The organism is Microtetraspora sp. NBRC 13810 (assembly GCF_030268685.1).
Classification (GTDB): Bacteria; Actinomycetota; Actinomycetes; order Streptosporangiales; family Streptosporangiaceae; genus BSRQ01.
In genome coordinates this window covers 56,237-113,444 of the sequence record NZ_BSRQ01000001.1, presented here as the reverse complement: position 1 = coordinate 113,444, position 57,208 = coordinate 56,237, and the positions used below count along the sequence as shown (strand labels likewise).

The 57,208-nt window shown below is 71.3% G+C and carries 55 protein-coding genes (2 of these 55 cut by a window edge); 43 read left to right on the top strand and 12 right to left on the bottom strand.

The genetic code is table 11. The features are described 5' to 3' along the window. Positions 1 to 831: the 5' portion of a glutamine synthetase family protein gene (locus QSK26_RS00520; protein WP_285773514.1), read on the bottom strand. The gene continues 516 nt to the left of window position 1, outside the view; the window shows 831 of its 1,347 coding nt (coding positions 1–831); its start codon is at positions 829 to 831; the stop codon falls past the left edge of the window. 328 nt (positions 832 to 1,159) lie between these two features. Here QSK26_RS00520 and QSK26_RS00515 point away from each other — a divergent pair, with 328 nt between their 5' ends. The 3 genes from QSK26_RS00515 to QSK26_RS00505 all read left to right on the top strand — a co-directional run bounded on the left by QSK26_RS00515 (position 1,160) and on the right by QSK26_RS00505 (position 3,834). Continuing rightward, positions 1,160 to 1,882: a FadR/GntR family transcriptional regulator gene (locus QSK26_RS00515; protein ID WP_285772901.1), complete on the top strand. Its 723-nt coding sequence runs from the start codon at positions 1,160 to 1,162 to the stop codon at positions 1,880 to 1,882. A 72-nt stretch (positions 1,883 to 1,954) separates the two neighbouring features. After that, complete coding sequence (locus tag QSK26_RS00510) at positions 1,955 to 2,737, top strand: hypothetical protein (protein WP_285772900.1); 783 nt, start codon at positions 1,955 to 1,957, stop codon at positions 2,735 to 2,737. A gap of 83 nt (positions 2,738 to 2,820) precedes the next feature. Next, a complete protein-coding gene (locus QSK26_RS00505) occupies positions 2,821 to 3,834 on the top strand; it encodes a LacI family DNA-binding transcriptional regulator (protein WP_285772899.1) in 1,014 nt (337 codons plus the stop codon). 15 nt (positions 3,835 to 3,849) lie between these two features. On the opposite strand, the gene QSK26_RS00500 is transcribed toward QSK26_RS00505, so the two are convergent. From QSK26_RS00500 to QSK26_RS00490, 3 genes are all read right to left on the bottom strand, one after another. Further along, positions 3,850 to 4,866, bottom strand: a complete 1,017-nt coding sequence (locus QSK26_RS00500) for an acetamidase/formamidase family protein (RefSeq protein ID WP_285772898.1) — start codon at positions 4,864 to 4,866, stop codon at positions 3,850 to 3,852. Continuing rightward, a complete protein-coding gene (locus tag QSK26_RS00495) occupies positions 4,863 to 6,275 on the bottom strand; it encodes an APC family permease (protein ID WP_285772897.1) in 1,413 nt (470 codons plus the stop codon). The genes QSK26_RS00500 and QSK26_RS00495 overlap by 4 nt, the downstream gene beginning before the upstream one ends. A 96-nt stretch (positions 6,276 to 6,371) precedes the next feature. Then, a complete protein-coding gene (locus QSK26_RS00490; RefSeq protein ID WP_285772896.1) occupies positions 6,372 to 7,466 on the bottom strand; it encodes a substrate-binding domain-containing protein in 1,095 nt (364 codons plus the stop codon). 88 nt (positions 7,467 to 7,554) lie between these two features. Between QSK26_RS00490 and QSK26_RS00485 the strand changes: the two genes are divergently transcribed. Further along, positions 7,555 to 7,953 (top strand): MarR family winged helix-turn-helix transcriptional regulator, encoded by a 399-nt coding sequence (locus QSK26_RS00485; RefSeq protein WP_285772895.1) that lies wholly within the window; start codon positions 7,555 to 7,557, stop codon positions 7,951 to 7,953. Between the two features lie 35 nt (positions 7,954 to 7,988). On the opposite strand, the gene QSK26_RS00480 is transcribed toward QSK26_RS00485, so the two are convergent. Genes QSK26_RS00480 through QSK26_RS00470 form a run of 3 tightly spaced genes read right to left on the bottom strand, consistent with a single transcriptional unit; the run spans position 7,989 to position 11,112 of the window. Continuing rightward, positions 7,989 to 8,819, bottom strand: a complete 831-nt coding sequence (locus QSK26_RS00480) for a sugar phosphate isomerase/epimerase family protein (protein ID WP_285772894.1) — start codon at positions 8,817 to 8,819, stop codon at positions 7,989 to 7,991. After that, on the bottom strand, positions 8,816 to 9,970 hold the full coding sequence (locus tag QSK26_RS00475) for a dihydrodipicolinate synthase family protein (RefSeq protein ID WP_285772893.1): 1,155 nt from the start codon (positions 9,968 to 9,970) through the stop codon (positions 8,816 to 8,818). The genes QSK26_RS00480 and QSK26_RS00475 overlap by 4 nt, the downstream gene beginning before the upstream one ends. Further along, positions 9,967 to 11,112, bottom strand: a complete 1,146-nt coding sequence (locus tag QSK26_RS00470; RefSeq protein WP_285772892.1) for a Gfo/Idh/MocA family protein — start codon at positions 11,110 to 11,112, stop codon at positions 9,967 to 9,969. The genes QSK26_RS00475 and QSK26_RS00470 overlap by 4 nt, the downstream gene beginning before the upstream one ends. A gap of 93 nt (positions 11,113 to 11,205) precedes the next feature. Here QSK26_RS00470 and QSK26_RS00465 point away from each other — a divergent pair, with 93 nt between their 5' ends. Together QSK26_RS00465 and QSK26_RS00460 are read left to right on the top strand one after the other, a co-directional pair. Beyond that, positions 11,206 to 11,544: a hypothetical protein gene (locus QSK26_RS00465; RefSeq protein ID WP_285772891.1), complete on the top strand. Its 339-nt coding sequence runs from the start codon at positions 11,206 to 11,208 to the stop codon at positions 11,542 to 11,544. Between the two features lie 2 nt (positions 11,545 to 11,546). Next, positions 11,547 to 12,251, top strand: a complete 705-nt coding sequence (locus QSK26_RS00460; RefSeq protein WP_285772890.1) for a nucleotidyl transferase AbiEii/AbiGii toxin family protein — start codon at positions 11,547 to 11,549, stop codon at positions 12,249 to 12,251. 40 nt (positions 12,252 to 12,291) lie between these two features. Here QSK26_RS00460 and QSK26_RS00455 read toward each other — a convergent pair whose 3' ends face one another. After that, positions 12,292 to 14,004: an ABC transporter ATP-binding protein gene (locus QSK26_RS00455; protein ID WP_285773513.1), complete on the bottom strand. Its 1,713-nt coding sequence runs from the start codon at positions 14,002 to 14,004 to the stop codon at positions 12,292 to 12,294. Positions 14,005 to 15,434: 1,430 nt separating this feature from the next. Between QSK26_RS00455 and QSK26_RS00450 the strand changes: the two genes are divergently transcribed. Further along, positions 15,435 to 16,457 carry a MurR/RpiR family transcriptional regulator gene (locus QSK26_RS00450; protein ID WP_285772889.1) on the top strand — a complete coding sequence of 341 codons (1,023 nt, stop codon included), beginning with the start codon at positions 15,435 to 15,437 and terminating at the stop codon, positions 16,455 to 16,457. Between the two features lie 39 nt (positions 16,458 to 16,496). Here QSK26_RS00450 and QSK26_RS00445 read toward each other — a convergent pair whose 3' ends face one another. From QSK26_RS00445 to QSK26_RS00435, 3 genes are all read right to left on the bottom strand, one after another. Continuing rightward, positions 16,497 to 17,246, bottom strand: coding sequence for an ABC transporter permease (locus QSK26_RS00445; RefSeq protein ID WP_285772888.1), 750 nt, complete (start codon positions 17,244 to 17,246; stop codon positions 16,497 to 16,499). Between the two features lie 214 nt (positions 17,247 to 17,460). Next, positions 17,461 to 18,405 (bottom strand): ATP-binding cassette domain-containing protein, encoded by a 945-nt coding sequence (locus tag QSK26_RS00440; protein ID WP_285772887.1) that lies wholly within the window; start codon positions 18,403 to 18,405, stop codon positions 17,461 to 17,463. Positions 18,406 to 18,439: 34 nt separating this feature from the next. After that, positions 18,440 to 18,970: a PadR family transcriptional regulator gene (locus tag QSK26_RS00435; protein ID WP_285772886.1), complete on the bottom strand. Its 531-nt coding sequence runs from the start codon at positions 18,968 to 18,970 to the stop codon at positions 18,440 to 18,442. Positions 18,971 to 19,055: 85 nt separating this feature from the next. Here QSK26_RS00435 and QSK26_RS00430 point away from each other — a divergent pair, with 85 nt between their 5' ends. From QSK26_RS00430 to QSK26_RS00370, 13 genes are all read left to right on the top strand, one after another. Beyond that, positions 19,056 to 20,231, top strand: a complete 1,176-nt coding sequence (locus QSK26_RS00430; RefSeq protein WP_285772885.1) for an allantoate amidohydrolase — start codon at positions 19,056 to 19,058, stop codon at positions 20,229 to 20,231. Continuing rightward, positions 20,228 to 21,565: a formimidoylglutamate deiminase gene (locus tag QSK26_RS00425; protein ID WP_502888662.1), complete on the top strand. Its 1,338-nt coding sequence runs from the start codon at positions 20,228 to 20,230 to the stop codon at positions 21,563 to 21,565. Before QSK26_RS00430 ends, QSK26_RS00425 begins: the two co-directional genes overlap by 4 nt. Next, on the top strand, positions 21,562 to 22,710 hold the full coding sequence (hutI, locus tag QSK26_RS00420; RefSeq protein WP_285772883.1) for an imidazolonepropionase: 1,149 nt from the start codon (positions 21,562 to 21,564) through the stop codon (positions 22,708 to 22,710). The genes QSK26_RS00425 and hutI overlap by 4 nt, the downstream gene beginning before the upstream one ends. A gap of 178 nt (positions 22,711 to 22,888) precedes the next feature. Continuing rightward, a complete protein-coding gene (locus QSK26_RS00415; protein WP_285772882.1) occupies positions 22,889 to 23,827 on the top strand; it encodes a sigma-70 family RNA polymerase sigma factor in 939 nt (312 codons plus the stop codon). Positions 23,828 to 24,302: 475 nt separating this feature from the next. After that, positions 24,303 to 25,622 carry an ammonium transporter gene (locus QSK26_RS00410; protein WP_285772881.1) on the top strand — a complete coding sequence of 440 codons (1,320 nt, stop codon included), beginning with the start codon at positions 24,303 to 24,305 and terminating at the stop codon, positions 25,620 to 25,622. Then, positions 25,619 to 25,957 (top strand): P-II family nitrogen regulator, encoded by a 339-nt coding sequence (locus QSK26_RS00405; protein WP_285772880.1) that lies wholly within the window; start codon positions 25,619 to 25,621, stop codon positions 25,955 to 25,957. Before QSK26_RS00410 ends, QSK26_RS00405 begins: the two co-directional genes overlap by 4 nt. A 4-nt stretch (positions 25,958 to 25,961) precedes the next feature. Then, entirely contained in the window at positions 25,962 to 28,253 is a 2,292-nt protein-coding gene (locus QSK26_RS00400) for a [protein-PII] uridylyltransferase (protein WP_285772879.1), read from the top strand. A 257-nt stretch (positions 28,254 to 28,510) separates the two neighbouring features. Next, a complete protein-coding gene (locus QSK26_RS00395; RefSeq protein WP_285772878.1) occupies positions 28,511 to 31,951 on the top strand; it encodes a sensor histidine kinase in 3,441 nt (1,146 codons plus the stop codon). Positions 31,952 to 32,006: 55 nt separating this feature from the next. Next, entirely contained in the window at positions 32,007 to 32,429 is a 423-nt protein-coding gene (locus QSK26_RS00390) for a roadblock/LC7 domain-containing protein (protein ID WP_285772877.1), read from the top strand. Between the two features lie 22 nt (positions 32,430 to 32,451). Next, positions 32,452 to 32,814 carry a DUF742 domain-containing protein gene (locus QSK26_RS00385; RefSeq protein WP_285772876.1) on the top strand — a complete coding sequence of 121 codons (363 nt, stop codon included), beginning with the start codon at positions 32,452 to 32,454 and terminating at the stop codon, positions 32,812 to 32,814. Between the two features lie 10 nt (positions 32,815 to 32,824). Next, positions 32,825 to 33,382 (top strand): GTP-binding protein, encoded by a 558-nt coding sequence (locus tag QSK26_RS00380; protein ID WP_285773512.1) that lies wholly within the window; start codon positions 32,825 to 32,827, stop codon positions 33,380 to 33,382. A gap of 908 nt (positions 33,383 to 34,290) precedes the next feature. Beyond that, positions 34,291 to 34,713: a roadblock/LC7 domain-containing protein gene (locus tag QSK26_RS00375; RefSeq protein WP_285772875.1), complete on the top strand. Its 423-nt coding sequence runs from the start codon at positions 34,291 to 34,293 to the stop codon at positions 34,711 to 34,713. Between the two features lie 130 nt (positions 34,714 to 34,843). Beyond that, positions 34,844 to 35,398, top strand: a complete 555-nt coding sequence (locus QSK26_RS00370; protein ID WP_285772874.1) for a GTP-binding protein — start codon at positions 34,844 to 34,846, stop codon at positions 35,396 to 35,398. 20 nt (positions 35,399 to 35,418) lie between these two features. Here QSK26_RS00370 and QSK26_RS00365 read toward each other — a convergent pair whose 3' ends face one another. Further along, on the bottom strand, positions 35,419 to 36,204 hold the full coding sequence (locus QSK26_RS00365; RefSeq protein ID WP_285772873.1) for an ABC transporter ATP-binding protein: 786 nt from the start codon (positions 36,202 to 36,204) through the stop codon (positions 35,419 to 35,421). 248 nt (positions 36,205 to 36,452) lie between these two features. On the opposite strand from QSK26_RS00365, the gene QSK26_RS00360 reads away from it, so the two are divergent. From QSK26_RS00360 to QSK26_RS00250, 23 genes are all read left to right on the top strand, one after another. Then, entirely contained in the window at positions 36,453 to 37,445 is a 993-nt protein-coding gene (locus QSK26_RS00360) for an ABC transporter substrate-binding protein (RefSeq protein ID WP_285772872.1), read from the top strand. Positions 37,446 to 37,468: 23 nt separating this feature from the next. Continuing rightward, positions 37,469 to 38,209, top strand: a complete 741-nt coding sequence (locus QSK26_RS00355; RefSeq protein ID WP_285772871.1) for an ABC transporter permease — start codon at positions 37,469 to 37,471, stop codon at positions 38,207 to 38,209. Continuing rightward, complete coding sequence (locus tag QSK26_RS00350; protein WP_285772870.1) at positions 38,206 to 39,081, top strand: ABC transporter permease; 876 nt, start codon at positions 38,206 to 38,208, stop codon at positions 39,079 to 39,081. Before QSK26_RS00355 ends, QSK26_RS00350 begins: the two co-directional genes overlap by 4 nt. Before the next feature lie 15 nt (positions 39,082 to 39,096). Continuing rightward, a complete protein-coding gene (locus QSK26_RS00345; RefSeq protein WP_285772869.1) occupies positions 39,097 to 40,359 on the top strand; it encodes a flavin-dependent oxidoreductase in 1,263 nt (420 codons plus the stop codon). Positions 40,360 to 40,588: 229 nt separating this feature from the next. Then, positions 40,589 to 43,747: a sensor histidine kinase gene (locus tag QSK26_RS00340; RefSeq protein WP_285772868.1), complete on the top strand. Its 3,159-nt coding sequence runs from the start codon at positions 40,589 to 40,591 to the stop codon at positions 43,745 to 43,747. Positions 43,748 to 43,847: 100 nt separating this feature from the next. Next, positions 43,848 to 44,270: a roadblock/LC7 domain-containing protein gene (locus tag QSK26_RS00335; RefSeq protein ID WP_185055140.1), complete on the top strand. Its 423-nt coding sequence runs from the start codon at positions 43,848 to 43,850 to the stop codon at positions 44,268 to 44,270. 89 nt (positions 44,271 to 44,359) lie between these two features. After that, positions 44,360 to 44,758 carry a DUF742 domain-containing protein gene (locus tag QSK26_RS00330; protein ID WP_285772867.1) on the top strand — a complete coding sequence of 133 codons (399 nt, stop codon included), beginning with the start codon at positions 44,360 to 44,362 and terminating at the stop codon, positions 44,756 to 44,758. Positions 44,759 to 44,792: 34 nt separating this feature from the next. Further along, positions 44,793 to 45,332: a GTP-binding protein gene (locus QSK26_RS00325; protein WP_502888651.1), complete on the top strand. Its 540-nt coding sequence runs from the start codon at positions 44,793 to 44,795 to the stop codon at positions 45,330 to 45,332. 76 nt (positions 45,333 to 45,408) lie between these two features. Next, on the top strand, positions 45,409 to 46,968 hold the full coding sequence (gene ffh, locus QSK26_RS00320; protein WP_285772865.1) for a signal recognition particle protein: 1,560 nt from the start codon (positions 45,409 to 45,411) through the stop codon (positions 46,966 to 46,968). Positions 46,969 to 47,169: 201 nt separating this feature from the next. Next, positions 47,170 to 47,628 (top strand): 30S ribosomal protein S16, encoded by a 459-nt coding sequence (gene rpsP / locus QSK26_RS00315; RefSeq protein ID WP_285772864.1) that lies wholly within the window; start codon positions 47,170 to 47,172, stop codon positions 47,626 to 47,628. Position 47,629: 1 nt separating this feature from the next. Beyond that, positions 47,630 to 47,872, top strand: a complete 243-nt coding sequence (locus tag QSK26_RS00310; RefSeq protein ID WP_285772863.1) for an RNA-binding protein — start codon at positions 47,630 to 47,632, stop codon at positions 47,870 to 47,872. 117 nt (positions 47,873 to 47,989) lie between these two features. Beyond that, the gene (gene rimM / locus QSK26_RS00305; RefSeq protein ID WP_285772862.1) at positions 47,990 to 48,505 is read left to right on the top strand and encodes a ribosome maturation factor RimM; all 516 of its coding nucleotides are present in this window, start codon (positions 47,990 to 47,992) and stop codon (positions 48,503 to 48,505) included. 5 nt (positions 48,506 to 48,510) lie between these two features. Beyond that, a complete protein-coding gene (trmD, locus tag QSK26_RS00300; RefSeq protein WP_285772861.1) occupies positions 48,511 to 49,281 on the top strand; it encodes a tRNA (guanosine(37)-N1)-methyltransferase TrmD in 771 nt (256 codons plus the stop codon). Between the two features lie 192 nt (positions 49,282 to 49,473). Beyond that, positions 49,474 to 49,839 (top strand): 50S ribosomal protein L19, encoded by a 366-nt coding sequence (gene rplS, locus QSK26_RS00295; RefSeq protein ID WP_285772860.1) that lies wholly within the window; start codon positions 49,474 to 49,476, stop codon positions 49,837 to 49,839. Positions 49,840 to 50,060: 221 nt separating this feature from the next. Beyond that, complete coding sequence (lepB, locus tag QSK26_RS00290) at positions 50,061 to 50,864, top strand: signal peptidase I (RefSeq protein WP_502888650.1); 804 nt, start codon at positions 50,061 to 50,063, stop codon at positions 50,862 to 50,864. Positions 50,865 to 50,868: 4 nt separating this feature from the next. Further along, complete coding sequence (gene lepB, locus QSK26_RS00285; RefSeq protein ID WP_285772858.1) at positions 50,869 to 51,441, top strand: signal peptidase I; 573 nt, start codon at positions 50,869 to 50,871, stop codon at positions 51,439 to 51,441. A 34-nt stretch (positions 51,442 to 51,475) separates the two neighbouring features. Further along, positions 51,476 to 52,162: a ribonuclease HII gene (locus QSK26_RS00280; RefSeq protein WP_285772857.1), complete on the top strand. Its 687-nt coding sequence runs from the start codon at positions 51,476 to 51,478 to the stop codon at positions 52,160 to 52,162. Positions 52,163 to 52,201: 39 nt separating this feature from the next. Then, positions 52,202 to 52,525, top strand: a complete 324-nt coding sequence (locus QSK26_RS00275; RefSeq protein WP_285772856.1) for a DUF2469 domain-containing protein — start codon at positions 52,202 to 52,204, stop codon at positions 52,523 to 52,525. 108 nt (positions 52,526 to 52,633) lie between these two features. Continuing rightward, positions 52,634 to 52,990: a YraN family protein gene (locus QSK26_RS00270; RefSeq protein ID WP_285772855.1), complete on the top strand. Its 357-nt coding sequence runs from the start codon at positions 52,634 to 52,636 to the stop codon at positions 52,988 to 52,990. Continuing rightward, on the top strand, positions 52,991 to 54,610 hold the full coding sequence (locus QSK26_RS00265) for a YifB family Mg chelatase-like AAA ATPase (RefSeq protein WP_285772854.1): 1,620 nt from the start codon (positions 52,991 to 52,993) through the stop codon (positions 54,608 to 54,610). Between the two features lie 464 nt (positions 54,611 to 55,074). Further along, positions 55,075 to 56,220, top strand: coding sequence for a DNA-processing protein DprA (gene dprA, locus QSK26_RS00260; protein WP_285772853.1), 1,146 nt, complete (start codon positions 55,075 to 55,077; stop codon positions 56,218 to 56,220). A gap of 504 nt (positions 56,221 to 56,724) precedes the next feature. Then, positions 56,725 to 56,982 (top strand): hypothetical protein, encoded by a 258-nt coding sequence (locus QSK26_RS00255; protein WP_285772852.1) that lies wholly within the window; start codon positions 56,725 to 56,727, stop codon positions 56,980 to 56,982. Positions 56,983 to 57,064: 82 nt separating this feature from the next. Further along, positions 57,065 to 57,208, top strand: partial view of a tyrosine recombinase XerC gene (locus QSK26_RS00250; RefSeq protein WP_285773511.1) — the start only. It continues 774 nt past the right edge of the window; only the first 144 of its 918 coding nucleotides appear in the window; it begins with the start codon at positions 57,065 to 57,067; its stop codon lies off the right edge, out of view.

Genomic DNA, 57,208 nt, shown 5'->3' with positions numbered 1-57,208 from the left:
CTCCTCGTCCCCGGCCATCACCGGCTCGCCCCCGGGGGTGCGCAGCGAGATGTGGATGTGGCACGAGTTGCCCTCGCGCGCGTTCGGCTTGGCCATGAAGGTGATCGACCTGCCCTCCTGGGCGGCGATCTCCTTGGCGCCGTTCTTGTAGATCGAGTGGTTGTCGCAGGTGGCCAGCGCCTCGGTGTAGCGGAAGGCGATCTCGTGCTGGCCCAGGTTGCACTCGCCCTTGGCGGACTCGACGTACATGCCCGCGCCCTCCATGCCGAGCCGGATCCTGCGCAGCAGCGGTTCGACGCGGGCGGTGCCGAGGAGGGAGTAGTCCACGTTGTACTGGTTGGCCGGGGTCAGGTCGCGGTAGCCGCGGCGCCAGGCGTCCTCGTAGCTGTCGTCGTAGAGGACGAACTCCAGCTCGGTCCCGACGTAGGCGAGCAGGCCCCGCTCGCGCAGGCGGTCGAGCTGGCGGCGCAGGATCTGCCGCGGGGAGGGGGTGACATCCGTGCCGTCCTCCCAGACGAGGTCGGCGACGACCATGGCGGTGCCCTCCTGCCAGGGCACCCGGCGCAGGGTGGCGAGGTCGGGCCGCATGACGAAGTCGCCGTACCCGCGCTCCCAGGAGGACATCGCGTAGCCCTCGACGGTGTTCATGTCCACGTCCACCGCGAGGAGGTAGTCGCAGCCCTCGGCCGCGTGTTCGAGCACCTCCTCCAGGAAGTAGCGGGCCGACAGCCGCTTGCCCTGGAGGCGTCCCTGCATGTCGGTGACGGCGAGCAGGACGGTGTCGAACTCACCGCTCTCCACACCGGCTGTCAGCTGCTCCGGGGTCAGCATGCCGCGAGGAGTCACGTCCGCTCCTTCCACCAAAAGTCTGAAACCAGACCAATGCCACGCATGCAAGCACTGTGAGAAGCCGCTTGTCAACGGTTCACGCAGGTCCGGGCGTTTGTGCGGAAAGATTTACCCGGATGCCGCGGCACTCCTCCTCGCCGGGCCCTTCCGCCGCGCCGACGTCGATCACGTCTCACCCCGTGTTCTCCGTCCCGGACCGAGACGCTTCCGAGGCCGAACTCGCCTGATCGCTGACTAGGCTGGAGTTGCCGGCCGTTCACCGCCGGGCGGAGGTCAGGGCTGCTTCGGGCGACCCGGGGGAGGGGGAAGCATGACGGAGAACGGCCTCGACGTCGCCTTCCGCCCGGTCCGCTCGGGTAACGCCTTCGAGGAGACCGTGGAGCGGCTCCTACAGGCGATCAAGCTCGGAGTCGTGGGGCACGGGGAGAAGCTGCCGCCGGAGCGAGACCTCGCCACCCGGCTCGGCATCAGCCGGGTCACCCTGCGCGAGGCGATCCGCGCCCTGCAGGACGCCGGCTACCTCGACGTCCGCAGGGGCAGGTACGGCGGAGCCTTCGTCACCTACCGGCCCCCGCCGCCGACGATGGGGGATCTGCGCAGGCTCGTCTCCCACATGGCCCCGGGCGAGCTCGCCGACGCGCTCGTCTACCGGATGGCGATCGAGGTCGGCTCGGCGCAGGCGCTGGCCTGCGCGGAGCTCCGCCCCGAGCAGAGCGCCACCCTGCGCCGGCGGCTGCGCGCGGTCAACACCGCGAACCCCGCCGACTACCGCCGCATGGACACCGCCTTCCACCTGGCCATCGCCGAGCTGACCGGCTCGCCGCTGCTGGTGGCCGCGAGCGCCGACGCCCGGATGCGCGTCACCGACCTGCTCAACGCGATCCCGGTCCTCGACGTCAACATCGCGCACGCCGCCGTCCAGCACGACGCCATCGTGGCCGCGATCCTGGCCGGCGACGCGGAGGCGGCGCGCCGGGCCGTGGCCGAGCACCTGGAGGGGACGGCGGCACTGCTGCGCGGCTTCCTTGCTTAGAGAGGCCGGCGCTCACAGAGGCCGACCGACGCTCACAGAGGCCGACCAACCAGGACGGAATCGGACGGGAACATGGGGGAATGGTTCGCTCAGCGGATCCTCGACGCCGGCAGGTTGCCACTTTTCTGTTTCTTCGTCGCATTGATCGCGACCTTCGTCTTCACCCGGATCAACGTCCGGCTGATCCGGGCCGACGTGTCCTGGTGGTTCAAGAACGTCAACGTCGGCGAGGTGCACATCCACCACGTGGTGTTCGGCGTGGTGCTGATGCTCTTCGGCGGCGTGTCCGGGCTGGTCGTCTCCGGCATCTCCGAGGGCTGGTACGCGGTGACCGCCTCCATCCTGGGCGTGGGCGCGGCCCTGGTGCTCGACGAGTTCGCGCTCATCCTGCACCTGCGTGACGTCTACTGGTCGGAGGAGGGACGCGCGTCGGTGGACGCGGTGTTCGTGGCGGTCGCGGTCACCGGGCTGCTCGTGCTCGGCCTGCGTCCGCTCGGCTGGGAGGTGCCCGACGGCGTGCGCCCCGGGCCGTGGATCGCTCCAGCCGTCCTCGTGGGCAACCTGGTCCTCGCCGTGGTCACCCTGCTCAAGGGCAAGATCTGGACCGGCCTGGTGGGACTGTTCGTCCCCGGCCTGCTCGTCGTCGGCGCGGTGCGGCTGGCCCGGCCGGGCTCGCCGTGGGCCCGCTGGTTCTTCGGCCCGGACGCGCCGCGTCCCCGGCCGGGCAAGATGGCCCGCGCGCTGTACCGGGAACAGCGCTGGCGGCACCCGGTCATCCGTGCCAAGATCAGCGTCCAGGAGTTCGTCTCGGGGCGTCACGACCTGCCTTCTCCGCGGCGGGGGAAACGCCTCTGATGTGGCAGAATCGGATACGGAAAGCGTTTTCCGGCGATTACCCTCGTCCCTGACACCGTCCCTTCGACGAACGGGAGCACGGCATGCCGCGCGACGCCACCCTGGAGGATGTCGCCCGGCAGGCGGGCGTATCGCTGGCCACGGCATCCCGGGTGCTCAACGGCAGCACCCGGCAGGTCGGCCGGGCGCTGCGGGACCGGGTCGAGCAGGCCGCCGCCGAGCTGGGATACACCACCAACCGCGCCGCGCAGGCCCTCGCCCGCAGCGCGAGCGACATCCTCGGCCTGGTCGTGCACGACCTGTCCGACCCCTACTTCGCCGAGGTCGCCAACGCCGTCGTGCGCGCGGCCGGGCGGCACGGGCTGTCCGTCATGGTCGGCACCACGTTCCGCGACCCGGAGGCGGAGATCGGCTACGTCGCCACCCTCCGCGCCCAGCGGGTCCGGGCGATCGTGCTGGCCGGCAGCCGGAGCGCCGACCCGGAGGTGACCGCGCGGCTGCGCGCCGAGATCGACCGCTTCCAGGGCACCGGCGGCAGGGCCGCGCTCATCGGGCAGGACCTGCTCGGCGTGGACACCGTCGTACCGGACAACCACGCCGGGTCCCGGGAACTGGCCGAAGCGCTCGCCAGGCTCGGCCACACCCGGTTCGCCGTGCTCACCGGCCCGCCCGGCCTGCTCACCGCCGCCGACAGGACCGCCGGGTTCGCCGAGGGGCTGGCCTCGCTCGGCCTGCCCGCGCCCGTGCTGATCCCCGGCCCGTTCGACCGGGACGGCGGGCACGCCGCGGCCCGCGAACTGCTCGCCGCCCACGGCACGGAGGTGACCTGCGTCTTCGCCGTCAACGACGTGATGGCGGTGGGCGCGCTCGCCGCGCTGCGCGGGGCCGGGGTGGACGTGCCGGGCCGGATCTCGGTCGCCGGCTTCGACGACATCCCCACCCTGCGCGACCTCACCCCCGCGCTGACGACGGTCCGCCTGCCGCTGGCCGAGATGGGCACGCGGGCCGTCGAGCTCGCCCTCGGCGCCGACCCCGCGGGCGCCGAGGCGGCCAGGGCGCGGGTCGTGCTCAGGGAGAGCACCCGCGCCCTGACCTGACCCGGCTGTCCGGCGTCAGCGGGAGGACAGGTACTGCGCGCCCAAGGCCCGCAGCCGCCCGTGCGCCGACTCGTAGACCTCCGGGGCCCCGGCGCCGAGGTACGCCTTGGGCAACTTGGCGACCATGGTGTAGTTCGTGTCGCACACGTTGCCCACCGGGGCCTCGCCGCCCTGGCTGACGAGCTGGTAGGCGTCCAGCTCGTCCAGCCCGGTCAGCGACGCCGTCCAGGTCACCAGGTCGTGCTGGCTGATCCGGTAGGCGTCCTCCAGCGGCCGGGCCGAACCGGTGGACATCAGGTGCCCGTCGTCTTCGAGACGCGGCCACGGCGTGCCCACGCCCTTGATCAGCTCGACCGCGACGACGGTGTTCATGGCCGCCTCCACGGCCGTGCCGCACACCTCGCCGTGCCCCTGCCGGCAGTGCCCGTCGCCGATGGAGAACAGGCCGCCCGCCACGTTGACGCCGAGGTAGACGGTCACCCCGGCACGCAGCTCGGGAGTGTCCATGTTGCCGCCGTGCGCGTCGGGCGTGATCGTCATCCGGGCCTCGGACGCGCCCGGCGCCACGCCCACCGTGCCGTGCATCGGGTCCAGCGGCATCTCGACCGTGAAGTCCCCGCGCCGCGCCCGGTAGCGGACCACCCGGCGCTCCGCGTCCACCTCGTACAGCCACACGACCTCCTCCAGCGGCGGCTGGAGGGTGGCGGTGGTGTGGGTGCCGGTGAGCGCCCCGAAGTGCGGGAACGTCGTGGAGACCGCCCAGTCGCGGGCGGGCTCGATGGAGACGAAGTGCAGCGCGAGGGTGTCCCCGGGCTCCGCCCCCTCCACGTGGAAGGGACCGGTGACCGGGTTCAGGTAGGGGAACTCGCACACCTGGGAGGGCAGGTCCCGCACCCCGCGCACCCGCCCGCCGAAGCAGTCCTCGGTGAACAGCTCCATGATCGTCCCCGGCTTGACGCTTCCCACGGCGGGACGCCCGCCGAAGGTGAAGGACAGCTCCTCGGGAGAGGGACGGTAGGAGACGATGTTCACTCGGAGTACTCCTTGATCGCGGACAGGGTGGGACGGCGGCCCATCATGTAGGAGCCGACGAGGACGATCACGCCGATCAGCAGCCAGACGAAGCCGAGCACCTGGGCGGCGATGCTGGCGTTGATCACGACGTAGAGCAGGATCAGGAAGCCGATGACCGGGGCGATGAGGTGCCGCCACCAGTCGCGGCTGCGGTTGCGCACGACGTAGTGCACGACCACCGACACGTGCAGCGCGAGGAAGGCGGTCATCGCGCCGAAGTTCACCAGGGTGGTCAGCAGCGTGATCCCGTCGCTGCGGGTGCTCATGTACACGCCGAAGACGAGGGAGACGGCGGCGACGAGGAAGGTCGCGTTGACCGGAACCTTGTGCCTGGGGTGCACGCGGCTGAGGAAGGCGGGGAGCTGCCGGTCGCGGGCCATCGCGAACAGCAGCCGCGAGGTGGCCGCCTGGGCTACCAGGGAGTTGGCGAAGCCCCAGGCCACCGCGGTGGTTACGGCGGTGAGCACGCTGAGCCAGTGCCCGCCGGCGAACTCCGCGATGTCATAGAACGCCGTGCCCGCCGGGTCGCCGTTGTTGAGCAGGCCGGTCCGGTCCGGGGCGAGCAGCGCGGCGACCCAGGTCTGCACGATGAACAGCACGCCGGCCAGCGCGAGCGCCAGCACCATGGAACGGCCGAGCCGCCTGGTGTCCTCGCGGCTCTCCTCGGCCAGCATCGAGATGCCGTCGAAGCCGAGGAAGGACAGCACCGCCACCGAGACCGCGCCGAACACCAGCGGCCAGGTGAAGGTGGAGGAGTCGAAGAGCGGGCTGAAGAAGTTCCCGTGCCCCTTGCCCTGGGCGAGCGCGACCGCGCCGATGATCAGGAAGATCGCCAGCACGACCAGCTCGAAGACCAGCATGACCTTGTTCATGAGTGCGGTCATCGAGATGCCGAAGTAGTTGACCGCGGTGTTCAGCACGATGAAGGCGATCACCCAGCCCCAGATCGGCACCGCCGGCACGAACGACGCCATGGCGGCGCCGGCCACCAGGTAGAGCAGGGAGGGCACGAGCACGTAGTCGAGCAGGATGACCCAGCCGGCGAGGAAGCCCACCGGGGCGGCGATGCCGCGTCCCGCGTAGGTGTAGACCGATCCGGCCATCGGGAACGCCCGCGCCATCTGCGCGTACGACAGCGCGGTGAACGCCATCGCGATCATGCCGATGAGATACGCGAGCGCGACCATCCCGCCGGACGCCTCGAAGACGCTGCCGAAGATGCCGAACGGCGCGATCGGCACCATGAAGATCAGGCCGTAGATCAGCAGGTCGGTGAAGGTCAGCGCGCGTCGTAGCTCCTGCTTGTAGCCGAAGCTCTCGACGCCTGCTGGGGGTGAAGACGATGAGGACGTCTCGGAGGAGGTCATGTGCGGCTCCTAGAACACACGCTGTTGCAGAGCCGTACGATAGGGGCAAATCCTTGAAAACGAAAAGGTTTAGCGGCAAAGTTTTACGTGGCCGCATCAAACGGACGTCACGACGTCGAAGTCCAGGCCGTCCGCCCGGCCCACGTACACCCGCTGGCGGACGTGCCGGTCGGCCAGCACGACCCGTCCCCGGCCGCTGACGATGGCGGTGCCGTCGGCGACCGCCTCGACCGCGGGCACGCTGAGCGACCCCGCCCGCCGGGCCAGCGCGGCCAGCATCAGTACGCCCTCGTAACAGCCGTGGCCGTGCCCGTTCAGCAGCGGCGCGTCCGGGCCGAACATCCGGGTGTAGCGCCCGCCCAGGCTGAGGCTCGCGTCGGTGGCGACGCTGCTGAAGTAACCCATCGCCGCGTACAGCTCGCCGGTGACGTCGCCGCCGGTGGCGAGCAGGCCGTGCTCCTCCAGCGCCCCGCACAGCCGGGGGAAGGCGAGCCCGCTCGCGGTGAACGCCCGGTTGAACGCGACCAGGTCGCTGCCGATGAGGTTGACCAGCACCGCGTCCGGCCTGACGGCGGCCAGCTCCTCGATCAGCGGCGCCATGTCGGAGGTGCCGGAGGGGACGAACCGCTCGCCCACCACCGTCGCCGACCGGGCCCGCAGGTGGGCGCGGGCGGAGGCGTGCACCAGCCGGGGCCAGACGTAGTCGTTGCCCACGAGGAACCACCGCCTGGCCCTGCGGTGGTCCAGCAGCCAGTCGAGCCCCGGGCCGACCTGCCGGGACGCCGGCTCGCCGAGGTAGTAGACACCCCGGGCGCGGGCCCCGCCCTCGTACGGCGGCGTGTAGACGAACGGCGCGGCGCCGCGGAGCGCCCGCTCGACGGTCACCCGCACGTCGCTGGCGTGCGTGCCCACGACGGCCTGCACGGCGCCCGCGGCGACCAGCCCGGACACCTCGCGGCCCACCTCCGCGGGGGACCGGCCGCCGTCGACCAGGACCAGCTCGATCCGCCGGCCCAGCACCCCGCCCGCGGCGTTGACCTCCGAGGCGGCGAGCAGCGCGCAGTTGATGGCGCACGGCCCGAGCAGGCCCAGCACGCCGGACACGGGCACCACCAGGCCGACACGGAGCGTGTCGGTCTCTACCAGGTGTGCCTCGAAGGGGTCGATGACCACCGTGACGGGTTCGGCCACGTGTAAGAGTATCCTCCTTGAGCACGCGCGGACTGAAGGGAACCCAGCGGTGGTGACGACGGGTCTCGGCTCTTCTCTCGCTTATCTGTTGACCCGCGCGGAGCGCAGCGTCAACCGGGGGCTCTCGGCGGCGCTCGCCGCGGAGGACGTCAACGTCGACCAGTGGCGGATCCTCCAGGCGCTCGCCGACGGCCGGGGGCACTCCATGGGCGACCTCGCCGAGGCGGCGCTGATGCCGCACCCCACGCTGACCAAGGCGGTGGACCGGCTGGTGGACCGCGCCCTGGTCTACCGGGGGCACGACCCGGCCGACCGCCGCAAGGTGGCGGTCTTCCTGGCCACCCGGGGCAGCGACCTGCTCGGCCGCCTGGAGGCCGGGATCGCCGAGCACCACCGGGCCATCCACGCCACCTTCGGCGCGGACCGCACCGAGCAGCTCATGCGCGAGCTGGAGACCCTGGTGCGCTCCCTGGACGGCCAGCCGTAGCCGCGCCCCCCGGGGAAGCCGCCGTCCAAGAGAGGCTAACCGAGCACCTCCGAGCGATAACGCGCCTTCATGGTGGCGAGCACCTCGTCCGGATCGGTGGCCCAGACCTCGGCGTTGAAGATCTCCACCTCGACGTCCCCGGTGTAACCCGCCGCCTCGACGGCCTCGGTCAGCGGGCGGAAGTCGATCACGCCGTCGCCCATCATGCCGCGGCCGAGCAGCACCTCGGCGGGCAGCGGCTGGAGCCAGTCGCACACCTGGTAGGACGCGATGCGGTCGCCCGCCCGCGCGATCTGCTCGAAGACCTGCGGGTCCCACCACACGTGGAAGGTGTCCACCACCACCCCGACCTGCTCGGCCGGATGCGCCAGGGCCAGGTCGAGCGCCTGTCCCAGGGTGGAGATCACCGCCCGGTCCGCGCAGTACATCGGGTGCAGCGGCTCCAGCGCCAGCCGCACGCCCCGCTCACCCGCGTAGGGGGCGAGCTCGGCGAGGGCCTCGGCCACCCGCTCCCTGGCCCCGGGCAGGGAGCGGGAGAAGCCGGGGGAGGGCGGCAGGCCCGGCGGCACCCCGGGCAGGCCGCCGACCACCATGACCAGGCAGGGCGCGCCGAGTGCGGCGGCCTCGTCGATGGCCCGCCGGTTGTCGTCCAGCGGCTCGCCGCCGGTCAGGAAGCCGCCCCGGCACAGGGAGGAGACCCGCAGGCCGCTGCCGGCGACCAGCTTGACCGCCGCGTCGAGCCCGCACTCGTGCAGCGGCTCGCGCCAGATCCCGATGGCCTCGATCCCGTGCCGCACGCAGCCGTCGATCGCCTCGGGCAGGCTCCAGTTCCTGGTGGTCCACTGGTTGAGGGAGAGCCGGTTCACCGGTCCACCCCCGCCGTGGCGAGCAGCGCCCGCATCCGCGCGACCGCGAGATCCGGGTCGGGGAGCAGCCCGGCCCGGTCGGCGAGCCGGAACGCCTTGGCCAGGTGCGGGATCGACCGGGCGCTCTGGGCCGCGTTCACCATGACGAAGGCGTCCTGGTGGCCGGCGAGCCAGGCGAGGAAGACGATGCCCGTCTTGTAGTGGTAGGTCGGGGTCTGGAAGAGGTGCCGGGACAACGGCACCGTCGGGGCCAGCACCGCGTCGTAGGCGGCGAGGTCCCCGTCGTCCAGCGCGGCCAGCGCGGTGGCGGCGGCCGGGGCGATCGCGTCGAAGATGCCGAGCAGCGCGTGGCTGCCGCTCCTGATCAGCTCCGGATAGTTGAAGTCGTCGCCGGTGTAGAGCTTGACGCCGCCGGGCAGCGCGGCCCGCAGCCGGACCTCGTGCCCGGCGTCGAGCAGCGACACCTTCACCCCGTCCACCTTGCCCGGATGGTCGCGGATGAGGGCGAGGAAGGACTCGGTGGCCTCCTCGACGTCCGCGGAACCCCAGTAGCCGGCCAGCTGGGGATCGAACATCTCGCCGAGCCAGTGCAGGATCACCGGCCGCCGGGTCTGGCCGAGCAGCCTGCCGTACACCCGGTGGTAGTCCTCCGGGCCGCGGGCGAGGGAGGCCAGGGCGCGGCTGGCCATCATGATGACCCGCGCGCCCGTCTCCTCCACCACCGCGAACTGCTCCTCGTAGGCGGCGGCCACCTCGTCCAGGGTGCCGGCGCCCGGGGCCTGGTCGGTGCCCGCGCCGCAGGCGAGCAGCTCGGCCGGGTCGCCGAAGTCCTTGGCCTCCGCCGCGCTGCGCCGGATCAGCTCGGCGGTCGCCGCCCAGTCCAGCCCCATGTTGCGCTGCGCGGTGTCCATCGCGTCCGCCACCCGCAGGCCGTGCGACCACAGGTGGCGGCGGAACCGCAGGGTGGCGTCCCAGTCGACGGCGGCCGGGCGGCCCGGCGTGTTGTCGCCGAACGGGTCGGCGACCACGTGCGCGGCGGCGTAGGCGATCCGGCTCGCGGCCGCGCCGTCCGGCCTGCGCCAGGACACCGGCTCGCGGAGGGCGTACGGCTCCAGCCGGCCGCCGGCCGTGGGCAGCAGGATCGTCGTCACGGCCGCGGCACCTCGATCCGGCGGCCCTGCGCGGAGGAGAGCAGGCCGAGCTGGGCGAGCTGCACCCCGCGTGCGCCCGAGGCCAGGTCGTAGGGGAACGGCGCGTCCTCCATCACGTGCCGGACGAACATCTCCCACTGCACCTTGAACCCGTTGTCGAACTCCTCGTTGTCGGGCACCTCCTGCCACTGCTCGCGGAAGCTGTGCGTGGCGGGCAGGTCGGGGTTCCAGACCGGCTTGGGGGTGGCCGAGCGGTGCTGGACCCGGCATCGGCGCAGCCCGGCGACCGCGCTGCCCTCGGTGCCGTCCACCTGGAACTCCACGAGCTCGTCGCGGTTCACCCGGACGTCCCAGGAGGAGTTGATCTGCGCGATGATCCCGCCCTCCAGCTCGAAGATGCCGTACGCGGCGTCGTCGGCGGTGGCCTTGTACTCCCGGCCGTTCTCGTCCCAGCGCACCGGGACGTGGGTGACGGCCTTGGCGATCACCGACTCGACCCGGCCGAAGAGGTTCTCCAGGACGTAGGCCCAGTGCGGGAACATGTCCAGCACGATGCCGCCGCCGTCCTCGCTGCGGTAGTTCCACGACGGCCGCTGGGCCGGCTGCCAGTCGCCCTCGAACACCCAGTAGCCGAACTCGCCGCGCACCGACAGGATCCGGCCGAAGAAGCCGCCGTCGATGAGCCGCTTCAGCTTGCGCAGGCCGGGGAGGAAGAGCTTGTCCTGCACGACGCCGTGCTTGAGGCCCGACGCGGCCGCGCGGGCGGCCAGCGCCTCGGCGTCCTCCAGCGTCTCGGCCGTGGGCTTCTCCACGTAGACGTGCCTGCCCGCCTCCAGGGCCTTGAGCACGGCGGGCACCCGGGCGGAGGTGACCTGGGAGTCGAAGTAGACGGAGGCCGCCGGGTCGGCGAGCGCGGCGTCGAGGTCGGTGGTCCACTTCGCGATGCCGTGCCTGGCGGCGAGGTCGGCGAGCTTGGCCTCGCTCCGGCCGACCAGCACCGGGTCGAGCAGCACCCGGTCGCCGCCGGCCAGGGACACCCCGCCCTGCTCGTTGATGGCCAGGACCGACCGCAGGAGATGCTGCCGGTATCCCATCCGCCCGGTGACGCCGTTCATCACGACACCCAGGGTCTTCGTCGTCATCCCCACCCCTTTGGAAAGCGCTTTCCCGAATATGGCAAACGTAAGGCCCCCGGGGGAGCCGCGTCAACAGCCCGGCCGGGCGATACTGGTGGGGTGACCGCCGCCGTGCGACCGCTGCCGTCCCGCTGGGACGCGGTGGCCGAGAAGGTCCCCGACTCGCTGGCCGACCTGCGCGGCCCCGCGACCGGGACCGTCGAGCTGCCGCTGCGCCTGGCCTGGTCCGGCCTGCGCGTCTTCGACCTCGACGACCCCCGGCTGCGCCTGTCCATGTACCACGTGGTGCTCACCGAAGGTCGCCGGCAGGATGTCGAGACCTACGTCTGCGCCGACCACGTGCTCGCCGACTGGCCCAGGCTGCGCCGGCTGGTGGCGCGGCGGCTGCGCGAGGCGTGGGAGGTCCGCTTCACCGTGCTCGCCGGGGAGGCGGGCTGACCGTGTCGTCCCGGCTGGAGCTGCCGCCCTTCCACCTCCGCCTCCTTGCGGCCGGCCGTACCGTCTGCGAGCGGCACGGCCTGTGGCTCGCCGGCGGCTACGCCATGCGGGCGCACGGCATCACCGACCGGCCCAGCCAGGACCTCGACTTCGCCACCGCCGCCGAGACACCGCTGCCCGAGGTCGCCTCGGACGTCGCGGCGGAGTTCCGCCGCCTCGGCTTCACGGTCGCGCTGCTGGAGACCACCCCGCGGCAGGGGCGCCTCGTCGTCACCGACGAGGTCACCGGCCAGGCGTGCGAGATCGACCTGCTCAGGGAGGCGCTCCAGGACCAGCCCATGCTGATGGAGCTGTGCCCGGTGATCGGCCTCGACGACGCCGTGGGGATGAAGGTCCGCGCCCTGCACGGCAGGGGCATGCCGCGCGACTTCATCGACGTCGCCGCCGTCTCCGACCTGTACGGCCACCGCGACCTGGAGCGCCTGGGAGCCCTGCACGAGGAGGACTTCCGGCTCCAGGATCTCGTGGACCGGCTGGAGACCGTCGACCTCCTCGCCGACGAGGCGTTCGCCGCCTACGGGCTGGACGACGAGGGCGTCCGGCGGATCCGCGGGTTCGCCCACGCCTGGGCCGAGGACATCAAACTGCGGCGCAGCGACGACGGCGACCTCGACGGCGAGGACTTCGACCTCCCCGAAGTGGACTGACCCCCCACCTGACCGCCCCCCTGACCCCCTACCTGACCGCTTACCGGGGCGCGAGTGCCTTCCCGCCCGCGACGAGCTGGGTGGTGGCCAGCTCACGGTAGAGGTCGTCGTTCAGCACCAGGTCGGCGTGGGTGCCGACGGCGCGCACCCGGCCCGCCTCCAGGACGACGATCCGCTCGGCGCTGGTCACCGTGGACAGCCGGTGGGCGATCACCAGCACGGTCGTGGTCCCGGCCACCTCGTTGATCACGTCGCGCAGGCGCAGCTCGTTCACCGCGTCGAGCTGGGAGGTCGCCTCGTCGAGCAGCAGCAGCCGGGGACGGCGCAGCAGCGCCCTGGCGATCGCGACCCGCTGCCGCTCGCCGCCGGAGAGCATCTGGCCCCGGTGGCCCACCGGCGTCTCCAGGCCCTCCGGCAGCCGCTCCACCAGATCGGCGAGCCGGGTACGGGCCAGCACGTCGGCGATCTCGTCGTCGGTGGCGCCGGGCGCGCCGAAGGTGAGGTTCTCCCGCAGGCTGCCCGCGAGCACCGGGGCGTCCTGCTCGACGTAGCCGAACGCGCCGCGCAACTCCGGCAGGGTCAGCTCCGACAGCTCCCTGCCGTCCAGCCTGATCGACCCCGAGGCGGGCTCGTAGAACCGTTCGAGCAGGGCGAAGACCGTGGACTTGCCCGCGCCGGAAGGGCCGACCAGCGCCGTCATGCCGCCCGCGGGCACCTCGAAGGACACGCCGTCCAGCGCCGGGACACGCCCGCCGCCGTAGTCGAACCGGATGTCGTCCAGCACGATCCCGGCCGGCGTCGCGTCGCCCCGCACCGGCTCCCCGGCCACCTGCTCGGCGTCGAGATCCTCGATCTCGCGCAGCCGGGTCACCGCGGCCAGGCCGGTCTGGAGCTGGGTGGCGCCCTCGACCAGCGTCGCGATCGGGCCGGTCAGGTAGAAGAGGTAGAGCAGGAACGCGATCAGCGACGAGATCTCCAGCGTCCCGTCCGCCACCCGCACGCCGCCTACCCCGAGTACGGCGAGGAAGGAGAGCTGCACGCCCACCCAGGTGGCCGTCCCCGCGATCGAACCCCAGGCCGCCACGGTCACCCCGCGCCGCCACGCGCGGTGGGCGGCGCCGCGCACCGCGTCGGTCTCCCGCTGCTCCGCGCCCGACGCCTTCACCGTGCGGAACGCCTGCAGCGAACGGTCCAGCGCCGCGCCCATCTCGCCCAGCGCCTCCTGCGCCTGGGTGGTGGCCCGGCCGATGCGCGGCATGACGAAGAGCAGCAGCGCCCCCACCACGGCGAGCACCCCCACCGTCACCGCGAGCAGCACCGCGTCCATGACCCCCATCAGCACGACACAGCCGATCAGGATGAACACCGCCGAGACGGCGTTGGCCAGGCCGCTGGTGCACACCGCGCGCAGCAGCGTCGTGTCCGCGGTCACCCGGGAGATGAGGTCGCCCGGTTTGAGCCGGTCGACATCCGGCACCCGCAGCCGCAGCATCCGCCCGACCAGGCTCAGCCGCGCGCTCAGCACGATGGTCTCCGCCGTGCGCTCCAGCACGTAGCTCCCCGCCGCCGAGATCGTCGCCCCCAGCAGCACCAGCACCGCCAGCGTCACGATCGGCCCGGTCAGCGAGGCGCCCGATCCGAAGGCGTCGATGACCGACCTCGCCACCAGCGGCTCGGCCAGCCCCGCCAGGCCCCCGGCGAATCCGAGCACCCCGCCGCCCACGAGTTTCCACTTCTGCGGCCTGATGTGCACGAGCAACAACCGCCAGGAACCTTTTCGCGGCTTCGGGGGAGAGGTCTCGTCATCCACGAACCGGCAAACGGCCAAGAAACCCGGACGTGTTCCTTCGCTCGCAAAAATCATTACTAAGTAGGGGGTGCGATCGGCATAAAGGATGACGGGCGCAGGCCGGTAAGGGTGGTTGGCACTGCGGTAAACCGGGAACCCCGCGTACTGCGAAGCCTCTCCTTCGCAAACAAAAGGGGGGTCGGTTCCCGGGGCGTGCGCCCGGGATCACGACTATGAGGGGCGTCTCCGGTGAGCCCCATCGGAGATGCCCCCAACCCGCCCCCTTCCTCTCCACCGTCCGCGCCCCGGTACGGCCCGCCTCACGGTGGGACGGCCCGCCGGACCGCCTTCACGCTGGGACGGCCCGCCGACCGCCTTCGCCGTGGGACGGCTCGCTGGGTGCTTCACGGTGGGACGGGTTGCCATGCGCTCTCGCGATAGGACGGCTTGCTGGGCGCCGGGCCGCACCACATCTCCCTCTTCACCACCGCGCCTCCTTCTTCGCCACCGCACCTCCCTCTCAGCCGCCGCACCTTGATCGGCCTCCGTGGCGGTCTACCCTGTCGTTCGGGGTGGGCCGTAGATCAACTGTTCTCATGTCAGAGGGACCCTTCAAAGGGCCATGCCACGGTCGTCGTGGTGGCTGGGCGCTGTTTCTGGGGCGCCGGGCCGCGCCGTACCTCTCCTCTCCGACGCGGCGCCTTGGTGTGCCTCCGGGGTCTCCCGGTTGTGCGGGTGAGTGGTTGCGGTTTGGACGGGCCGTTCCGACAGGTCCTTTGTATGGGCTGGCCGTTCCGACAGGTTTCTTCGTGCGGACCGTTCTAAGGAGTTTCTCCCTACGGGCTGCTGTGGCGAGTTCCTCTCTATGTGCTGCTTCGAGGAGTTCCTCCCCACATGGATCTTCTGGGGGAGTTCCTTCCCCTCCGGCCGTTCATAGGAGGCTGGAACCTACTCCGGGAAACCAAGGCGCCGCGGCGGCGAGGAGGTGTACGGCGCGGCCCGGCGCCCGGCAACGGCGACCAGCCACATACCGCGACGACCACAGCGACGACCACCGCCACAACGACCGCCACAACCGGCCGGTGGCTGCCGTGGTGGGGGAGGTGTTGACCGGGGAAGGGAGGGGGATCAGACTTGAATGGGGTTATTCATTGGGCTTCGGGGAGGGTGCGTTGAGGCGATGTGGTGACCCGGGGATGGGCGTGATCAGGCGCGTCGGCGTGGGATACGAACGGGCGGCCGAGGTCGCTGCCGCCAGCGGGGAGTCGGGGTCCGATGCGAGAGACGAGCCGGGGCCGGATGCGAGAGGCGAGCCGGGCTCATGGTCGGTTTGCCGGGAAACTCTCAGGTGAGTAGCGGAATGGACGACGAGGCCGGAGGTGTTGGACGCGGACGTGGGGGACGGACTCGAGCGGCTTTTTGAAGGCAGGCGGCTGTCGCCCGTCCAGCGGCGGATCGCCCACTACCTGGCGGAGCACCTGACCGAGGCCATTTTCCTGTCGAGTGTGGAGCTTGCGGACCGGGCGGGGGTCAGCCAGCCCTCGGTCACCAGGTTCGCGATGGGCCTCGGGTTCGCCGGTTATCCCGAGCTGCGCCAGGCCCTGCGCCCGCTGGTGCTCGGCGGCGCGGAGCCGGCGGAGCCGTACGCGCCGGCGGAAGGGGCGCCGCGGTTCGCCGAGGCGATCGACGACGAACTGCGCAACCTCGCCTCGGTCCGGGAGCGGCTGGCCGGTGCGGACCGAGCGGCTGCGGACCGGGCGGCTGCAGGCGGGGCCGCGATCGGCGGGGCCGCGATGGACGGCGCCGCGATGGACGGATCAGCGTGGGGCGGACCGGCGAAGGACGGCCTAGCGAAGGACGGACTGGCGAGGGGCGGACCGGCGAGGGACGGGGCCTTGGGCGGGGAGTCGGGGCTTGGAGCGCGGATTGTTGAGCTGGGGGGTGCGCTGGCGGTGTCGCAGCCGCTGCCCGTTCTCGGGCTGCGGGTTTCCGAGGGGCTGGCCACGATCTTCGGTTACTACGCGCGGCGCATCCACCCCGACGTCCGGCTGCTCACCCATGGCGGGACCGAGTTGGCCGACGGGCTGCACGCCGCCCAGCGGGCCGGTGCCGAGTGGCTGCTCGCCGTGGTGCTGCCGCGCTATCCGGCCGAGGCCGTGCGGGCGCTGGAGTACGCCGAGCGGCTGGGCCTGCGGATCGCGGTGATCACCGACCGGCCGCAGGTGCCGTTCCCCGCTGATGTGGTGCTGGACGCGCCGGTCGGCGACCGCCTCGTCTTCGACTCGCACGCGGCGCCGCTCGCCCTGGCCATGACGCTGGTGGAGGCGATGGCCGACGCGGCGCCGCTGCGTACCCGGGCGCGGCTGGAGGAGTTCGAGCGGATGAGCGAGGAGACCGGCGTCTTCCACTCCGGCTGACCGCCCCGGCCGCTCCCGGCTGACCGTCCCGGTGGCCGGTCAGCCGGCCAGCCGTCGCATCGAGGAGACCGACCAGCTCAGCGCGAGTACGGCGAGCAGGATCGTGAAGACGAAGGCGATGAGGATCGACCCGTCGGCGAAGTCGCCCCGGAAGAGCGACTTGCCCGCCTCGACCGCGTGGTAGAGCGGGTTGGCCTGCGCCGCGACCTGCAGCCAGCGCGGCGCGAACTCCATCGGCAGCAGAATCCCGGTGAGCAGGATCAACGGCATCGCGAAGAACTGCAGGATCTGCGACATGCTGTTCTCGTCCCGGATCGCCAGCGCCATCGCGTACGAGATCCCGGAGGCGAAGACGCCGACCACCGCCATGAGCGCGAGCAGGACGAGTACGCCGGCCGGGTCGGCGCGCATGCCCATCAGCACGGCCACCACGATCATCAGCAGCGACTGCACCACCAGCGTGACGACGTCTCGCGCGACGCGGCCGAGCACGATGGCGGGCCGGCTGGCCGGGCTGACGGCGAGGCGCTCCAGGACCCCGCCCCGGATCTCGCCGATCATGGTGAAGCCGACGAACAGCGAGCCGAACAGCGCGATCATCACCATCACGCCGGGCGTGAAGTCGCGCAGAGTGTCCGCCGTCGAACCGCCGGGCATGACGTTGGCCAGCAGCGGGGCGAAGAGCAGCAGGTAGAGCACCGGCTGGAAGACGCCGAACAGCGGCCAGACCGGGTTGCGGAAGGTGATCCGCAGTTCGTGGGCGAGGAAGAGCGCGGTGTGCCTGAGCATCGGTGCTCCTTCGTCAGGGGGCGTCGGGGGGTGTGGGGGGGTGTCGGGGGCGGTAGGCATCCAGGAGGTCGGGGCGTCGGGGGCGGTAGGCGTCCAGGGGGGTCGGGGTCGGGGGGCGGGGCGTCAGGGGGTGTCGGGCGGTAGGCGTCCAAGGGGGGCGGGGCCGGGGTGTCAGGGGGCGTCGGGGTGGTGGGCGTCCCAGGGGTGGCGGAGGTCAGGCGGCGTCGCGGAGTGAGCGGCCGGTCTTGGCGAGGAAGACGTCGTCGAGCGTGGCACGGTCCAGGGAGATCGACCGGATGGGCACGTTCTGCTCCTCCAGGGCGCGCAGCATCGCGGGCAGCCGGTGCTCGCCGTCGTCGAGGTAGGCGCGCAGCGCGTCGCCGTCGAGCCGCACCTCCTCGGCGAACGGCGCCAGCACCTCCCGCGCGGTGGCCGCGTCGCCGACGCGCAGGGTGACCACGTCGCCCGCGAGCCGGCGCTTCAGCTCGGCGGGGGTGCCCTCCGCCACGACGACGCCCTGGTCCACGATGATCAGCCGGTCGCACAGCGCGTCGGCCTCCTCCAGGTAGTGCGTGGTGAGCAGCACGCCGGTGCCGCTCTCGCGCAGCCGCTGGATCCGGTCCCACAGGTTGGCCCGGTTGTGCGGGTCCAGGCCGGTGGTGGGCTCGTCGAGGAAGAGCAGCGCGGGGGCGTGCACCAGGCCGAGGGCGAGCGCGACCCGCCGCCGCTGCCCGCCGGACAGGGTGCGCCCCGGCCGGTCGGCCACGCCGGTCAGGTCGAAGGCGGCCAGCGCCTCCTGGGTACGGCGGGCCGGGTCGGGCACCCCGTGCAGCCGCGCGGCGAGCATGACCTGGGCGCGCGGGCTGGTGCCGTCCTCCACGCCGCCGGTCTGGCTGACGTAGCCGAGCCTGCGGCGTACCGCGCCGGGCTCCTTGCGCAGGTCGTGGCCTGCGACGGTGGCCTCGCCCGCGTCCGGGACGATCAGCGTGGCCAGCATCCTGACGGTGGTGGTCTTGCCGGCGCCGTTGGGCCCGAGCACGCCGAAGATCTCCCCCTTCCCGACGGTCAGGTCGATGCCCCTGACCGCCTCCACGGTCTGGACGCCCTTCCTGGTCCTGGTGGTGAACGTCTTCCTGAGGCCGTGCGCGTCGATGATCAAGGGACTGTCTCCTCCACTGGACGGCTCTGTGCGGTCAGGGCAGATCTCCGGCCTTGACCTTGGGGATGGTCTCGTCGAGCCAGTCGAGCTGGGCTCGAAGCTGGCCGGTGATCAGCTTCAGGTTCTCGTCGATGTGCCTGGGCGCGCCGAAGCCCTGCTTGCCGCCGAGCGAACGCTCCATCATGGAGATCGTCAGCCGGAGCTGCTCGCTCCTGGCCTGCATCGCGCGCAGCAGTTCGGCCTGCGGCATCCGGTCCATGAAGGTCATGGCCACCTGGAACGGGTCGACGATGGGGCTGATGTCCATCCACGCCCGGAACAGCCGGTGGTAGAACTCCGCCCGCCCGTCGTCGGTGATCGCGTAGACGGTCTTGCCGCCCCTCCCGCCTTCGACGACCTCCAGCAGTCCCTCGTCGGCCATCTTGGCCAGCCCGTGGTAGATCGAGCCGTAGGCCACGCTGGCCCAGCTGTCGGCGCCCCACAGTTCCAGCCGCCGCCGCACCTTGTAGCCGTGCAGGGGGCCGTCGAGCAGGACGCCCAGGATCAGGATGCGTGTGGACGTCATGTACAAATTTGTAGTCAAATTTGAGCACTCGCGTCAAGGGGGAGGCGGGTGTAGTTGAATGGGGCCATTCACTAGGGTGGGGTGCATGCGCAGGTTCGACGGGATGTGGCGAGCGGTGGCCGACGTGGGCAGGGACCGGCGGGGCGGGTACGCCCGGGACGCCTGGTCGGCCGCCGACCTGGAGCTTCGCGAGTGGTTCCGGCAGGAGGCCGGCCTGCGGGACCTCGCCGTCCGCGAGGACCGCAACGGCAACCTGTGGGCGTGGTGGGGCGACCCCGGCAGCCGTCCCGGCGTCGTCACCGGCAGCCACCTCGACTCGGTGCGCCAGGGCGGCGCCTTCGACGGGCCGCTCGGCGTGGTGTCCGCGTTCGCCGCGATCGACGCGCTCCGCGAGCGCGGCGTGCGGCCGGGCCGGCCGCTCGGCGTGGCCTGCTTCACCGACGAGGAGGGCGCCAGGTTCGGCGTGCCGTGCGTCGGGTCGCGCCTGCTCACCGGCGTGCTCGACCCCGCCAGGGCGTGCGGCCTGACCGACGACGAGGGCGACACACTGGCCGACGTGCTGCGCGCGGCCGGCCGCTCGCCGCAGGCCCTCGGCCGGGACGAGGAGACCCTGCGCCATGTGGGGGTGTTCGTCGAGCTGCACGTCGAGCAGGGCAAAGGGCTGGTGGACGAGGACGCCGCGGTCGGCGTGGCGAGCGCGATCCGGCCGCACGGGCGGTGGCGGTTCGACTTCCGCGGCAGGGCCGACCACGCCGGCACCACGCTCCTCGCCGACCGGGACGACCCGATGCTGCCCTTCGCCAGGACCGTCCTGCTGGCCAGGGAGGCGGCCGAGCGGCACGGCGTGGTCGCCACGGTGGGCAAGGTCCGGGTCGAACCGGGCAGCGCCAACGCCATCCCCGCCCGCGTCTCGGCCTGGCTGGACGCCAGGGGGCCGGAGGAGAGCGCCGTCCGCGCCCTGGTCGCCGAGCTGACCGGTGCGGCCGGCGCCGAGGTGGAGTGCGAGTCGTGGACGCCGGTGGTGGACTTCGACGCCGCGCTGCGCGACCGGCTGGCCGGCGCGCTCGGCGGCGTGCCGGTGCTGCCCACCGGCGCCGGGCACGACGCGGGCGTCCTCGCCTCCGCCGGCGTGCCGAGTGCGATGGTGTTCGTCCGCAACCCGACGGGAATCTCCCACTCGCCGGAGGAGTACGCCGAGCCCGGCGACTGCCACGCGGGGGTCGCCGCGCTCGCCCGCGTCCTGGAGGAACTGTGCGACTGAGCTTCTGGTGCGAGCTGGCCTGGCTGCCGCCTGGGGAGGTCGTCCAGGGGGTGCTGGTCACGGTCGAGGGCGACCGGTTCGCCGAGATCGTCCCGGCGGTCCCCGAGCCGCCCCGCGACGCCGTACGGCTGGCCGGGCTCACCCTGCCCGGTCTCGCCAACGCGCACTCGCACGCCTTCCACCGGGCGCTCCGCGGCGTCACCCAGGCGGAGAAGGGCAGCTTCTGGACCTGGCGCGAGCGGATGTACGCGGTGGCCGCCGCGCTCGACCCGGACTCCTACCTGACCCTCGCCCGCGCCGTCTACGCCGAGATGGCGCTGGCCGGCATCACCTGCGTGGGCGAGTTCCACTACCTGCACCACGGGCCGGACGGCGTCCCCTACGGCGACCAGAACGCGATGGGCCACGCCCTCGTCGAGGCGGCGCGCGCGGCCGGGATCCGCATCTCGCTGCTCGACACCTGCTACCTGACGGGCGGGCTCGGCATACCGCTCGACGGGGTGCAGACCCGGTTCGGCGACGGGGACGCCGAGCGGTGGGCGGGCCGGGCCGAGGCGCTGCGCGACGCCTACGCCGGGGCCGGCGACGTGGCGGTGGGCGCCGCCGTGCACTCGGTCCGCGCGGTGCCCGCCGAGCAGATCCCGACGGTGGCCGACTTCTCCCACCGGCACGCGACCCCGCTGCACGTGCACGTCTCCGAGCAGCAGGCCGAGAACGCCGCCTGCGTCGAGATGTACGCGGCGACCCCGGTGCAGCTGCTGACCGAGCGCGGCGCGCTCGGCCCCCGCTCCACCGCGGTGCACGCCACCCACCTCTCCGACGTGGACCTCGCCCTGCTCGGCCAGTCGGGCACCCACGTGTGCATGTGCCCCACCACCGAACGCGACCTGGCCGACGGCGTCGGCCCGGCCCGCCCGCTGTTCGAGGCGGGCTCGCCGATCACGCTCGGCTCCGACAGCCACGCGGTGATCGACCTCTTCGAGGAGGCCCGCGCCGTCGAGCTGGACGAGCGGCTGGTCAGCGGCCGGCGCGGGCACTGGACCGCCGCGGAGCTGCTGGACGCCGCCACCGCCGCGGGGCACGCCTCGCTCGGCTTCCCCGACGCGGGAGTCCTGCTGCCGGGCGCGCGGGCCGATCTGGTGTCGGTGCGGCTCGACTCGGTCCGAACGGCGGGCGCCACACCCGCCACCGCGGCGGAGGCGGTCGTCTTCGCCGCCTCCCCGGCCGACGTGCACTCGGTGGTGGCCGGCGGGCGCCGGATCGTCACCGACGGCCGGCACGGCCTCGGCGACGTGGGCGGCCTGCTGGCGGCGGCGATCCGGGAGATCTCGTGACCTCGGTCCTCTTCGACGGCATCGGACTCCTCTATACGGGCGATCCCGAGGCCGAGGAGCTGACGGACGCCGCGCTCGTCGCCCAGGACGGGCTCGTGGCCTGGATCGGCCCGGCGGGTGAGGCCCCGGACGCCGACCAGCGGGTGGACGCCGGTGGGCGCTGCGTCATCCCCGGGTTCGTGGACAGCCACGCCCACCTGGTGTTCGCCGGCGACCGGTCCGCGGAGTTCGCCGCCAGGATGTCCGGCGTGCCGTACTCCGCGGGCGGCATCCGCACCACCGTGGCCGCCACCAGGGGGGCGGGCGCCGCCGAGCTGACCGCCCGCACCGCCGTCCTGGTCGCCGAGATGGCCGCCCAGGGCACCACCACCGTCGAGATCAAGAGCGGGTACGGCCTCACCGTCGAGGACGAGCGGCGGGCGCTGCGCGTCGCCGCCGACTTCACCGCGGAGACGACGTACCTGGGCGCGCACGTCGTGCCGCCGGACACCGATCCCGACGACTACGTGCGGCTCGTCACCGGGCCGATGCTCGACGCCTGCGCCCCGCACGCCAGGTGGATCGACGTCTTCTGCGAGCGGGGCGCGTTCGACGGCGACCAGACCAGGGAGATCCTGTCGGCGGGCATCGCGGCCGGGCTCGGCGCCCGGGTGCACGCGGGCCAGCTCGGCGAGGGGCCGGGCGTGGCCGTCGCCTGCGAGCTGGGCGCCGCCTCCGCCGACCACTGCACCCACCTGTCCGCCGCCGACGTGGAGGCCCTGGCGTCCAGCGGGGTGGTGGCGACCCTGCTGCCCGGCGCGGAGTTCTCCACCCGCTCGCCGTACCCGGACGCGCGCCGGCTGCTCGGCGCGGGCGTCACCGTGGCGCTCGCCACCGACTGCAACCCCGGGTCGTCCTTCACCTCCTCCATGCCTTTCTGCATCGCGCTCGCCGTGCGGGAGATGAGGATGACGCCACTGGAGGCGGTCCGCGCCGCCACCTACGGCGGAGCCCGCGCGCTGCGCCGCGACGACGTCGGCGTGCTCCGGCCGGGGGCGCGGGCCGACCTCGTGATGCTGGACGCTTCTTCCTATATCCATCTCGCGTATCGCCCCGGAGTTCCACTCGTACGCCAGGTGTGGCAGGCGGGACAACGGATCTTCTGATCGGTTTCACCGGGCGCCGCAAGGGTAGTTCGCGCTTTCTTCGCCCGGGACATCCTCCGTAAGGAGGAATCCAAAACCATTCTCCGGGCGTATCCCTTGAGGGAATCTTTGCCCCGATCGACTCGTTCATCGGGGAAAGGCGGAACGTTGGGGCGCGGCGGGAACGAGGTGCCACGGGATGGCAAGGCCTACGGGGAATCGCACGCAGGACCAGCAGGTCTCGGATCGTGACCTGCTGGGGACCTACCTGGCCGAGATCGGGCGGGTCCCTCTGCTGTCCGCGGCCGAGGAGGTCGAGCTCGCCAAGAGGATCGAGGCGGGCCTCTTCGCGGAGCAGTTGCTGGACAGCGCGCTGGTGGAGCCGCGCGCCGGCGACGCCACGGACGAAGAGCTGGAGAGGCTGGCCGTCTCCGGCCAGCGGGCGAAGGACGAGTTCATCCAGGCGAATCTGCGCCTGGTGGTGGCGGTGGCACGGAAGTACTCCGGCCGCGGCATGCCGCTGATCGACCTGGTCCAGGAGGGAAACCTGGGCCTGGTGCGCGCGGTGGAGAAGTTCGACTACCGCAGGGGGTACAAGTTCTCCACCTACGCGACCTGGTGGATCCGCCAGTCGGTGGGCCGCGCCATCCACGAGCAGGCGCGCCCGGTCCGGCTGCCCACCCACGCGGGGGAGCAGATGACCCGCCTCATGCGGGTGCGCAGGGACATGCTGGCCGAGTTCGACGTCGAGCCGACCGACGCCGACCTCGCCGAGGTGCTCGACCTGCCGATCGAGCGGGTGCGCGAGCTGCGCCGCTGGGCCTCCGACCCGGTGTCCCTCCAGCTCGGCGTCGGCGACGAGGACGAGACCGAGCTGGGCGACATGATCGCCGACGAGACCTGGGCCGACCCCGAGCAGCAGGCGATCGACGTCCTGGAGCGGGAGCGCCTGGAGCACTGGCTGACCGGCCTGGAGGGCCAGGTCCGGGAGATGTTGCGCTGGCGCTACGGCCTGATGGACGGCCGCGAGCACACGCTGACCGAGGTGGGGGAGAAGTACGGCATCGGCCGCGACCGCGCCCGCCGGATCGAGCGGGACGCTCTGGCGCGGCTGCGCAAGATGGCCACCGCCGCCTGATCACGGGTGGCGCAGGGGGAGCTTGGACGGCCGGACGGCCGGTGCAGGGGGAGCTTGGGCGGCCGGACGGCCGGTCACGCCGGGATCGTGGGGGATCCGGGGTGGCCGGCCGTTCCGGCGTCCGGGGTCGGTGGGAGCGCGTGGAGCGCCCCACGGCGAACGATCACCGGATTCGGCTCGTCCGAAATACAGGTGAAACACCGCACCGCTGAGTTTCACGAACGCGAAACACGCAAGGTCGTGCCCTGAAACGGCGCAAGACAACGCTGAGGCACACCGGAGAGGAAGTCGCGGGGCGGTCGCGGGCGGTCGGGGAAGTCGCGCCGTTGCCATGCGTGACGGTCATGTTGCCGTTGCCGAGTGGCGGACTCGATCCGGAAACACACGTCAGTGCGCTGCCGGTCAATGAAGCCCTGGAGGCCCACTGCGTTGAGGACAACCGGCCGTATGCCAATCGGAAGGAGGGTCGCTTCGCATGAAGATCGATAGCGGCTCCACCGCCTGGATGCTCGTGAGCACCGCGCTCGTGCTGCTCATGACCCCGGGCCTCGCGTTCTTCTACGGGGGCATGACCAGGGCGAAAAGCGTCCTGAACATGATGATGATGTCCTGGGTCAGCATCATCGTCGTCACCATCGCCTGGGTGCTCTATGGCCACTCACTGGCCTTCGACACCGCGGGCGAGGCGGGAAGCTTCATCAACAACATCATCGGCGGTCTCGACAACCTCGGTCTGAGCGGGCTCGTCGAGACCGCGACCAAGACCGACGGGACCGGCATGCCGAGCCTCGTCTTCTCGGCGTTCCAGATGACCTTCGCGATCATCACCGTGGCTCTGATCAGCGGCGCTCTCGCCGATCGGGCCAAGTTCGGCGCGTGGGTCGTCTTCGCGGCCGTCTGGGTCACGGTCGTCTACTTCCCGGTCGCCCACTGGGTGTGGGGCGGCGGCTGGCTGACCGGCCTCGGCATCGAGGACTTCGCCGGCGGCACGGTGGTCCACATCAACGCCGGAGCCGCGGCGCTCGCGGTGGCGCTGGTGCTGGGCAAGCGCGTCGGCTGGCGCAAGGACCCGATGCGCCCGCACAACCTCACGCTGGTGCTGCTCGGCGCCGGTCTGCTGTGGTTCGGCTGGTTCGGCTTCAACGCCGGCTCCGAGCTCGCGGTGGACGGCACCACCGGCCTCGCGTTCATGAACACCCAGATCGCCACCGCGGTCGCGGCGGGCGCGTGGATCCTCGTGGAGAAGCTCCGCGACGGCCACTCGACCACCCTGGGCGTGGCCTCCGGCGCGGTCTCCGGCCTGGTCGCCATCACCCCGGCGTGCGGATTCGTCGACCCCTGGGCGGCGTTCCTGATCGGCGCGATCGCCGGCGCGGTCTGCTCGTACGCGGTGAGCCTCAAGTACAAGCTCGGCTACGACGACTCGCTCGACGTGGTCGGCGTGCACCTCGTCGGCGGTGTCATCGGCGCCGTCGCCCTGGGCTTCGTCGCGGCCTATCCCTTCCTCGACGGCCAGGAGCAGGGACTCTTCTACGGCGGCCCGGTCTCCCAACTGGGGGTGCAGGTCCTCGGACCCGTCGCGGTGGGCCTCTACTCGTTCGTCGTCTCGTGGATCATCGCCAAGATCATCGATGTCACGATGGGCTTCCGCGTCACCCAGGACGACGAGGTCACCGGCATCGACATCACCTCCCACGCCGAGACCGGATACGACCTCGGCACCGTCCACGCCTCCGGCGTGGCGTCTGCGAACGGGCCGGGCGTGCCGTCCGGTGCTAAGAAGGTGGACGCATGAGACTCATCACCGCGGTCATCAAGCCCTTCAAGCTCGATGACGTGAAAGCCGCCCTGGAGCAGTTCGGCATCAAGGGCATGACCGTCAGCGAAGCCAGCGGCTACGGCCGCCAGCGCGGTCACACCGAGGTCTACCGAGGCGCCGAGTACCAGGTTGACCTGGTGCCGAAGGTGCGCCTTGAGGTCCTCGCCGAGGAAGACGACACCGAGGACGTCATCGACGTGATCGTCAAGGCGGCGCAGACCGGCAAGATCGGCGACGGCAAGGTGTGGTCCGTCCCGGTGGACACGGTCGTCCGGGTCCGCACAGGTGAACGCGGGCCGGAGGCACTGTAGCCGAATGATGAGAGGCGACGCTCGCTCGTTCGCTCCGGCCCGCAAGGAGCGGGCCGGAGACATCGACCGCTGGCTCACCGACCTGATCCGTACGGCGTGCGCGATGCCGTACCCGCGGGAGAGGGAGGCCAGGAGCGTTCCGCCGGCCACGGACGAGCGCGGCACCATGGCCGGTGTCGCGCTCGTCGCGGTCGGCAGTCTCGGCCGTGGCGAGCTCGCGCCCGGCAGCGACCTCGATCTGGTGCTGCTGCACAACGGCCGGGACGACGTCGCCAGGATCGCGGATCGGATCTGGTATCCGATCTGGGACTCGGGGATGGGGCTGGACCACTCGGTCCGGACGGTGGACGAGGCGGCCAAGGTCGCCCGTGAGGATCTCAAGGCCGTGCTGGGCCTGATCCAGGCCAGGCACGTGGCCGGTGATCCGGAGCTGACCAGGGCCGCGAGGGAGATGGTGCTCGCCGAGTGGCGGGCCGACTCCCGGCGCAGGCTGGCCCAGCTCCGCGAGTCGGCGGACAAGCGCGCCGACTCCGCCGGCGAGCTGGCCTTCCTGCTCGAACCCGACCTGCGCGACTCGCGCGGCGGGCTGCGCGACGTGCAGGCGATGCAGGCTGTGGCCGCCGCCTGGGTCGCCTCCGCGCCCGGACCCCGGGTGCGCGAGGCCTACGAACTTCTGCTCGACGTCAGGCACGGCCTGCACCTGGTGACCGCGCGCGGCGCCGACCGCCTTGTCCTGCAGGAGCAGGACGCGGTGGCGGACACGCTCGGGCTGCTCGACGCCGAGGCGCTGATGCGCCGCCTGGCCGAGGCCGGCCGGACGATCTCGCACGCCTTCGACTCCACCTGGCGCACCGTGGACCGGCTGCTGTCCGGTCCGGTGCCGCGCGGGCGCAGGCCGCTCGCCGACGGCGTGGTGGAGCACGGCGGCGAGGTCGTGCTCGCCCGCGGCGTCAACCCGCGCAAGGACCCGGTGCTGGTGCTGCGCGCCGCGGCCGCCGCCGCGGAGGCCGGGCTGCCGCTCTCCCCCGCCACGGTCACCACGCTGGCCGGTCAGTCGCCCCCGATGCCGGTGCCCTGGCCGGACGAGGCGCGCAGCGCGCTCGTGGCCCTGCTGGGCGCGGGCCGGGCCGCGGTGCCCGTGTGGGAGGAGCTGGACCAGGCGGGCGTACTGGTCCGCCTGCTGCCCGACTGGGAGCGGGTACGGCACCGGCCGCAGCGCAATCCGGTGCACCGGTTCACCGTGGACCGGCACCTGATCGAGACGGCCGCCGGCGCGGCGTCGTTCACCCGTGAGGTGTCCCGGCCGGACCTGCTGCTCATCTCGGCGCTGCTGCACGACATCGGCAAGGGCTGGCCGGGTGACCACTCGACGACCGGCGAGGTCGTCGCCAGGGACATCGGCGCGCACATCGGGCTGCCGGCCGCCGACGTCGATACCCTTGCCCTCGTGGTCCGCCACCATCTCCTGCTGCCCGAGACGGCCACCAGACGCGATCTCGACGACCCGGTGACCATCGCCAGGGTCGCGGAGGCGGTGGGCAACCGCGAGGTGCTGGAGCTGCTTGCCGCGCTGGCCGTGGCCGACGGCAACGCGACCGGGCCGGCCGCGTGGAACAGCTGGAAGGCGTCCCTCGTCTCCGACCTCGTCCGGCGGGTGCGTTCCGTGCTGTCCGGCACGCCGCTGCCGCCCGCGCCCTCGCTGTCGGCCGAGCAGGCGTCGCTGGCCCGGCACGGCGGTGGCGCCATCCGGGTGAACGGCGGCGCGGTCACCGTGGTCGCGCCCGACCGGCCCGGGCTGCTGTGGCACGCGGCCGGGGTGCTGGCGGCGCATCGCATGGTGGTGCGTTCGGCGTCCGCGGCGTCGGCGGGTTCGACCGCTGTGATCGAGTTCTCCGTGATCCCGGAGTATGGCACGCCGCCGGATCCCGCGACGCTGGAAGCAGATCTTCGGCTGGTTCTCGCCGGGAGGCTCGACATCGAGCAGCGCCTGGCCCGCCGCGCGCGTTCCATGCGGCCCGCGCGGGTGCCCGTGGCCCCGCCCAGGGTCACCGTCCTGGAGGACGCGTCCAAGACGGCCACGGTGATCGAAGTGCGCGCACACGACCGTCCGGGGCTTTTGTGGCGAATTGGCCGCGCTTTCGGCGAATGTGGACTTGACGTACAAGCAGCACGTGTGGAGACTCTCGGCGCGGAAGCTGTAGATGTGTTCTATGTTGTGGACCGTGCAGGCCGCCTCCTGACGGATGAAGATCATCGCAACGAGGTTCGCAACCAAGTCCTTGCTGCGCTACGGTAATCCGGCAGTGCTGAGCATTCTGTCACCTTTGTAACGATTCACGTCCGGTCTAGCCGGTCTTTCGTATATGTTCCGTGACCTTGTGGTCGAATGGTCCACGTTTGGTTGCGACGGTTGGGGGTAGCGGGAGCGTGGCGACGGGTAGTGCCGACAGTGGTCGTACCGCCAAACATGATCGCGGGCGACCCTCGTTCGCGAAGCGGGTCTTCGCGTTGCGGAACTGGCGCGTTCGGACGCGTCTCACCGCCCTGATTCTCGTGCCCACGGCTGTCGCGGTGTTCCTCGCCGGCGCGCGGGTGTACGAGTCCGTCGACAGCATCACCACCCTGGAACGGACCGGTCTCGCCGCGGAGTACTCCGCGAACATCCGGGCCCTCGCCGAAGCCCTCGGCCAGGAGCGTGACATGGGCGCCTGGACGGGATACGCCAGAAGCGCCAAGATCGACGGCAAGCAGGTCAACCTGGAGTCGGCCTGGCAGGACCGCCAGAAGGTCGTCGACGGACTGTCGACCAAGGTCATCGCCGACTTCGACAAGGTGGACTCCTCCTTCGGAGCCCGCGTCGTCGAGGCGATCGCCCAGGCCAAGACCCAGCTCACCGGCCTGGCCGACCTGCGCAAGCAGCAGCCGGTGCAGGTGCCCGCGTACACCTCGCTGATCACCGGTCTCCTCGCCGCCCACGACGAGCTCGCGACCGTGGCCGACGACTCGATCACCGTCGGTGACATGCGCGGCCTCAGCTCGCTGGCGCACGCCAAGGAAGAGGCGTCCAAGCAGCGGGTCCGGCTGGTCATCGGCCGGTTCGAACCGCGACTGGTGACCTCCCAGGAGATGGAGGACTTCATCGCCTCCCGCTCCCGGCAGGGTGAGCACCTCGCGGAGTTCGGCGGCGAGGCCGGCATCGAGAACGTGCAGCTGCTCTACCGGACGCTGACCGACCCCCGCCGGTACAACGCCGAGCTCACCAAGTCCCGCGCCATCGCGATCCAGGCCAGCGGCAAGCGCATCGCGCAGGGCTCGCTGGTCAGCGACGTCGCCGAGTGGTACGACGACAACACGGTCACCATCGACCTGATCGCCAAGGTCGAGGAGAAGGTCGCCGACGACGTCGTCGCCCGCAACCAGGAACTCGTGGGCGCGGAGCAGCGCAACGCCGCCATCGCCGGCGCGTCGATCCTGCTCCTGCTGCTCCTCGTCCTGGCGCTGACCGTCTTCATCGCCCGTTCGATGGTCTCCCCGCTGCGCCGCCTGCGCACCGAGGCCCTGGAGGTGGCCGGTTTCCGGTTGCCGAACGTCGTGCGCGACATGCGGGTCACCGGTGACGCGACGCCACCGGACATCCAGCCGATCTCGGTCAACTCGACGGATGAGATCGGTGAAGTGGCGCAGGCGTTCGACGAGGTCCACCGGCAGGCCGTACGCCTCGCGGGTGAGGAGGCCGAGCTTCGGGGCAACATCAGCTCCATGTTCGTCAACCTCTCCCGGCGTACCCAGACCCTGGTGGAACGGCAGATCTCGCTGATCGACGGTCTGGAGAAGGGCGAGGAGGACGGCAAGCGCCTCGGCGACCTGTTCAAGCTCGACCACCTGGCCACCCGCATGCGCCGCAACAGTGAGAACCTGCTGGTCCTCGCCGGCCACGAGCCCACCCGCAGGCGCAGTCAGCCGGCCAAGCTCGTCGACGTCGTCCGCGCCTCGCTGTCGGAGGTCGAGGACTACGAGCGGGTCCAGGTCAAGGTGCACCGGACCACCTCCGTGGTCGGCAGCGCCGCCAACGACCTCGTCCACCTGGTCGCCGAGCTGGTCGAGAACGCCATCCAGTTCTCGCCGCGCAACACCCAGGTCACGGTGTCGAGCAGCCTCATCGAAGGCGGCGGCGCGCTGCTGTCGGTGACCGACCAGGGCATCGGCATGACCGAGGAGGAGCTGACCGAGGCCAACCGCAGGCTCGCCGAGCCCCCGGTGGTCGACGTCTCCGTGTCCCGCCGGATGGGCCTGTTCGTGGTCGGCCGCCTGGCCCTGCGCCACGGCATCCGCGCCCAGCTCCGGCTCGCCGAGAGCAACGGCCTCATCGCCATGGTGCTCATCCCGCCCACACTCATCGTGGACTCCGCCGCCACGCAGCAGAACCCCACCCCGAGCTGGGGTTCCACCGGTACGGCTCCCGCCGCGGCCGGCGCGGGCCCGGCCCAGGGCTTCGGCCCCTTCCAGCCCGCCGGACAGGGCGCCTCGGGCAGCCTCTTCGGTTCGGAGACCCCGCTGCGCCGCGAGTTCTCCGGCCAGCCGGCGGGCGGCGACTCCAGGCGTCCCCAGCCCGCCTCCTCGGGCCAGGGGTTCGGCGGCCCGCAGCGCGGCTTCGGCGCCCCGACGCCGATGGACAACGACCCGTTCAACAAGGTCCAGGATCCGTTCAACAGCAACGCGGGCGACCCGTTCACCAGCCACGCGAGCGACCCCTTCGCCCGGATCGACCCGTTCAACAGCCAGGCGGGCGATCCGTTCGCCAGTCAGGGCGCCGGCGATTCGTTCGGCGGCGGCCGGAGCGGTGACCCGTTCGCGAGCCAGAGCGGTGACCCCTTCGCCAGCCAGAGTGGTGACCCGTTCGCGAGCCGCGGCGGCGATCCGTTCGCGAGCCAGAGCGGTGACCCGTTCGCGAGCCGGGGGAGTGACCCGTTCGCCAGTCAGGGCGCCGGCGATTCGTTCGGCGGCGGCCGGAGCGGTGACCCCTTCGCGAGCCAGAGTGGTGACCCGTTCGCGAGCCGCGGCGGCGATCCGTTCGCCAGTCAGGCCGGTGACCCGTTCGCGAGCCGGGGCGGCGATCCGTTCGCCAGTCAGGCCGGGGATCCGTTCGCGAGCCGGGGCGGCGACCCGTTCGCCAGTCAGGCGGGCGACTCGTTCGGCGGCCAGGCCGATCCGTTCGCGAGCCAGAGCGGCTCCTTCGGGCGCACGCCGCCCGGCGCGACCGCAGACCCCGGCTTCCGCCGCCAGCAGCCCCCCGCGGGTTCCGCCTCCTCCTCGGCCGACACGGGCGTCTTCAGCCGCCCGGAGACCGCGCCGAGCGCGCGGCCCGAGGGATTCGGCGGCGACCAGTCGCGGGGCGCCCAGCCGTTCTCGCCCTGGACCTCCCACGACGACGACCCGATCACCGCGTCCATGCCGGTGGTGGAGGTCTCGTCGCTGGAGTCCGAGGAGGAATACCTCCCGATCTTCGCCTCCGTCGAGTCCGCGTGGTTCCGCAAGGCGGATGTCCCCGCGGCTCCGGAGGAGCCCGTGGTCAGCGAGGAGGAGCGGGCCGAGCGCGCCAAGCGCGAGGAGAACGAGCGGCTGGAGGAGTGGGAGTCGGCCAGGGCCGCGGTGAGCGCGCCCCCGGAGCCCCCGCAGGCGCGGCCGGCCGCCCCGGCGGCCAGCGACTGGCGCACTCCGGCCGACGAGGGCTGGCGCGCCGCTGCCGCCGCCGCCGAGCCCACCATGGGCGGGATCACCTCGGCCGGTCTGCCCAAGCGCACTCCCAAGGCCAACCTCGTGCCGGGCCGGGCCGCGGCCACGCCCGCGCCGTCGGCCGCGCCGCCGATGCCTCCTCTGTCCGCCGACCGGGTCCGTAGCCGCATGGCCAGCCTGCAGCAGGGCGTACGGCGGGGCCGGGCGGAAGTACGAGATGACTCCGCTGGTATAAGAGCGGATAAGGAAGAGGGCGAGTGAACGAGCAAGCTGACGAACACAGCACTCTGGTCATGGAGCCGATGAAGGAGGAGGCGTGACCACGCTGAGCCATGACGCCCGGAGGTTCGACTGGCTGATCACCGAGTTCGTCCGCGGCACGCCCGGTGTCGCGCACGCGGTGGTCGTCTCGGCAGACGGGCTGTGCCTGGCCAACTCGGAGGGGTTCCCTGAGGACAGGGCGGACCAGCTGGCGGCCGTCGCCGCCGGACTGCTCAGCCTCACCGTGGGAGCCTCGCGCGTCTTCGAGGGCGGCGCGGTCACACAGACCGTGGTCGAGATGGAGCGCGGACTGCTGCTGGTCATGGCGATCAGCGACGGCTCCGTGCTCGCCGTGCTCGCCTCGCCGGAGTGCGACATGGGCCTGGTGGCCTACCAGATGACCCTGCTCGTCGATCGGGCCGGACAGGTGCTGACCCCGGCCCTCCGGGCTGAGCTGCAGATGTCCAGGACGCGATGAGCACGACGAGGGGAGAGGCCTAGTGCACGGCGCCGACGGCGCAGGGGAAGAGGAGCCTCTGTTTCGTCCGTACGCGATGACGGGAGGTCGCGTCGAACCGCGCTATCACCTGGCGATGGAGACGCTGATCTCTTCTTACTCCGTCCCGGACGACGAGCTGGCTCTGCTCACCCCGGAGCAGGAATCCATCGTCGTGCTCTGCCGCACGGTTCGATCGGTGGCCGAGATCTCGGCATTGCTCCGGGTCCCGCTGGGTGTGGCACGGGTGCTGGTGGCGGACATGGCGGACGAGGGTCTGCTGCTGCTGCACCAGCCGCGCCTGAACCAGGGACATCCAGATTTGCACATGCTCGAAAGGGTGCTCAGTGGACTTCGCAGACTCTAGCCACGGTGGTCTGACGTCGACCAAGATCGTCGTTGCGGGCGGTTTCGGCGTCGGGAAGACCACGTTCGTGGGCGCGGTGTCGGAGATCCTGCCGCTGACGACCGAAGCCGTGATGACGGACGCGAGTGCCGGCATCGACGACCTGGCGCTCACGCCGACGAAGTCGACCACGACCGTGGCGATGGACTTCGGCCGTCTGTCACTGGACCGGGACCTGATCCTCTACCTGTTCGGCACGCCCGGCCAGCACCGGTTCTGGTTCATGTGGGACGACCTGGTCCGCGGCGCCATCGGCGCCGTCGTCCTGGTGGACACGCGGCGCCTCGCCGACAGCTTCCCGGCGATCGACTACTTCGAAGAGGCGCGGCTGCCCTTCGTGATCGCCGTCAACGGCTGGGACGGGCAGTTCCTGCACAACGAGGAGGAGGTGCGCGAGGCGATGGCCATCGCCCCGCACATCCCGATCGTCCGCACCGACGCGCGCTCCCGCGACTCCGTGAAGTCGACGCTGATCACCCTCGTCGAGCACGTCGTCCAGATCAGGGCCGCCTACGGCGCCCCCGCCTGACCCACGGGACCGGCGCGCCGGAACCGGCCCCCGGCCGACTCCGACCGCCGGCCCCGCGCGGCCCACCCGCGCCCCCTGCTCACCCCGCAGAGCCGTACATGGCCCCGTCCACAGGCCCCGCGTCCTCGCCGTGCACGGGCCTCGCTCTGTGTGCCCCTGCCTCTCCGGGCCGAGCGCGGTCTCTTCCGTACGGCTTCCGCCCGTCGGGCTCCTGTGCGCCCCCGCCTTCCGGCTTCGCCCCGCCTTGTGACTCCACCTCGGCGTGTCGAGCCCCGGCCCCGTGGTCCTCGCCCCTCGCCTCGTTGCGACCGCCGCCCCGGCCACCGTGTCGTGCCTGGACCCGCACCCGCCCGTCGCCGGGCCGTTACGGAGGCTTCGCCGTTCCGCCCTTGCGGGCGACGCGCTCGCCACGGTTTCCCGCCCCTCAGAGGCCGTGGCGGCGCCGTACCCGGCCCGGGTGATGTCGCCGTGCCTTCGCCGGGTGCAGACGTGCCTACGGGGCGTACGGGGCCTGCGGGGCTTATGGGGCGTATGGGGGTGCGCGACTTGCGGCGCGTACGGCGGGATGCCGGGGGAGCGGGGTTGGTGGGCCTCCGGTGGGCGATTCCCGGTGGAGGCTTGCGGCGGGTGAGGTGGTTAGTCGGCGGGTGTTTCGGGAGGGCGCACTCGGGTGTTGTTCATTCGTGACATAACCTGGAATTCCAGGTTCCGTTCGGCGTAGCGCCACAAATCGCATTCGCCTGGTTATGTTCAAAGCCGTGTCCCGGCGAGAGCTTCTATTTCGTGCGGCGGTTCGCGGGCTGTGACCCTTCGTGTCAGGGGTTCTCGGCGGGCGGCATGTCCGAAAATAGCGATGCCGTGTCCGAAACGGGGGTCGGGCTTCGGCCGGAGACCGTCGAGGAGAAGCGATGCGGAACATGAGCGGACCGGCGCAGGACGTGAACTGGCTGGTCACGGCCTTCGTCGAGGAGGTGCCGGGGGTGGCGCACGCGGCGGTGGTGTCCTCCGACGGGCTGCCGCTGTCCTTCTCCCAGGGTTTCCCCAGGGACCGGGCGGACCAGCTCGCCGCGGTCGCCTCCGGTCTGGTGAGCCTCACGGCGGGCGCGTCCAGGGTGTTCGAGGGCGGCGCGGTCACCCAGACGGTGGTCGAGATGGAGCGCGGGCTGCTGCTGGTGATGGCGATCAGCGACGGGTCCTGCCTGGCGGTGCTGGCCGCCCCCGACTGTGACCTGGGCCTCGTCGCCTACCAGATGACGATCCTGGTCGAGCGGGCCGGCAAGGTGCTCACGCCCGCCGTACGGGCCGAGCTCTCCGCCGTCAGGAGCTGGTGACCCCGGCCGGACGGGGCGGCGGTCCCACCAACACCGGCAAAAGATCATCCGACCTCTCGTGGAACGGTACGATCGTCAGGACGGATGTTTGGAAAGGTGTTCAGTGGGCTTCGCAGACTCTGATCTAGGGATGACGTCCACGAAGATCGTGGTGGCGGGCGGTTTCGGCGTCGGTAAGACCACCTTCGTCGGCGCGGTCTCCGAGATCATGCCCCTCACGACCGAGGCGGTCATGACGGAGGCGAGCCGGGGGGTGGACGACCTCGAGCACGTCCCGACCAAGCGGACGACGACCGTGGCGATGGACTTCGGCCGTGTGTCGCTGGACCGGGACCTGATCCTCTACCTGTTCGGCACGCCCGGTCAGAACCGCTTCTGGTTCATGTGGGACGACCTGGTCCGCGGCGCGATCGGGGCCGTGGTCCTCGTCGACAGCCGCAGGCTGGCCGACAGCTTCCCCGCCATCGACTACTTCGAAGAGGCGGGGCTGCCCTTCATCATCGGGCTCAACGGGTTCGACGGGCAGCAGGCGCACACCGTGGACGAGGTCCGCGAGGCGCTCAGCATCTCCGCCGACGTGCCGATGGTGACCACCGACGCGCGATCGCGGGAGGCCGTGAAGGCCACCCTGATCGCGCTCGTCGAGCACGTGGTGCTCCGCACGCTGCCCGCCGCGCGGGCCTGACGGCGGCGCGCGGGCGGCGGTCAGCCCCGGTTGGCGGCCGGCTCTCCGGACCTGCCCCGCACCAGCCTGCCCACCTCCGCGCGCAGGTGGACGAAGTCGGGGTGCTCACGGGTGGTGATCTGGTCCCGCGGTGAGGGGAGCTCGACCGGCAGGTCGCTCACGACCGTGGCGGGCGCCTTGGACAGCACCACCACGCGGTCGCCGACGTAAACGCTCTCGTCGATGTCGTGCGTGATGAGCAGGATCGTCATGCCGTGCGTCCGCCGTACCTGGAGCACGAGGTCTTCGAGGTCCTCGCGGGTCTGGGCGTCGACCGAGCCGAAAGGCTCGTCCATGAGCATCAGCGAGGGGCGGTAGGCGATCGCCCTGGCGATCGACGCCCGCTGTTGCATGCCGCCGGACAGCTCCCACGGATACTTGGCGCCCGCCTGGCCGAGCCCGACCTGTTCGAGGGCGTCCAGCGCGGCCTTCTTACGCGCGGCCTTGTCCATGCCCTTCCTGCGCAGCGGCAGCGCGACGTTCTCCGCCACCGACATCCACGGGAACAGCGACCGGCTGTAGTCCTGGAAGACCACGGCGAGATTGTCGGGGGTCCGCTCCACGGGGGTGCCGCCGATCTGAATCCGCCCGCCGGTGGGCTTGATCAGCCCGGCTATCGATCGCAACAATGTGGATTTCCCACATCCCGACGGCCCGACAATGCACACGAGCTCGCCTTCCGCGAGGCTCAGGTCGATTCCGCCTATAGCCCGATGGGCGCTGACGCCGCTGCCGTATGTGTGGGTCAGGTTGGCTATCTCAAGCATGCTGATTCCCGATGCCGTGTTCCGTCGATGCCATGTTCCGTCGCGCGACAGGCGGACTCTAGCGGAACGCCGCCCGATACGGAATGTCCGATTAATCCCTATGTGTCTATGTTTGGTGATCAAAGGGACTGGATCGGAAATTTAATACTTGAGTGATTAGAGTAGATTCATGCCGGTATTTGTGCGCTACGATCCTCTGCGTTCCCTCCCAAAGATCGTTTTTCTCGCAGCGCAGTTCTGGAGGTTCCATGAAACTCCGCTCGTCCCTCGTCGGCTTCGTCGCAGTCGCACTCCTTGGGGTCAGCGCATGCAGCAGTTCCGACGACTCCACGACGGCCCAAACTTCCTCTGGTTCCGGTCTTGAAAAAACATCGTTAACAGTCGGCACAATTCCGGTCGTTGACACCGCGCCCCTTCAGATGGCGGTGTCGCAGGGTCTGTTCAAGGCCGAGGGCCTGGACGTGAAACTGCAGACCCTCGCGGGTGGCGCGGAGGCCATTCCGAAGCTCAAGGGCGGCTCGCTCGACATCAGTTCCGGCAACTACGTCTCCTTCCTCGGCGCCGACGCCACCGGCACGCTGGACCTGAAGATCGTCGTAGACGGCTTCGCGAGCGGGCCGAAGTCGCACGTCATCATGGTGCCCAAGGACAGCACCATCCAGACCCCGGCCGATCTGAAGGACAAGATTGTCGCGGTCAACACGAAGCGCAACGTCGCCTCCATGCTGGTCCGCGTCGCCGCCAAGGCGCACGGCGTCGAACTGGACGAGGACAAGAACTTCGTGGAGTTCCCCTTCCCCGAGATGGAAGGCGCCCTGCAGAACAAGAAGGTCGACGCGGCGCAGGTCGTGGAGCCCTTCGGCACCCAGATCGCGCAGAAGATCGGCGCCAGGATCATCTGGGACACCTCCCAGGGCCCGACCAACGAGTTCCCGATCTCGGGCTACGCCGCCGCCTCCGAGTTCGCCGCGGAGAACCCCAAGACCATCGCCGCCTTCCAGCGCGCCATGGCCAAGGCGCAGGCGCTCGCCGCCGACCGGGCCGAGGTCGTCAAGACCATCCCGACCTACACCACGATCCCCGCGGACGTGGCCGGCAGCCTGAACATCGGCGTCTTCCCCACCACCCTCAACGCGACGCGGCTGCAGCGGGTCGCTGACAGCATGCTGGAGTACGGCCTGCTCGACAGCCAGCTCAACGTGCAGGACGTCATCGTCGCCGCAGCCCCCGCGGCCGGATGAAATCCGTTCGCATCGTCAGAGGTGTGATCGGAGCCTCCGCGGCGGCCATCGCCGCGGAGGTTCTGACGCGGTCCGGCATCATCGATGTCGCGCCTTTCTCTGAGGTCCTCGTACGTTTCCTGACCCTGATGGCGGACCCGGCGTTCCTCGTCGGCGCGTTCGACACGATCGTGGCCTGGGCGGTCGGCCTGCTGCTGGCCACCGTCGTCGCGGTCGCCCTCGGGGTGCTTCTCGGCACCGTGCCCTTCCTGAGCAAGGCCAGCCAGGTCGTCGTGGAGTTCCTGCGGCCGATCCCCTCGGTGGCGCTGATCCCGCTGGCCATCCTGGTCTTCGGGTCGGAGACCGAGATGAAGGTCTCCCTGATCCTCTACGCGGCCACCTGGCCGATCCTGCTCCAGACCCTCTACGCGCTGCGGGACGTCGACCCGCTGGCCAAGGAGGCCCTGCGCAGCTTCGGCTTCGGCCGGCTCTCGGTGCTCTGGCGGGTGTCGCTGCCCAGCGCGGCGCCGTTCGTCGCCACCGGAGTGCGCGTGGCCGCCGGCATCGCGCTCGTCGTGGTCGTCGCGGCCGAGCTGCTCAGCGGCGGCGAGAGCGGCGTGGGTGTCATCCTGATCGAGGCGCGCAGCGGCGGCGGCGCCACCGACGTGATGCTCGCGGTCGCCCTGTGGACCGGAGTGTTCGGCCTGCTCGTCAACACCCTGCTGGTCCGGGTCGAGCGGGTGGCCTTCCGCTGGCACGCCGTACGGACGGGGGCGCTGACGTGAGCGACGTGAAGACGAAAGCGGCGATGGAGCCCGCGGCGAAGCAGGTGAAGAAGCCGCGGCGGAGTCCCGCCGCCGGTCTGCTGCGCGCCGCCCGCGCCGTGTTCGAGCGGGGCTGGCTGGCCGTGCTCCTCGTGGTGGTCTGGGAGATCGCCACCCGGCTGATCGACGAGAGCTACTTCCCGCCGCCCTCGGAGATCCTGGTGGCGGTCTACGAGCTGTGGTTCTCCGGGCCGGCGAGCAGCCTCTTCCTCACCGAGGACGCGCTGTCGGACTTCGGGCCGAGCCTGTTCAACCTGTTCGGCGGCTGGCTGCTGACCAGTGTCTTCGGCGTGGCCATCGGTGTGGCCGTCGGGCTGTCCCGCACGCTGGCCGACTACGTCGAGCCGCTCGTGCACTTCGGGCGGGCCGTCCCGCCGCCCACGCTGATCTCGGTCTTCCTCATCATCTTCCCGCTGGGGACGTCGATGCAGGTGGCGATCATCGTGTTCGGCGTCATCTGGCCGGTGCTGCTCAACACCATCGACGGTGTGCGCACGGTGGAGAGGCTGCACCTCGACAGCGCCGAGGTGTTCGGCGTACGCGGGATGGAACGGCTGCGCCGGGTCGTCCTGCCCGCCGCCGCGCCGAAGGTCGTCGCCGGTCTGCGGATCAGCCTCGGCCTGGCGCTCATCCTCATGGTGCTGTCCGAACTCAGCGGGAGCACCACGGGCATCGGCGCCCGCCTCCTGGGCGCCCAGCGGGCCTTCGAACTGCCCGACATGTGGGCGGGGATCCTGGTCCTCGGTGTCCTCGGGTATCTGCTCAACGCCGCCTTCGTGGTGGTGGAACGTCGATGGCTCCGCTGGCATCTGGGTGCTCGCGGGGCGGCCTGAGCCTGGGAGCCTGACATGCGCGTACTCATCATCGGGGCCGGGATCGGCGGGCTGGCGACCGCGCTGAGCCTGCACGCGGCCGGGATCGACTGCGTGCTCGCCGACTCGGCCGCCGAACTGCGGCCGCTGGGCGTGGGGATCAATATCCAGCCGCACGCCGTACGCGAGCTGACCGAACTGGGCCTCGGTGAGGCGCTGAGTACGACCGGAATTGCCACGTCTGTCCAGACCTATACCAACAGGTACGGTCAGCCCATCCTGACTCTGCCCCGGGGCCGGTCCGCGGGCTACGCCTGGCCGCAGTACTCCATCCACCGCGGGCACCTCCAGATGCTGATGCTGGCCGCGGTCAAGGAGCGGCTGGGGCCGGAGAAGGTACGGCTGAGCCTGGCCTTCGAGGCGTTCGAGCAGGATTCGGGCTCGGTCACCGCCCTGATGCGCGACCTGCGCACAGGGCGGTCCGTGGCCGAGACGGGCGATGTCCTGGTGGGCGCCGACGGGCTGCACTCCACGGTCCGGCGGCGGCTGCACCCTGACGATCCGCCGCTGCGCTGGAGCGGGATCCGGCTGTGGCGCGGGGCGGTGGAGACCGTGCCGTTTCTCGACGGCTCGACCCTGCTGGTCGCCGGGTCCAACCTGTCGAAGAAGTTCGTGGCCTATCCGATCAGCGCCGAGGCCGGACGCCGGGGCAGGGCGCTGGTGAACTGGGTGGCCGAGCTGAACGTCGCGGGAACCGGGACGTCGTGGGAGGCCGACTGGACCGCGGCGGGCGCGTTGGAGGACGTGCTGCCGCATTTCGCCGACTGGGCCTTTCCCTATCTCGACGTGGCCGGCCTCATCGAGAACACGGAACGGATCCTGCACTACCCGATGGTCGACCGAGACCCGTTGCCCTTCTGGGGGGAAGGCCGGGTCACGCTGCTGGGGGACGCCGCGCATCCGATGTACCCGATCGGTTCCAACGGCGGTTCGCAGGCCGTTCTGGACGCGCGGGTGCTGGCCCGCGCGCTGGCCGGGACGCCTAATCCGCTGAAAGGACTGTCCGAATACGAGGACGAGCGGTTGGCGCCCACGACGAAACTCGTGCTCGCCCATCGGGAGCTGCCGATGGATGAAACGATCAAGAAGGTGGACGAACGGGCTCCTCAGGGGTTCGCCGATATCGCGAACGTCCTGACTCCGGCCGAGCTGGCGCACATGTCGGAAGCGCAGAAGCGGATCACCGACATGGATGTCGCGGCGCTCAACGAACGCCCGTCCTGGAACGTCACACGCTGAGGTCACGGGTTTCGGTCCGCAGATAATACGCATTACGGCATAAGGAGTCGTCGGGCCGGGCTTGGGTGGGCCGGTGGGATAAAAACTCATTTGGGGCTTACGGGGCATTGGCCGAACTTGACCGATTGTGCTCAAATAACCCTCGCCCCATGAATGCGTACGCGTCCCACGCCGCACATGACGTGCTTCCCGCTGCACCTGACCGTCCGAGGAGAGGTTGCGCAAGCAAATGAGGAGAGCATCAACCCCTGCGGACCGCGAGAACCGCGGTCTGGCCGTGGCCTTACAGGCCAACGCGCCCGACGCCGAGCAGGGCGCGACGTCCGACGCCGCGGACGGTACCCGGGAGAAAAGGCGGGGTGGGGGCCTCTCTCTGCGTAACTGGCGGGTGCGCACCAGGCTCGTGGCGCTCGTGCTCGTCCCGACGCTCACCGGTGTCGCCTTCGGCACCGTGCAGATCGTCAGCTCTCTCGACACCGCGGCGGAATACGAACGCACCGGGGAGATGGCGACCTTCGCCAGCACCCTCAGCGCCCTGGCGCACGAGGTCGAGCTGGAGCGCGACCTCTCCGCGCGCTACGTGGCGGAGGGCAGGAGCGTCGAGAAGACCCGCACGGCCGTGGAGTCGCAGCGCAGGGCGGTGAACGACGCCCTCGGCGGCGTGCGGTCGGGCATCGACGCCGCGGAACTCGTCAGCGGCGAGACCGGCGGCCAGCGCGCCCGCGACGAGATCGCCAGGGTCCGCAGCCGGCTGGGCGAGCTGCCGGGCATCCGCGCCGCCGTGACCGACACCGAACTGCTGCCGCCGCCGGTGATCGACCGGTACTCCAACCTGATCACCGACCTGCTCGCCGTGCACGACGACGTCGGCCAGGGCGTCGACGACGACACCCTCTCCGCCAGCGTGTCCGCCTTCGGGGCCATCGCCAGGGCGAAGGAGCACGCCTCGCGCGAGCGGGCGACGCTGGCCGTCGCGCTGCCCGCGAGGGCCTTCACCAGCGGCCTTTTCGACGACTTCGTCGCCGCGCGGGCGGAACGCAACAGCGAGATCGCCGTGTTCAAGTCCGAGGCCGCGCTCCCGCAGCGCCAGTTCTACGACGACACCGTCAGCGGCCAGCTCGTCGACCGCGCCGAGCAGATCCGGCTCCGCGCCCTCGTCGCGGCCAGTGGGCAGCTCGCCCGCGGCGGCCCGAGCGTGCTCCAGCCCCAGCAACTCGACCGCTGGTTCGAGTCCTCGACCGACACCATCGACCGCATGCGCCAGGTGGAGGAGCGGCTCGCGTCCTCGATCGTCACGACCAGCCACCGGCTCCGCGACGAGGAACGGCAGAGCGCCGTGACGATCTCGGTCATCGTCGCCGTCCTGCTGCTCGCCGTCCTCCTGATCACCCTGGTCATGGCGCGCTCGCTGGTCAGCCCGCTGCGCAGGCTGCGCACCGAGGCCCTGTCGATCGCCGGTCAGCGGCTGCCCGAGACCGTCCAGTCGCTGCGCGACAGCGGCGACATGACGCCGGTCGAGATCGAGCCCATCGGCGTGTCGTCGCACGACGAGATCGGTGAGGTCGCCCGCGCCTTCGACGAGGTGCACCGCGAAGCCGTACGGCTGGCCGGCCAGGAGGCCACGCTGCGGAGCAACGTCAACGCGATGTTCGTCAACCTCTCCCGGCGCAGCCAGACCCTGGTCGAACGCCAGCTCTCGCTCATCGAGAGCCTGGAGCAGGGCGAGCAGGACGAGGAGCGTCTCGGCAACCTGTTCCGCCTGGACCACCTCGCCACCCGCATGCGCAGGAACAGCGAGAACCTGCTGGTCCTCGCCGGCCAGGAGCCCGCGCGCAGGTGGAGCCAGCCGGTCCCGCTCATCGACGTGGTCCGCGCCTCCCTGTCGGAGGTCGAGAACTACGAGCGGGTGGCCGTCAGCTGCCCGCCCGGCCCGGCCGTCGCCGGCACCTCGGTCAACGACGTCGTCCACCTGATCGCCGAGCTGGTCGAGAACGCGCTGTCCTTCTCCCCGCGCGAGACCAAGGTGACCGTCAGCAGCAACCGCATCGACGGCGGCGGCGTGATGGTGTCGGTCAGCGACGTCGGCATCGGGATGACCGCCGAGGAACTCGCCGGGGCCAACTGGCGGCTGGCCAACCCGCCGGTGGTGGACGTGTCGGTGTCGCGCCGGATGGGCCTGTTCGTGGTCGGCCGCCTGGCCCTGCGGCACGGCATCCGGGTGCAGCTCCGCCAGCAGGACAGCGGCGGCCTCACCGCCATGGTGCTGCTGCCCACCACGCTGCTCTCCGCGCCCGACCCCCGCACGCAGGCTCCCCCCGGGTACGGCACGCCCTTCGACCCGTCCTTCGGCGATCCGTCCTTCGGTGACCCGATGTTCGGCCGGCAGCCGGTCATGGCCGCTCCCAGCCCGTACGAGACCCCGGGCAGGCCTGGCACGTCGCTCTTCGACAGCCCGCCCTCGCAGGGCGCGTCGATGTTCGACGGCGGCGCGGGGCAGACCGGCCCGCTGTTCGGCGGCGCGCCCCCGGCCGACTCCTTCGGCGGTCACCGGAACGGTCGTCCCTACGGCGAGAACTCGGGCGACATGTCCTGGCCCGACCCCGTGGCCCCGCCCGGCGGCTGGACGGACAACTCGCTGGTGGGCGACTCCGGATCCTGGTCGATGCGGTCGATGCCCTCCATGCCGTCGATGCCTCCCGGCTCTCCGATGTCCTCGATGACGTCCACGCCGTCGATGCCGTCGATACCCACTCCGCCGCCTTCGATGCCTCCCTCCGCGCCGCCTTCGATGTCCTCGATGCCGGCGGACCCGCTCGCGTCGTTCGGCGGGCCGGAGACCGGGCCGCTCCGGCGGTTCGGGATGGGCGGGGAGCCCGACGCCACCGGCCCGCTCCCCGTGGTGCACAACTCGGTCGCCGACGCCGAGGAGGACTACCTGCCGATCTTCGCGGCGGTCGAGTCCGACTGGTTCCGCAGGGCCGAGCCCGCCGCGCGCCCGGAGAGCCCGCCCGTCGCCGAGCAGGCCCGGGAACCACTGCCCACGCGCGAGAGCAGGGCCCCGGAGAGCAGGCGCTGGTCCTCGCCGAGCGACGAGGGGTGGCAGGCGGCGCGCGCGGCGAGCGAGCCCGCCAAGGGCGGCATCACCCAGGCCGGCCTGCCCAAGCGGGTGCCCAAGGCCAACCTGGTCCCGGGCTCCGCCGCGCCGAGCGCGGCGCCCTCACCCACACCGCCGCCCCGCCCCACGATCTCCCCCGACGCCGTGCGCAGCCGCCTGGCGAGCTTCCAGCACGGGGTACGGCAGGGCCGCGCCGTCGCTCGCGGCGAAGTCGAAGACGGCGCTTATCCCGATTTCACGCGGAATTTCGACACGCAAGGAGAGGTTCCGTGAGCGGGCGATCATGCTCCGCCGGTGAATCCGGCAGAGGAGGGCCCGCGAACGCGCGGGCCGTGGAAAGGGGCACCCGGACGGGGCCTATGAAGGAGGACTCGTGAGAGAGCTGAGCCAGGCAGCCCGTGGGGTCAATTGGCTGATCACCGATTTCGTACACAACGTGCCTGGTGTGGCGCACACGGTGGTCGTGTCGTCCGACGGGCTTCCGTTGGCTTTCTCCGAGGGGTTCCCCAAGGACCGGGCCGACCAGCTCGCCGCGGTGGCGGCGGGCCTGATCAGCCTGACCCAGGGCGCCTCTCGAGTGTTCGAGGGCGGAGCCGTCACCCAGACGGTGGTGGAGATGCAGCGCGGGCTGCTGCTCATCATGTCGATCAGTGACGGCTCCTGTCTCGCCGTGCTGGCGGCGGCGGATTGCGACATGGGTCTGGTGGCGTACCAGATGACACTTCTCGTGGAGCGGGCCGGACAGGTGCTCACGCCTGCCGTACGCGCGGAGCTTCAGGCTTCCCACCCCCGGTAAAGAGGACGACCTAGGAGGAGGGTGCCGTGACAGGCCACGGATGGACTGGGGATGGCGACGGTTTAGGCGGCCGTGCGCCGTACCATCCGATGGACGACCCCCACCGCTACGCGGCCGGGGCGTCCTACAACGCGACGCCGGGCAACAGGGAGCAGACCTCCCTCGTCCGGCCCTACGCCATGACCGGGGGGCGGACCGCCCCCCGGACCCAGCTCGCCATGGAGGCGCTCGTCTCCTCGGTGACCTCGCTCCACCACGATCTCTCCAACCGCACCCCCGAATACCAGGGGATCAGCGCCATGTGCCGGCAGGTGCGGTCGGTCGCCGAGATCTCCGCGATACTCCGGATGCCGCTGGGCGTGACCAGGATCCTGGTGGCCGACATGGCCGCCGAAGGGCTGGTGCAGGTGCACCAGCCGCAACTGGACGCGGGCAAGCCGGATCTCAACCTGCTGGAAAGGGTGCTCAGTGGACTTCGCAGGCTCTAATGGGGGCGGCGGGCTCACCTCGACGAAGATTGTCGTGGCTGGTGGCTTCGGCGTCGGCAAGACGACCTTCGTCGGTGCCGTGTCGGAGATTTTGCCGTTGACCACCGAGGCGGTGATGACGGACGCGAGCGCGGGTATCGACGACGTGGCGCTGACGCCGCACAAGACGACCACCACGGTGGCGATGGACTTCGGCCGTGTGTCGCTGGACCGGGACCTGATCCTCTACCTGTTCGGCACGCCGGGTCAGCACCGGTTCTGGTTCATGTGGGACGACCTGGTGCGCGGCGCCATCGGCGCGATCGTGCTGATCGACACGCGCAGGCTCGCCGACAGCTTCCCCGCGGTGGACTACTTCGAGGAGGCCCGGCTGCCCTTCGTCGTGGCGGTCAACGGGTTCGACGGGCAGTACTCCCACGGGGAGGAGGAGATCAGGGAGGCGATGACGCTGGCCCCGCACATCCCCATCGTGCAGACCGACGCCAGATCCCGCGACAAGGTCAAGTCCACCCTGATCACCTTGGTCGAACACGCGCTCACGATGCGGATGGCGGTGCCGGGCGGGGGACGTTGAGCGCCTCCGACCGGTTAGGCTGGGAGGTCGAGTCGCAGACGACGCACCTCCAGAAGCGCAGAGGCTGGCCAATCACGTGTTCGAGACGCTTTCCGACCGCCTGACATCGGTCTTCTCCTCCCTCCGAGCCAAGGGACGGCTGTCCGAGGCCGATATCGACGCGACCTGCCGCGAGATCCGCATCGCGTTGCTCGAGGCCGACGTCGCCCTTCCCGTGGTGCGGGCGTTCGTCGCCCACGTCAAGGAGCGGTCCCGCGGGGCCGAGGTCTCGCAGGCCCTCAACCCCGCCCAGCAGGTCGTGAAGATCGTCAATGACGAGCTGATCGACATCCTGGGCGGTGAGACCAGGCGCCTGCGTTACGCCAAGACGCCGCCCACCGTGATCATGCTGGCCGGCCTCCAGGGCGCCGGCAAGACCACGCTGGCCGGCAAGCTCGCCCGGTGGCTGCGCGAGCAGGGCCACGTCCCGCTCCTCGTGGCCGCCGACCTCCAGCGGCCCAACGCCGTGCAGCAGCTGTCGGTGGTGGCCGAGCGCGCCGGCGCCGCGGTCTACGCGCCGGAGCCGGGCAACGGCGTCGGCGACCCCGTCCAGGTGGCCCGCACCTCGATCGAGCACGCCAGGCGCCAGCAGCACGACATCGTCGTCATCGACACCGCCGGCCGCCTCGGCATCGACCAGGAGCTGATGAAGCAGGCCGCCGACATCCGCGACGCGGTCTCGCCCGACGAGGTCCTGTTCGTGGTCGACGCCATGATCGGCCAGGACGCCGTCACCACGGCGCAGGCGTTCATGGAGGGCGTCGGCTTCGACGGCGTCGTGCTCACCAAGCTCGACGGCGACGCGCGCGGCGGCGCCGCGCTCTCGGTCCGGCACATCACCGGCAAGCCGATCATGTTCGCGTCCACCGGTGAGAAGCTGGAGGACTTCGACGCCTTCCACCCGGACCGGATGGCCTCCCGGATCCTGGACATGGGTGACATCCTCACCCTGATCGAGCAGGCCCAGAAGACCTTCGACGAGGAGCAGGCCGCCAAGATGGCGGGCAAGCTCACCTCCGGCGAGGGCTTCACGCTCGAAGACTTCCTCGAGCAGATGATGATGGTCCGCAAGATGGGCCCGATCAAGAACCTGCTGGGCATGATGCCCGGCATGGGGCAGATGCGCGACCAGCTCAACCAGATCGACGACCGCGACCTGGACCGCGTCGCCGCCATCATCCGCTCGATGACGCCCGGCGAGCGCGCCGACCCGAAGATCATCAAGGGTTCCCGCCGTGAGCGCATCGCCCGCGGCTCCGGCGTCACGGTGGGCGAGGTCAACAACCTGATCGTCCGCTTCTTCGACGCCCAGAAGATGATGAAGCGGGTCGCGGGCGGGATGGGCCTGCCCGGCATGCCCGGCGGCGGCAACCGCAAGGCGGCCGCCAAGGCGGCCCAGAAGAAGAACAAGAAGGGCCGCAGGGTCAGCGGCGACCCGCGCAAGGCCGCGCTGGGCGGCAAGAAGGACGCGGAGGCGGTGCCCGAGGCGCCGCAGCTCCCGCCGGGGCTCGGCGGCCTGGGCGGCAAGCTGCCCCCCGGGCTGGAGCTCCCGCCCGGGTTCGACCCGTCGAAGTTGCGGCTGCCAGGTCAGAAATAACCCCCGGACCGGCAATCTCAGGGCCCGCGATTCGGTCGCGGGCCCTTTCGTCTGGCACAATGACATGTTGGAACAACGTGGCCATGCGGGTGCCCTCTCACCCCCGCCGGTCGCGCCTGTCCCTCGGGCGGTCTTCCCGTCGTGCCCCACTCGATGAGACGCCGTTCATCCACGCTCGAATGTCCAGGAGAGACCACACCCGTGGCAGTCAAGATCAAGCTCAAGCGGCTCGGTATGATCCGCAACCCGCAGTACCGCATCGTCGTCGCCGACAGCCGGACCAAGCGTGACGGCCGCGCGATCGAGGAGATCGGGCTGTACCACCCGAAGGAACACCCCTCGCGCATCGAGGTCAAGTCCGAGCGGGCTCAGTACTGGCTGGGCGTCGGCGCGCAGCCGACCGGGCCGGTCCTCAAGCTCCTGAAGCTCACCGGCGACTGGCAGAAGTTCAAGGGCGAGGCCGCCCCCGAGCCGCTGCAGGTCGCCGAGCCCAAGGCCGACCGGCACGCGATCTACGAGGCCGCGGCCAAGGAGGCGCTGAGCGGTGACACCGCCGGCGCCGCCACCACGGCCCGCAAGCCCAAGAAGGCCGCCAAGGCCGACGAGCCCGAGGCCCCGGCGGCCGAGGCCGGCGAGCAGAAGCCGGAAGGCGAGGCCTGAGGTGCTTGAAGAGGCCCTTGAGCATCTCGTCAAGGGCATCGTCGAGCATCCCGACGACGTTCGGGTCCGCGCCCGTCGCATTCGCACCGGGCGCGTCCTTGAGGTCCGGGTTCATCCCGAGGACCTGGGCAAGGTCATCGGCCGCGGCGGCCGTACGGCCAAGGCGTTGCGCACCATCGTCAACGCCCTGGCCGACGGCAAGTTCGTCCGGGTCGATCTGCTCGATCTGAACGAAGCCCGCTGACGCAAGCGACGAAGCGGCCCGCGACGGCAGTCGTGGGCCGCTGTCGGTTTGCGGTGCGGTTCCCTCGCAGCCGGCCCCTCTTCCCCGACGCGCCGGCCTTCTTGGAGGTAGTCACCCGTGCAGCTTGTCGTCGGCCGGATCGGCCGCCCGCACGGCATCCGCGGTGAGGTCACCGTCGACGTGCGCACCGACGACCCCGAGGCGCGTTTCGCCCCGGGCACGTCGCTCCGCACCGACCCGGCCTCGGCCGGGCCGCTCCGCATCGAAGGAGTGCGCCGCCACGCGGGATTCCTGCTGGTCAGGTTCGTCGGCGTCGGCGACAGGAACGCCGCGGAGTCGCTGCGCGGCACCCTGCTGGTCGTCGAGTCCGCCGACGCGCCGCCGCTCCCCGACCCGGACGAGTTCTACGACCACCAGCTCATCGGCCTCGCCGTGGTCACCGTCGCCGGAGAGCCGGTCGGCGAGGTCACCGACGTGCTGCACCACGGCCAGGACCTGCTCGTCGTGCGGCGGACGGGCGGCGAGGTCTACGTGCCCTTCGTGCGCGCCCTCGTGCCGGAGGTGGACGTCGAGGGCGGCCGGCTGGTCATCGACCCGCCCCCCGGCCTCATCGACCCGGACGAGGCCGTCTGACCGTCATGCGCATCGACATCATCTCGATCTTCCCCGAGTACTTCGCCCCGCTGGACGTCTCACTCATCGGCAAGGCGCGCGAACGCGGCATCCTCGACATCGGCGTGCACCAGCTCCGCGACTGGACCCACGACGTGCACCGCACGGTCGACGACACGCCCTACGGCGGCGGCCCCGGGATGGTCATGAAGCCCGAGCCGTGGGGAGAGGCCGTGGACGCCGTCCGCGCCGCCGCGCCCGCGCCGGGCGAGCCGCGGCTGATCGTGCCCACGCCGAGCGGCCGCCCCTTCACCCAGGCGCTCGCCACGGAACTCGCCGCCGAGCCCTGGCTGCTCTTCGCCTGCGGCCGGTACGAGGGCATCGACTCGCGGGTCATGGCGGAGTACGGCGCGCGGCTGCGGGTGGACGAGGTGAGCATCGGCGACTACGTGCTGGCCGGCGGCGAGGTCGCGGTGCTGGTCATCGTGGAGGCGGTCGGCCGGCTGCTGCCCGGCGTGCTGGGCAACGTCTGCTCGGTGGCCGACGACTCCTTCGCCCCCGGGGCCATGAGCAACCTGCTGGAAGGCCCGGTCTACACGAAGCCGCCGCAGTGGCGGGGGCACGAGGTGCCGGAGATCCTGCTGTCCGGGCACCACGGGCGGATCGCCCGCTGGCGGCGCGACGAGGCGCTGCGCCGTACGGCGCGCAACCGGCCCGAGCTGGTCGCCGGGTTCGACCCCGCCGACCTGGACAAACGCGACAGAGAGCTGCTGGCGGAGCTCGGCTTCGAGGTGTGACGCTGTCGTGTGTTGCCAGTTGGTAGACTTGCTTGCTAGTGCCGACTGCCAGTCGGTCGGCATGTTGCGGCCGGGTGTGTTCCATCCGGCCTCTCCGACCTGATCAGTCCTGCACGCGCGTCCCCGCCGGCGCCGCGCCCCCGCGCGGCCGGGTGGACCTCCGCGTGCACGCGTAAAAGAGGAACCGCCGTCATGCACACGCAGATCCAGGAGCTCGAGAAAGCCTCGTTGCGCAGCGACGTCCCCGACTTCCGTCCGGGTGACACGCTGGAGGTCCACGTCCGCGTGGTGGAAGGCAACCGGTCCCGTATCCAGATCTTCAAGGGCTTCGTCCTGCGCCGCCAGGGCGGCGGCGCGCGCGAGACGTTCACCGTCCGCAAGGTCAGCTACGGCGTCGGCGTCGAGCGCACCTTCCCGGTGCACAGCCCGGTGATCGAGAAGATCCAGCTCATCACCCGCGGCGACGTCCGCCGCGCCAAGCTCTACTACATGCGCGACCTGCGCGGCAAGGCCGCCCGCATCCGCGAGAAGCGCGACGCGGTGCCGGCGAGCAAGTAGGACCGCACTGTCCTGGTGGCCCGTGCTCCTCTCCAGGAGTACGGGCCACAGGGGTGTCCGGGGATGTACGGGGTGATTCTCCACCGATTCGCGACGCGCGGAGGTGAGGTCACCCCGGTCGCCGTCACATGGCGGGAAGCATCATCTAGGCTCATCAGGGATGACTAGCGAGGGCCAGGGGTGCGGCGCGGCTGCGCGGCCCTGTCGAGGACGAGGTGCACGTGGTCGCGGAAGACACCAAGACGCCAGACAAGGGCGGCAAGGACAAAAAAGGCTCGTTCTGGCGGGAGCTGCCCGTCCTGATCGTCGTGGCGCTCGCGCTGGCGCTGATCATCAAGACGTTCGTGATCCAGGCGTTCTACATCCCGTCGGAGTCGATGGAGAACACCCTGCTCACCAACGACCGCGTCCTGGTGAACAAGCTCGTCTACCACACGCGTGACATCGAACGCGGGGACATCGTGGTCTTCTCCGGCGTCGACTCCTGGGACCCGGAGGTGCAGTTCGCCGAGCCGTCCAACCCGGTGTCCGCCGCCTTCCGCTGGGTCGGCAACGCCCTCGGCCTGGTGCCCGGCGAGAAGGACTACATCAAGCGGGTCATCGGGGTCCCCGGCGACAAGGTCAAGTGCTGCGACGCCAAGGGGCGGGTGACGGTCAACGGCGTGCCGCTGGACGAGGAGGGCTACCTCTACCCCGGCGACGTGCCCTCCCAGCGGTTCTTCGACATCACCGTGCCGCAGGGGCGGCTGTGGGTGATGGGCGACCACCGCTCGGTCTCCCTCGACTCGCGCGCCCATTCCGGCGATCCCGGCGGCGGCACCATCCCGATCGACCAGGTGGTCGGGCGGGCCTTCGTCATCGTCTGGCCGTTCTCCCGCGCCACCACGCTGCCGATCCCGGACACCTTCGGCCAGTCGGCGCTGAATGCGGCCGGCGCGGTGGGCGGCTCGGCGCCGCTGATCGGCGGGTTCGCCGGGGCCGTGCCCATCATGCTGGTCCGCCGCCGGCTGCTGGCCAGAAGGTAGTGGGATGACGGCGACCGAGGACGAGAAGGACAAGCCCGCGACCAGGCGCGGGAAGGCGGTGGAGACGGTCGGCCTGCTGGTGGTCGGCGTGGCGGCCGCCCTGTTGCTCCAGGCGTTCGTGATCGGGTCCTTCTGGATCCCGTCGGAGTCGATGGAGAAGACCCTGGAGGTGGGTGACCGGGTCATCGTCAACAAGCTCCACGGCGCCACCGAGCGCGGCGACGTCGTGGTCTTCACCGGCTGGCACGACCAGGACACCATCAAGCGGGTGATCGCCGTGGCGGGCGACACGGTCGTCTGCTGCGACGCCCAGCGCCGGATCACCGTCAACGGCGTGCCGATCGAGGAGAAGGACTACCTCTATCCCGGCGACTACCCGTCCGGAGACGCCTTCAAGGAGACGGTGCCGCCCGGTCACCTGTGGGTGATGGGCGACCACCGGTCCGCGTCGAGCGACTCCAGGGACAACGGCACCGTCCCGGAGGACCAGGTGGTCGGCCGGGCGTTCGCGGTCTACTGGCCGTTCTCCCGGGCGGCCGTCCTGTCCCGGCCGGAGACTTTCGCCAAGATCCGATAGCCGTTGCGGGTGTTGTGCGCGTAATCTGCCATTGATGACTGATGTATTTCGCCCGCGGCCGAGTGTCGTCAGGCGGGATTCGGGGCTCTACGGCTACGAGCGCGCTCTGACCCGCCGCGGTCTCGCCCCCATCGCGGGAGTCGACGAGGCCGGGCGTGGCGCCTGCGCGGGGCCGCTGGTCGTCGCCGCCGTCGTGCTCGGCAAGGAGATCGGCGGCCTGCGCGACTCCAAGCTCCTCACCCCCGCCATGCGCGAGACGCTGTATGACCGCATCCTGTCCACCGCCAAGGCCGTCGGCACGGTGGTCATCCCGCCGCAGGAGATCGACGCCCGCGGCCTGCACAAGTGCAACGTCACCGGGATGCGCCGGGCGGTCGCCCAGCTGTCCTGTGATCTCGGATATGTGCTGACCGACGGCTTTCCCGTCCCCGGCCTGCCCGCGCCGTCGCTGGCGGTGTGGAAGGGGGACCAGGTGGCCGCCTGCGTCGCCGCCGCGTCCATCGTGGCCAAGGTGACCCGGGACCGGATGATGACGGCGCTCGACGAGCACCATCCCGAGTACGGCTTCGCGGTGCACAAGGGATACATCACCGCGCGCCATCGCAGGGCGCTCCACCATCACGGTCCGTGCCCTCATCACCGTTTCTCCTTCATCACGGTGGCGAGGGCGGGGTTGGGTACCGAGATGGGTGAGAATGAAGTGGGGGCCGGTGTCGCCTGACCGGGCGGGCCGGGGAAGGCGTGTGACAGGAGGATCGGGATGAGCGCAGAGGATCTCGAGAAGTACGAGACCGAGATGGAGCTGCAGCTCTACCGTGAGTACCGCGACGTGGTCGGTTTGTTCGCCTACGTCGTGGAGACGGAGCGACGGTTCTATCTCACCAACTCCGTGGATCTCGACGTCCGCACGGCGGAGAACGGCGATGTCTTCTTCGACGTGAAGATGCAGGACGCCTGGGTGTGGGACATGTATCGCCCTGCCCGGTTTGTTAAGAATGTCCGGGTTGTTACGTTCAAGGACGTCAACGTGGAGGAGCTCGCCAAGCCGGACCTGGAGATGCCCAAGGAGGGGTTCTCCAACTGACCTTTGTGCACAGGCCGGTCGCCGTAGTCCGCCGTCGTCCACAGAAAGGCGTTCGGTAGGCGGGCGCGGGGCCGCCTCGCGGCAGGCTCGGGGCCGGAGGTGGTCCCTGTGGCTGCGAAAGACGAGCTGGGCAGGACCGGTGAACAGGTCGCCGTGGAGTTCCTGCGGGCCCGAGGCATGCAGATCCTCGATCGCAACTGGCGATGCCGTGAGGGCGAGATCGACGTGGTGGCCCGTGACGGGCGCGCCCTGGTCATGGTCGAGGTCAAGACCAGGTCCGGCCGCACGCACGGCACCGCGCTGGAGGCGGTGAGCCGGGCCAAGCTGGCCCGGCTGCACGTCCTCGCCGGCAGGTGGCTGGCGGCGGGCGGGCGCGGGCGGTTCGAGGCCGTGCGCTTCGACGTGGTCGCCCTGGAGCGGTTCGGCGGGCGGTTCTCGATCCGTCACGTGCGGGGAGTGGTCTGAGTGGCCGTCGCCCGCACCCGTTGCGTCGCCATCCTCGGCGTCACGGGCCACGTCATCGAGGTTGAGGCCGACATCTCCAACGGCCTGCCCGGCATGCATCTCATCGGCCTGCTCGACACCGCGCTCAACGAAGCCCGCGACCGGGTCAGGTCAGCCGTCATCAACAGCAGGTACGGCTGGCCCGACTCGCGCATCACGGTCAGCCTCTTCCCGGCGAGCCTCCCCAAGCGGGGCAGCCAGTTCGATCTCGCGATCGCCGTCAGCCTGATGGGGGCGGCCGGGGCCGTGCCGATCGAGCGCGTCGCCGAGCCGTTCTTCCTCGGGGAGCTGGGGCTCGACGGGCGGCTGCGACCGGTCCGCGGCATCCTGCCCGCGGTCGCCGCGGCCGTGGAGGCGGGCGCCCGGCGCGTGGTCGTCCCCGCCGCCAACGCCGCCGAGGCCGCGCTCGTGCCCGGCGTCACGGTCATCCCGGCGCGCGATCTGCGCGAGCTGGTCGAGTGGCTGCGGCACGGCGATCTCGACCGTCCGCCCACCTGGGGTGCCGAGCCCGCCGGGCCGGGGGCTGCCGCCCCCGCGGGACCGGGCGGTTCGGGGGTGCCGGAGGGCGCCGCCGGTTCCGTGGGGCCCGCCCGGCCCGCCGGCCCGGACGAGGGCGGCCCGCTGCCCGATCTGCGTGACGTGGCCGGGCAGCCGATGGCGCGCAAGGCACTGGAGGTCTGCGCCGCCGGCGGCCACAACCTCTGGATGCTCGGCCCGCCCGGCACCGGCAAGACGATGCTGGCCGAGCGGCTGCCCACCCTGCTGCCGCCGCTGCCGCTCGACCACGCGCTGGAGGTGACCGCCATCCACTCCATCGCGGGCGCACTGCCCGCCGGGCGCCCGCTGCTCACCCGCGCGCCGTTCGTCAGCCCGCACCACACGGCCACCGTGGCGGCGGTCGTCGGCGGCGGCAGCAGCGCGCCCCGCCCGGGCGCGGTGTCACTGGCCCACCGGGGAGTGCTGTTCATGGACGAGGCGCCGGAGTTCGCGACAACCGTCCTCGACTCCCTGCGCCAGCCGCTGGAGTCGGGCACGGTCACGGTGTCCCGGGCGGCCGGCACCGTCACCTTCCCGGCCCGTTTCATGCTCGTGCTGGCCGCCAACCCGTGCCCGTGCGCACAGGCGTCCGAGCCGGCCAGCGCCTGCCGGTGCACTCCCACCGCCAGGCGCCGCTACATGGCCCGGCTGTCCGGCCCCCTGCTCGACCGCATCGACGTGAAGGTCACGGTCGCCAGGTCGAGCCGCCGCGAGCTTCTCGCGGACCGCCGGTTCGCCGAGCCCAGCGAGGTCGTCGCCGAGCGGGTCCTCCTCGCCAGGGAGCGCGCCGCCAAGCGGCTGAGCGCGACCCCGTGGCGGGCCAACTCGGAGCTGCCCACCGGCGCCCTGCACGGAGACCTCCGCCCGCCCCCCGCCGCGATGAAGCCGCTGACCGCCTGCCTCGACAGCGGCAGCCTCAGCGCCCGCGGCCTCGACCGCGTCCTACGGGTCGCCTGGACCCTCACCGACCTGTCCGGCAAAGACCACCCCGAGGTCACCGAGACCTCGGCCGCCCTCGCAATGTGGCTCGGAGCGGGGCTGTGACGCCGCCGGAGGGCGCTGGCCCCGACACGGCCATTTCTGGCGCGTGGAGTTCCGGTGTGGTGAGTTCTGGCGCGGGGAGCCCCGGCGCGGCGAGTTCTAGCACCGCGAGCCCCGGCGCGGCGAGCACCGCGAGTTCTGGCACCGCGAGTTCTGGCGCGGTCAGTTCTGGCATGGCGAGTTCCGGCGCGGGGGATTCCGGCATGGCGAGCCCCGGCGCGGCGAGTCCTGGCACCGCGAGTTCCAGCGCGGCGAGTTCCGGCGCGGCGCACCACGGCTCCGAGACGATCGCGCCTCACGTGGCGGACGTGACGGCGGTCGTGAGGGTGACCACGAGGGCCGACTCGGCGGCTGGCTCGGTGGTCGGCTCGGGGGGTGCGGTGGCGACTGGCTCGGTGGACCCGGTGGTGTCTCCCGCTGGGGCTGGCTCGGCGGATGCTGAGGGGCGGTTGGCGCGGGTGGCGTTGATGCGGGCGGCGGAGGCGGGCGATCCTCTCCTGGGTCTTCTCGTCGCGAGCTGTGGTCCGGTGGAGGCGCTCGCGCAGATCCGGCGTGGCCGCCTGGCCGTCGAGGGGCGCGGGCGGTTGTCCCCGGAGCACGGCGACGACCGCGAGGAGGAGTACCGGCGCTGGCGTGCCGTGGCACAACGCCTGGCGGGATGGCGGGCGCGGCTCCAGGCGGCCGACCCCGCCGCCGACCTGGCCGCCGGTGAGGCCGGTGGCGCCCGCCTGGTGGTGCCGGGCGACATCGAGTGGCCCACCCAGCTCGACGACCTCGGCCATGCCCGCCCGGTGGGACTGTGGGTGCACGGCACGGCCGATCTGAGGTTCTCCTGCCTCAGGTCGGTGGCACTGGTCGGCGCACGGGCCGCCACGGCGTACGGTGCGCACGTCGCCGCCACGCTCGGCGTGGACCTCGGCCACGACGGCTGGACAGTGATCAGCGGCGGCGCCTACGGCATCGACGGCGCGGCCCACCGAGGCGCGCTGACCGGCGAGACGCCCACCATCGCGGTGCTCGCCTGCGGCACCGATTTCTGCTACCCGCAGGGGCACCATGAGCTCTTCGCCGCCGTGCGGGACCAGGGCGCCCTGGTGAGCGAGTGCCCGCTGGGGGTGCACCCCACACGCAGCCGCTTCCTCGTCCGCAACCGGTTGATCGCGGCCCTGTCCAGGGGCACCGTGGTCGTCGAAGCGGCCCTGCGCAGCGGCGCCCTGAACACCGCGAACCACGCGGTCTCCCTGAGCAGGCATCTCGGCGCGGTCCCGGGCCCGGTGACGTCGGGCCTTTCGGCAGGCTGCCACCACCTGCTGCGCCAGGGCAAGGCGGTCTGCGTCACCAGCGCCGCGGAGGTCATCGACCTGGTGGGCCTCATCGGCGACGACGCCCGTCCGCACCGCCGCGGCCCCGTGCTGCCACGGGACACCCTCGGCACCGAAACCCGCCGCGTCCTTGACGCCGTCCCCGCCCGCGGCGGCGGCGCCGGCCCGGCCACGATCGCGGTCGCCGCCGAAGTAGACCTCGCCACGGCCCTGAGCTGCCTGGGCGCCCTGGCAGCCGCCGGTTACGTCCAACGCACCCGACATGGCTGGCGAGCCCTCCCACACACCTGACGCCCCCCAACCCTGAGATCGGCCCTGCTCGTGGAGTGAGCGTGATTCGCGTTCACCCTCGCTCGTGTGCGGCTTTCACTGTGTGGCTTCGCGGTCGGTTGGCCTGCGCTTCTCGCGGCTTCTCGCCGTGAGCTCTCAAGCAGAGCCAGCCCACCACGAGCAGAGCAGCACAAGGGGAGCAATACGGCAGGGGTTCGCGCACGGGTGGGTCGAGCGCGAACAGGGCGATGTGGTGGGGGTTCGCGCATGGGTGGGTCGAGTGCGGACGGGGCGATGTGGCGGGGGGCACGCATAGGTAGGCCGAGCGCGAACAGGGCGATGTGGTGGGGGTTCGCGCACGGGCGTGCCGAGTGCGGACAGGGAGATCCGGCAGGGGTTCACGCACAGGTAGGCCGAGTGAGGACAGGGCGATGTGGCGGGGGTTCACGCATAGGTGGGCGGAGTGCGGACAGGGCCGCACGAGGAGGGCGCGGACTGACCGAACATGGACGATCGGGGGAGAGCGTGACGGTGGCGCCCGGCCTGCCGGTCACGCGCCTCGACATCGGCGCCATGGACGTGATCAGCCCGCTCACCGCCGCCGCGCTCGGCCTCGCGCTGCACGAGGCCGCGCTCAGCCTCGGGCTGCACCAAGCCGCGTACGCTGCCGAGATCGTGCGCGGTCGGCCCACCGTCTACGCGGTGGCGCCGCCCCTCGGGGGGTTCTTTCTTTGGGTTGGTTTCGGTGGTGGTTGGTGGCTTAGGTGGGTGGTTTCGGTATAGCGGTCGGTGCTATTTCCGGGTTGTGGGCGGGAAGATGATCAGGGAGAGGGTGCTTCAGGGAGGTGGCGGGTCGGTGGGCGAGATGCCGGATCTTGTCGAGGTGCGGGCGGAGTTCGAGCGGCATCTTCGCCTGGAGCGAGGACTCTCACCGCACACCGTCCGCGCCTACCTGGGAGACGTCGACGCGCTGTTCGGTTACCTGGTGGCCTCCGGGGCCGAGGATCTG

Coding starts and splice junctions, on each gene's coding strand:
- QSK26_RS00515 (WP_285772901.1), top strand. CDS start 1,160: ATGACGGAGAACGGCCTCGACGTCGCCTTCCGCCCGGTCCGCTCGGGT.
- QSK26_RS00510 (WP_285772900.1), top strand. CDS start 1,955: ATGGGGGAATGGTTCGCTCAGCGGATCCTCGACGCCGGCAGGTTGCCA.
- QSK26_RS00505 (WP_285772899.1), top strand. CDS start 2,821: ATGCCGCGCGACGCCACCCTGGAGGATGTCGCCCGGCAGGCGGGCGTA.
- QSK26_RS00495 (WP_285772897.1), bottom strand. CDS start 6,275: ATGACCTCCTCCGAGACGTCCTCATCGTCTTCACCCCCAGCAGGCGTC.
- QSK26_RS00470 (WP_285772892.1), bottom strand. CDS start 11,112: ATGACGACGAAGACCCTGGGTGTCGTGATGAACGGCGTCACCGGGCGG.
- QSK26_RS00445 (WP_285772888.1), bottom strand. CDS start 17,246: ATGCTCAGGCACACCGCGCTCTTCCTCGCCCACGAACTGCGGATCACC.
- QSK26_RS00435 (WP_285772886.1), bottom strand. CDS start 18,970: ATGACGTCCACACGCATCCTGATCCTGGGCGTCCTGCTCGACGGCCCC.
- QSK26_RS00430 (WP_285772885.1), top strand. CDS start 19,056: ATGCGCAGGTTCGACGGGATGTGGCGAGCGGTGGCCGACGTGGGCAGG.
- QSK26_RS00415 (WP_285772882.1), top strand. CDS start 22,889: ATGGCAAGGCCTACGGGGAATCGCACGCAGGACCAGCAGGTCTCGGAT.
- QSK26_RS00410 (WP_285772881.1), top strand. CDS start 24,303: ATGAAGATCGATAGCGGCTCCACCGCCTGGATGCTCGTGAGCACCGCG.
- QSK26_RS00405 (WP_285772880.1), top strand. CDS start 25,619: ATGAGACTCATCACCGCGGTCATCAAGCCCTTCAAGCTCGATGACGTG.
- QSK26_RS00400 (WP_285772879.1), top strand. CDS start 25,962: ATGATGAGAGGCGACGCTCGCTCGTTCGCTCCGGCCCGCAAGGAGCGG.
- QSK26_RS00375 (WP_285772875.1), top strand. CDS start 34,291: ATGCGGAACATGAGCGGACCGGCGCAGGACGTGAACTGGCTGGTCACG.
- QSK26_RS00370 (WP_285772874.1), top strand. CDS start 34,844: ATGACGTCCACGAAGATCGTGGTGGCGGGCGGTTTCGGCGTCGGTAAG.
- QSK26_RS00365 (WP_285772873.1), bottom strand. CDS start 36,204: ATGCTTGAGATAGCCAACCTGACCCACACATACGGCAGCGGCGTCAGC.
- QSK26_RS00360 (WP_285772872.1), top strand. CDS start 36,453: ATGAAACTCCGCTCGTCCCTCGTCGGCTTCGTCGCAGTCGCACTCCTT.
- QSK26_RS00345 (WP_285772869.1), top strand. CDS start 39,097: ATGCGCGTACTCATCATCGGGGCCGGGATCGGCGGGCTGGCGACCGCG.
- QSK26_RS00340 (WP_285772868.1), top strand. CDS start 40,589: ATGAGGAGAGCATCAACCCCTGCGGACCGCGAGAACCGCGGTCTGGCC.
- QSK26_RS00330 (WP_285772867.1), top strand. CDS start 44,360: ATGGACGACCCCCACCGCTACGCGGCCGGGGCGTCCTACAACGCGACG.
- trmD (WP_285772861.1), top strand. CDS start 48,511: ATGCGCATCGACATCATCTCGATCTTCCCCGAGTACTTCGCCCCGCTG.
- rplS (WP_285772860.1), top strand. CDS start 49,474: ATGCACACGCAGATCCAGGAGCTCGAGAAAGCCTCGTTGCGCAGCGAC.
- lepB (WP_285772858.1), top strand. CDS start 50,869: ATGACGGCGACCGAGGACGAGAAGGACAAGCCCGCGACCAGGCGCGGG.
- QSK26_RS00280 (WP_285772857.1), top strand. CDS start 51,476: ATGACTGATGTATTTCGCCCGCGGCCGAGTGTCGTCAGGCGGGATTCG.
- QSK26_RS00275 (WP_285772856.1), top strand. CDS start 52,202: ATGAGCGCAGAGGATCTCGAGAAGTACGAGACCGAGATGGAGCTGCAG.
- dprA (WP_285772853.1), top strand. CDS start 55,075: ATGCGGGCGGCGGAGGCGGGCGATCCTCTCCTGGGTCTTCTCGTCGCG.